The sequence below is a fragment of the Porphyromonas sp. HMSC077F02 genome (genome assembly GCF_001815465.1).
Lineage (GTDB): Bacteria > Bacteroidota > Bacteroidia > Bacteroidales > Porphyromonadaceae > Porphyromonas_A > Porphyromonas_A somerae.
This window is the reverse complement of record NZ_KV820646.1, coordinates 1-44,925: the sequence shown is the minus strand read 5'-3', so window position 1 is coordinate 44,925 and position 44,925 is coordinate 1. Positions and strand designations below refer to the sequence as shown.

The 44,925-nt window shown below is 48.3% G+C and carries 35 protein-coding genes and 2 tRNA genes; 10 read left to right on the top strand and 27 right to left on the bottom strand.

From position 1 onward, the window contains the following. Window positions 1-666 precede the first annotated feature (666 nt). From HMPREF3027_RS03165 to groL, 5 genes are all read left to right on the top strand, one after another. Complete coding sequence (locus HMPREF3027_RS03165; protein ID WP_070706982.1) at window positions 667-3,267, top strand: TonB-dependent receptor; 2,601 nt, start codon at window positions 667-669, stop codon at window positions 3,265-3,267. Between the two features lie 150 nt (window positions 3,268-3,417). Beyond that, window positions 3,418-3,491: transfer RNA gene (locus HMPREF3027_RS03160), tRNA-Asn, on the top strand. A gap of 45 nt (window positions 3,492-3,536) precedes the next feature. After that, window positions 3,537-3,610, top strand: a tRNA-Asn gene (locus tag HMPREF3027_RS03155). A gap of 187 nt (window positions 3,611-3,797) precedes the next feature. Continuing rightward, on the top strand, window positions 3,798-4,073 hold the full coding sequence (gene groES / locus HMPREF3027_RS03150) for a co-chaperone GroES (RefSeq protein ID WP_018029242.1): 276 nt from the start codon (window positions 3,798-3,800) through the stop codon (window positions 4,071-4,073). Between the two features lie 33 nt (window positions 4,074-4,106). After that, complete coding sequence (gene groL / locus HMPREF3027_RS03145; RefSeq protein ID WP_070706980.1) at window positions 4,107-5,732, top strand: chaperonin GroEL; 1,626 nt, start codon at window positions 4,107-4,109, stop codon at window positions 5,730-5,732. 316 nt (window positions 5,733-6,048) lie between these two features. Here groL and HMPREF3027_RS03140 read toward each other — a convergent pair whose 3' ends face one another. From HMPREF3027_RS03140 to HMPREF3027_RS03110, 7 genes are all read right to left on the bottom strand, one after another. Beyond that, the gene (locus HMPREF3027_RS03140) at window positions 6,049-6,513 is read right to left on the bottom strand and encodes a hypothetical protein (protein ID WP_246830514.1); all 465 of its coding nucleotides are present in this window, start codon (window positions 6,511-6,513) and stop codon (window positions 6,049-6,051) included. A gap of 29 nt (window positions 6,514-6,542) precedes the next feature. Then, entirely contained in the window at window positions 6,543-6,971 is a 429-nt protein-coding gene (locus tag HMPREF3027_RS03135; RefSeq protein ID WP_070706978.1) for a hypothetical protein, read from the bottom strand. Window positions 6,972-6,991: 20 nt separating this feature from the next. Continuing rightward, complete coding sequence (gene pyrE / locus HMPREF3027_RS03130; protein WP_070706975.1) at window positions 6,992-7,624, bottom strand: orotate phosphoribosyltransferase; 633 nt, start codon at window positions 7,622-7,624, stop codon at window positions 6,992-6,994. Between the two features lie 754 nt (window positions 7,625-8,378). Further along, entirely contained in the window at window positions 8,379-10,598 is a 2,220-nt protein-coding gene (locus HMPREF3027_RS03125) for a HEAT repeat domain-containing protein (protein WP_070706973.1), read from the bottom strand. A 19-nt stretch (window positions 10,599-10,617) separates the two neighbouring features. After that, window positions 10,618-12,174, bottom strand: coding sequence for a DUF6850 family outer membrane beta-barrel protein (locus tag HMPREF3027_RS03120; protein ID WP_070706971.1), 1,557 nt, complete (start codon window positions 12,172-12,174; stop codon window positions 10,618-10,620). Between the two features lie 4 nt (window positions 12,175-12,178). Continuing rightward, window positions 12,179-13,447, bottom strand: coding sequence for a DUF4876 domain-containing protein (locus tag HMPREF3027_RS03115; protein WP_141756216.1), 1,269 nt, complete (start codon window positions 13,445-13,447; stop codon window positions 12,179-12,181). Window positions 13,448-13,456: 9 nt separating this feature from the next. Then, complete coding sequence (locus HMPREF3027_RS03110; protein WP_070706969.1) at window positions 13,457-16,267, bottom strand: TonB-dependent receptor; 2,811 nt, start codon at window positions 16,265-16,267, stop codon at window positions 13,457-13,459. A 163-nt stretch (window positions 16,268-16,430) separates the two neighbouring features. Between HMPREF3027_RS03110 and HMPREF3027_RS03105 the strand changes: the two genes are divergently transcribed. Further along, window positions 16,431-17,549: a 4-phosphoerythronate dehydrogenase gene (locus HMPREF3027_RS03105; protein ID WP_070706967.1), complete on the top strand. Its 1,119-nt coding sequence runs from the start codon at window positions 16,431-16,433 to the stop codon at window positions 17,547-17,549. After that, the gene (locus HMPREF3027_RS03100; protein ID WP_070706966.1) at window positions 17,549-18,751 is read left to right on the top strand and encodes a glycosyltransferase; all 1,203 of its coding nucleotides are present in this window, start codon (window positions 17,549-17,551) and stop codon (window positions 18,749-18,751) included. Before HMPREF3027_RS03105 ends, HMPREF3027_RS03100 begins: the two co-directional genes overlap by 1 nt. Window positions 18,752-18,796: 45 nt before the next feature. Here HMPREF3027_RS03100 and HMPREF3027_RS03095 read toward each other — a convergent pair whose 3' ends face one another. From HMPREF3027_RS03095 to HMPREF3027_RS03010, 18 genes are all read right to left on the bottom strand, one after another. Then, on the bottom strand, window positions 18,797-20,944 hold the full coding sequence (locus tag HMPREF3027_RS03095; RefSeq protein WP_070706965.1) for an LlaJI family restriction endonuclease: 2,148 nt from the start codon (window positions 20,942-20,944) through the stop codon (window positions 18,797-18,799). Beyond that, window positions 20,941-22,167 carry an AAA family ATPase gene (locus HMPREF3027_RS03090; RefSeq protein ID WP_246830513.1) on the bottom strand — a complete coding sequence of 409 codons (1,227 nt, stop codon included), beginning with the start codon at window positions 22,165-22,167 and terminating at the stop codon, window positions 20,941-20,943. The genes HMPREF3027_RS03095 and HMPREF3027_RS03090 overlap by 4 nt, the downstream gene beginning before the upstream one ends. Before the next feature lie 297 nt (window positions 22,168-22,464). Then, window positions 22,465-23,496, bottom strand: a complete 1,032-nt coding sequence (locus HMPREF3027_RS03085; RefSeq protein ID WP_070706961.1) for a DNA cytosine methyltransferase — start codon at window positions 23,494-23,496, stop codon at window positions 22,465-22,467. A 1,134-nt stretch (window positions 23,497-24,630) separates the two neighbouring features. After that, complete coding sequence (locus HMPREF3027_RS03080; RefSeq protein WP_018027943.1) at window positions 24,631-25,476, bottom strand: 3-hydroxybutyryl-CoA dehydrogenase; 846 nt, start codon at window positions 25,474-25,476, stop codon at window positions 24,631-24,633. A 32-nt stretch (window positions 25,477-25,508) separates the two neighbouring features. Next, window positions 25,509-26,276, bottom strand: coding sequence for an enoyl-CoA hydratase-related protein (locus HMPREF3027_RS03075; RefSeq protein WP_070706959.1), 768 nt, complete (start codon window positions 26,274-26,276; stop codon window positions 25,509-25,511). Between the two features lies 1 nt (window position 26,277). Continuing rightward, a complete protein-coding gene (locus HMPREF3027_RS03070; RefSeq protein ID WP_070706957.1) occupies window positions 26,278-27,285 on the bottom strand; it encodes an electron transfer flavoprotein subunit alpha/FixB family protein in 1,008 nt (335 codons plus the stop codon). A gap of 9 nt (window positions 27,286-27,294) precedes the next feature. Next, window positions 27,295-28,083 carry an electron transfer flavoprotein subunit beta/FixA family protein gene (locus HMPREF3027_RS03065; RefSeq protein ID WP_018027940.1) on the bottom strand — a complete coding sequence of 263 codons (789 nt, stop codon included), beginning with the start codon at window positions 28,081-28,083 and terminating at the stop codon, window positions 27,295-27,297. A gap of 25 nt (window positions 28,084-28,108) precedes the next feature. After that, on the bottom strand, window positions 28,109-29,248 hold the full coding sequence (locus HMPREF3027_RS03060; protein ID WP_018027939.1) for an acyl-CoA dehydrogenase: 1,140 nt from the start codon (window positions 29,246-29,248) through the stop codon (window positions 28,109-28,111). Between the two features lie 39 nt (window positions 29,249-29,287). Continuing rightward, window positions 29,288-29,956, bottom strand: a complete 669-nt coding sequence (locus HMPREF3027_RS03055; RefSeq protein ID WP_018027938.1) for a 3-oxoacid CoA-transferase subunit B — start codon at window positions 29,954-29,956, stop codon at window positions 29,288-29,290. 37 nt (window positions 29,957-29,993) lie between these two features. Beyond that, window positions 29,994-30,788 (bottom strand): lysine 5,6-aminomutase subunit beta, encoded by a 795-nt coding sequence (locus HMPREF3027_RS03050; RefSeq protein WP_070706956.1) that lies wholly within the window; start codon window positions 30,786-30,788, stop codon window positions 29,994-29,996. Next, window positions 30,785-32,353, bottom strand: a complete 1,569-nt coding sequence (locus HMPREF3027_RS03045) for a lysine 5,6-aminomutase subunit alpha (RefSeq protein ID WP_070707034.1) — start codon at window positions 32,351-32,353, stop codon at window positions 30,785-30,787. Before HMPREF3027_RS03045 ends, HMPREF3027_RS03050 begins: the two co-directional genes overlap by 4 nt. 2 nt (window positions 32,354-32,355) lie before the next feature. Continuing rightward, window positions 32,356-33,738 (bottom strand): lysine 5,6-aminomutase reactivase ATPase KamC, encoded by a 1,383-nt coding sequence (locus HMPREF3027_RS03040; protein ID WP_070706955.1) that lies wholly within the window; start codon window positions 33,736-33,738, stop codon window positions 32,356-32,358. Then, window positions 33,725-34,753 (bottom strand): lysine 5,6-aminomutase reactivase subunit KamB, encoded by a 1,029-nt coding sequence (locus HMPREF3027_RS03035; RefSeq protein ID WP_070706954.1) that lies wholly within the window; start codon window positions 34,751-34,753, stop codon window positions 33,725-33,727. The genes HMPREF3027_RS03040 and HMPREF3027_RS03035 overlap by 14 nt, the downstream gene beginning before the upstream one ends. 39 nt (window positions 34,754-34,792) lie before the next feature. After that, window positions 34,793-36,058, bottom strand: coding sequence for a lysine 2,3-aminomutase (gene ablA / locus HMPREF3027_RS03030; protein WP_018027933.1), 1,266 nt, complete (start codon window positions 36,056-36,058; stop codon window positions 34,793-34,795). 91 nt (window positions 36,059-36,149) lie between these two features. Continuing rightward, window positions 36,150-37,196 (bottom strand): L-erythro-3,5-diaminohexanoate dehydrogenase, encoded by a 1,047-nt coding sequence (locus HMPREF3027_RS03025; RefSeq protein WP_018027932.1) that lies wholly within the window; start codon window positions 37,194-37,196, stop codon window positions 36,150-36,152. Between the two features lie 53 nt (window positions 37,197-37,249). Continuing rightward, complete coding sequence (locus tag HMPREF3027_RS03020) at window positions 37,250-38,077, bottom strand: 3-keto-5-aminohexanoate cleavage enzyme (protein ID WP_018027931.1); 828 nt, start codon at window positions 38,075-38,077, stop codon at window positions 37,250-37,252. Between the two features lie 6 nt (window positions 38,078-38,083). Next, window positions 38,084-38,485 (bottom strand): 3-aminobutyryl-CoA ammonia lyase, encoded by a 402-nt coding sequence (locus tag HMPREF3027_RS03015; RefSeq protein ID WP_018027930.1) that lies wholly within the window; start codon window positions 38,483-38,485, stop codon window positions 38,084-38,086. 18 nt (window positions 38,486-38,503) lie between these two features. Beyond that, window positions 38,504-39,148, bottom strand: a complete 645-nt coding sequence (locus HMPREF3027_RS03010; protein WP_070706953.1) for a CoA transferase subunit A — start codon at window positions 39,146-39,148, stop codon at window positions 38,504-38,506. A gap of 771 nt (window positions 39,149-39,919) precedes the next feature. Here HMPREF3027_RS03010 and rpmH point away from each other — a divergent pair. Both rpmH and HMPREF3027_RS03000 read left to right on the top strand, forming a co-directional pair. Next, window positions 39,920-40,060 carry a 50S ribosomal protein L34 gene (rpmH, locus tag HMPREF3027_RS03005; RefSeq protein WP_021903222.1) on the top strand — a complete coding sequence of 47 codons (141 nt, stop codon included), beginning with the start codon at window positions 39,920-39,922 and terminating at the stop codon, window positions 40,058-40,060. A 534-nt stretch (window positions 40,061-40,594) separates the two neighbouring features. Further along, on the top strand, window positions 40,595-41,920 hold the full coding sequence (locus HMPREF3027_RS03000; protein WP_018027927.1) for a DUF2130 domain-containing protein: 1,326 nt from the start codon (window positions 40,595-40,597) through the stop codon (window positions 41,918-41,920). 362 nt (window positions 41,921-42,282) lie between these two features. Here HMPREF3027_RS03000 and HMPREF3027_RS02995 read toward each other — a convergent pair whose 3' ends face one another. Together HMPREF3027_RS02995 and HMPREF3027_RS02990 are read right to left on the bottom strand one after the other, a co-directional pair. Continuing rightward, window positions 42,283-42,774 carry a hypothetical protein gene (locus HMPREF3027_RS02995; protein ID WP_246830512.1) on the bottom strand — a complete coding sequence of 164 codons (492 nt, stop codon included), beginning with the start codon at window positions 42,772-42,774 and terminating at the stop codon, window positions 42,283-42,285. Between the two features lie 183 nt (window positions 42,775-42,957). Further along, entirely contained in the window at window positions 42,958-43,800 is an 843-nt protein-coding gene (locus tag HMPREF3027_RS02990; RefSeq protein ID WP_070706946.1) for a class I SAM-dependent methyltransferase, read from the bottom strand. Between the two features lie 141 nt (window positions 43,801-43,941). Here HMPREF3027_RS02990 and HMPREF3027_RS02985 point away from each other — a divergent pair, with 141 nt between their 5' ends. Further along, window positions 43,942-44,655, top strand: a complete 714-nt coding sequence (locus HMPREF3027_RS02985; protein ID WP_083317484.1) for a hypothetical protein — start codon at window positions 43,942-43,944, stop codon at window positions 44,653-44,655. Window positions 44,656-44,925: the final 270 nt, after the last annotated feature.

Genomic DNA, 44,925 nt, shown 5'->3' with positions numbered 1-44,925 from the left:
CGAATGATCATTTACAAGTTGTAGAGGATAATGGAGTAAGGACCTCGATAGAGGTCCCTCTTAAAAAGGCACAGGTCGGAGGGGCGCTAGCCCCGAACGACCTGTGTGCAAGAGCATATTCACCACCTGCTTGACCCCGGCTCAGGGGTCAGACCTAGAGATAGGGTTGTCCGACCCCTCGGCCGGGGTCGCAAGGGTGTGTGGTAACTCTTTATACACAGGTCTTCGGCACTGCGTGCCTTGACCTGTGCCTATTTAGCACGGAACTCTCCGAGGTCCTTACTCCATTATCCTAAACAATTTGAATATTATCATTCGTGCAACAGCCCAAAGTGGTCAAAAGTTTAGTTGCAACTAAGCAATTGCTTTGTTGCAACTCGGCATTTGCTTAGTTGCAACTCATCGATCGCTTAGTTGCAACTCAGTTTTCGCTTTCTTATCGCTCTGAATATCAGTTTGTTATAAATGGGCTTTTTAGCCATTACTTTCTCCTATTTTATAGGGTCATTAACTTAAGAATATACTCCTAATGCGTAACCCCTGATAAATACCTAAAAGTAGTGACTCAAATCTTAGAGTTATCTAGTAGATTTGCAACATTAAATTTATTTTGTGCGTCGGAAGCTAGCTAGCCGATGCACCATAACTAATGATACTTAAAACCAGATGAGAAAAGTAAAGCTTATTAGTCCAGTATGGTGGCTCTCTATGATCGCCACCCTACTGCTAATATCCCCTGCCATTGCAGCCGAACCAGAGCACAACCAGCAATCCACCGATGCCAATATCATAGGCCACGTACTCGATAAAAAGAGCCGTGAGCACCTCATCGGCATCATCATCAAAATAAAGCATAGCCCTTATGGTGCCACCACCGATGCATCGGGGCACTACTTCCTTCGCAACCTCAAGCCCAACACCTACACTATAGAGGTATCGGGCGTTGGGTATAAGAGCGAGCAACGGACAGTGAAGGTAGCTCCCGGAAAGACACTTGAGATGAACTTTGAGCTAGAGGAAGATGTCTTTGACCTCAACGAGGTAGTCGTCACCTCCAATCGTCAGCAGACCCTTCGCCGCTACGCCCCCACACTGGTCAGCGTGATTGATGACAAAGTCTTCAAAGTGGCGAATGCGGTGAGCCTATCACAAGGACTCACCTTCCAACCAGGCATTAGGGTGGAGAACAATTGTCAGAATTGTGGCTTCAGCCAAGTGCGCATCAATGGTCTTGACGGACGCTTCTCCCAGATACTGATTGATAGCCGCCCAGTCTTCAGTGCACTCGCTGGAGTCTACGGACTGGAGCAATTACCAATGAATATGATAGAGCGCGTAGAGGTAGTCAGAGGTGGTGGCTCCGCACTATACGGCTCGAGCGCCATCGCAGGAGTGATCAATATCATCACTCAGGCACCTGTAGCCAATAGCTATAGCTTCTTCAATAATCTCACCCTCACAGGGATGAAAGATCCCGACCACACCCTTGGATTCAACGCCTCTATTGTAGGTGCCGACGGACGTATCGGTGCAGTGGTCTTCGGACAAGCTAGAGACCGCAAGCCGTGGGATAAAGATGGAGATGGCTTTAGTGAATTAGGTAAACTTCGCTCACGCTCCCTCGGCACCGTCGGACATATTCGGTTCTCAGAGTTTGATAAGATGAGTGCCGAGATCCATGCGCTACAGGAATACCGTAGGGGTGGCGACCGAATGGACCTCCCCGTTCACGCTGCTGCAGTAACAGAGCAGACCGATCATACCATCTACAGCGGACAGCTCAAGTACAGTCATCAATCGTTTGACCTCCGTCACCACCTTCAGCTATTCGTGTCGGGTCAGGTCGTAAGACGCCAGAGCTACTACGGTGGTATCGGTGAAGAGAATGTAGGGAAGCTTGGCTTCATTCCCAAAGAAGAATTTGGCGTCAACTTCGGGAACACCAATGGAGATACCTATTTAGCCGGGCTACAATACAATTACGATTGGGACCACTTCCCCATCGCCCCCGCTAAAATCCTACTCGGTGCAGAATACGCCTATGACCACCTCAAGGATACGATGCCGATTCGCTCCTGGGAGCTTGATAACACAGGCAATGCCTCTCTCTACCCAACTGTAGAGCAAAAGATCCACAACTGGAGCCAAATAGCACAGCTGGAGTGGGGCAATGAGGCGTGGAGCGTGCTGCTAGGTGCCAGACTAGATGAGCACTCTGCCGTACGCAATAGCAAGGGAGCGATCAAGCCGATCCTCAGCCCACGTGCCACCCTTCGCTACAATCCTTCCGATCAAGTCAATCTTCGACTGAGCTACGCCCAAGGATTCCGTGCCCCTCAGCTCTTCGATGAAGATCTGCATGTAAGCATCGTGGGTGGAGAGTCGCAAAGGGTATTTAATAACCCCGACCTCAACCCAGAGTACAGCCATAGTCTTAGCCTAAGTGCCGACACCTATTTTAGCCTTGGCTCAGCCCAAGCCAACCTACTCGTAGAGGGTTTCTACACCCGTCTGGTAGGTGCTTTTACCACTGAAGAGCGATCGGACCAATCCAAAGATGGGTTCAAGATGTACGAGCGCATCAATGGTTCGGATGCCCAGGTATACGGCACCAACCTTGAGGGAAAAATCAAGTGGAAAAAGCTCAGCCTACAAGCTGGCATCACACTAGCAAAGAGCCAGTGGGACGAAGCTCAGGAATGGGGCATCCGCACCGCCCTACTCGGTGAGACGGCTGAGACTGCCAAAGAGATCAACACTTTAGAGGATCATGGACCAAGTACCCTTACTGGATTCAATCCGAATGGAGACAAGATAGGACTCAATAGCAAGGAGATGCTACGCACGCCCAATATCTACGGCTACTTCACAGCTACCTACAGCCCCATCTCCAATCTAAACATCTCCTGCACCCTCAATTATACTGGGCAGATGTACACTCCGCACGTTGTCACGATAGGACAAAAAGCAGCTATTATCGACCGCGAGCTAGTAGCCACTGGCAAGCGTCCCGACACCTCAAAGCTAGAGCAGGCACCACGATGGGATCGCCTAGAGCATACCCCACGCTTCTTCGACCTTGGCACAAAGATCAGCTACGACTTCCCTATCTTCAATACCTCTTGCATTGAGGTCTATGTAGGGATGAACAACATTCTGAATGCCTTCCAAAGCGATTTCGACCTAGGAGGCAATCGCGATAGTGCCTATATTTATGGCCCTACCCTTCCAAGGTCCATCTACACAGGTCTCAAGATAGAGATCTAAAAAAGAGTAACGCCACCAGCATTACCCTAACCCCTTATCTGCCGAATTAATCTCTCCTCATAGATTTTTTCAAGCAAAGGGTTTGTAGGTTTCAAATTTTGTGGTATCTTTGCCACACGAAACTAACGAAGGGTAGTTCGGGCGTGAAATTCTTCCATAGCTCAGTTGGTTAGAGCATCTGACTGTTAATCAGAGGGTCCTTGGTTCAAGTCCAAGTGGAAGAGCATCTTTTATTAGGAAGAAAGGGGTGAGAAAGAGCGTTTTTTGATTCTTCCATAGCTCAGTTGGTTAGAGCATCTGACTGTTAATCAGAGGGTCCTTGGTTCAAGTCCAAGTGGAAGAGCAAGAGAGGTGACGAAGTGTAGCGACACTTTGTCACCTCTTTCTTTTTACCCTAAGCCAACTACTGACAGACCACTACCGAATTTGTCACCCAGTGGCAGCAGAATGACATTGGCACGCTTATTTCATAATACCTAATACTGAATGAAGACAATTGAATGTATAACTTATAAACTTAAGTAGTAGATATGACTATCAAACCATTGGCAGATAGGGTACTTGTGGTACCTGCTGAGGCAGAAGAGAAGACAGCAAGTGGGATCATCATCCCCGATACAGCAAAGGAGAAACCTCTACAGGGTGTCGTAAAGGCAACTGGCGAGGGGACGAAGGATGAGAAGATGCTCCTCAAGGAGGGCGACCGCGTACTCTACGGCAAGTATGCCGGCACTGAGCTAGAGCTAGAGGGTACTAAGTACATTATGATGCGCCAGAGCGACGTACTTGCAGTGATAGAGAAGTAATTTCAATGAATCTATAAAACAACAGAAAGATATATGGCTAAGCAAATAAAGTTTGAGACCGAAGCTAGAGACCTGCTCAAGAGCGGTGTTGACCAGCTAGCAAATGCAGTAAAAGTAACCCTTGGCCCAAAGGGTCGTAACGTGATCATCGACAAGAAGTTCGGTGCCCCTCATATCACCAAGGATGGAGTTTCTGTAGCTCGTGAGATAGAGCTCGAGGATCCATTTGAGAATATGGGTGCCCAGCTGGTAAAGGAAGTGGCCAGCAAGACCAATGACGATGCCGGTGATGGTACCACCACAGCCACCGTATTGGCACAGAGCATCGTAAATGTAGGGATCAAGAACCTCGCTGCCGGTGCTAGCCCAATGGAGCTAAAGCGTGGTATCGACAAAGCAGTTGCTACCGTAGTCGCTTCTCTCCGTGAGCAGAGCAAGGAGATAGGTGACGACCTAGCCAAGATCGAGCACGTAGCTAAGATCTCAGCCAATGGCGATGAGACCATCGGCAAGCTGATTGCCGAGGCGATGGAAAAGGTAAAGAAAGAGGGCGTTATCACCGTAGAGGAGGCAAAGGGCATGGAGACTACTGTAGAGGTAGTTGAGGGTATGCAGTTCGATAAGGGCTACATCTCACCTTACTTCGCCACCAATACCGAGAAGATGCTCGTGGAGTTTGAGAACCCCTACATCCTTATTTACGATAAGAAGATCAGCACCCTCAAGGAGATTCTACATATCCTAGAGGAGGTAGTGCAGACTGGTCGTGGCCTACTGCTCATCGCAGAGGATATTGAGAGCGAGGCACTCGCTACACTAGTAGTTAACCGCCTACGTGGTTCACTCAAGGTAGCTGCTGTCAAGGCTCCTGGCTTTGGCGACCGTCGTAAGGCAATGCTCGAGGATATTGCTATCCTTACAGGTGGTACCGTTATCTCCGAGGAGACAGGTCTTAGCCTAGAGACTGCTACCATGGAGATGCTTGGTTCGGCCGAGAAGGTAACCATTGATAAGGATCATACTACCATCGTGAATGGCGGTGGTGCCAAGGAGAATATCGAGGCACGTGTACAGGTGATCAAGAACCAAATCGAGGCTTCCACCTCCGACTACGACAAGGAGAAGCTACAAGAGCGCCTAGCTAAGCTAGCCGGTGGCGTAGCTGTCCTCTATGTAGGTGCACCTAGCGAGGTAGAGATGAAGGAGAAGAAGGACCGCGTAGAGGATGCCCTCAGCGCCACCCGTGCAGCTATCGAAGAGGGTACCGTACCTGGTGGTGGTGTTGCTTATATCCGTGCTACCAAGGCTCTTGAGGGGCTGAAGGGCGAGACCGATGATGAGCAGACCGGTATCGATATCATCCGTCGTGCTATCGAGGAGCCACTTCGTCAGATCCTAGCCAATGCTGGTAAGGAGGGTGCTGTAGTGGTACAGAAGCTTAAGGATGGCGAAGGCGACTTTGGCTACAACGCTCGCACAGATAAGTATGAGCACCTCACCGAGACTGGTGTCATCGACCCAACTAAGGTGGCTCGTGTAGCCCTTGAGAATGCAGCCAGCATCGCAGGTATGTTCTTAACTACAGAGTGTGTCATCACCGACCTCCCTGAGAAGAACGCTCCAGCAATGCCAACCCCCGATATGGGCGGCATGATGTAAGCTGAAACCCTAATACAACGAAAGAGAGCTAGACAGACATTCGTCTGCCTAGCTCTCTTTTTTTTTATTTAGATGAGCTTGCCAAAAAAGAAGTGGTCCGACCCGCAAGGGGTCGTGGGGTTGGGGTAGCTTATTTACCCCCAGTCGTTCGGGTCTAACGCCCCTCCGACGTGGGGGCTAAAACAAATCGGACCTCCTTCCGGAGGTCCTTTTTCTCTTATTTTACCACGATGCAGGTGCACCCTTCCGACTTGTCCGACTTGTCCGACTTGTCCGATGAGGCACCCACAAAAAGGCACCGGTAATAGTCAAGCAATCATTCAATCCACAGTTGAGAGCCTCTGCGATAGACACTGTACTCTAGGAGCGGATAGCTTCCAGGTCCTACAACAGGATGCGCCAATCCCAATGCCAAGTCATAGACCGTATGGCACTCAGCACACTCCGCTACCATCACCCCATTCGCACTAGTGAGCGACGGCACCACAGCCGCCTCCGTTGGCCAGCAATAGGGACATGCAAGGTCATAGGCAGCATACTGATCCCCCACTCCATGCACCACCACTACCCCCATATAGCCTAGTCGCTCTCCACGATAGAGAGGTTGCTCATAGAGCTTATAGCTATACGGCTCCAGCAGTGCTCTTCCTTCGTGGTCAAGCGATACTCTTAGGGCAATAGGCAGACGCCGAAGTGGATGCTCCGCCTCTAGCTCCACCCCTTGCTCCTGACATGAGAAAAGGGCAAAGAGCAATATGAAGAGACACACCCACCTTCGCATACCCAACCTCCCCATTGCATCAGTAGTGATTAAAGACCAATCTTAGAGAGATCCACCTTCTCCAAGAGGTCAGCCACCTTTTCTAGTCCCTTAGTGACCTTACCCTTTACCATTCCCGAGAGAAAAGGTGGGAGCGACACCTCCACCTGAATCTGTGCTAGAGTCTTATCCGCCCCCTCTTCCGAGAGGTTAAGCTGTAATGCTAGTGGCACTGGAGACTTAAAGGATTCATACTTCACTAGATTGGGTGCTACCTCCTCACACTTCTTAAGGCCTATCTGACCCAGTGCAGGGGCAAAGAAAGTGACCTGCTCATCACTGATCTCAATCTTATACTCAGCCACCTTGTCCCCAGCCTTATCAATAATGGGCTGTAAGTTAGTTGGCTTAGATACCAAACCGTAGAGGGTCTGAATATCTTTTTTTATCTCAATCGGTCTACTGGTATATACATTCATACTATAATACTATTACTTAATTACTTACCCCAATTGGCAGGGTCCTTACGCCACTCCCGTAGCATCTCCAAATCATCGTGCGAGATATAGTGGCTCGCCACTGCCTCCTCAATCACTGCGTCGTAACAACTGAGGGTTCGTAGCGTCACACCCGCCTCCTCAAAAGCATCTTCGGCCTTCTGCAGACCATGCGTATAGATCGCCACCATGCCCAGCACCTCGCAACCAAACTCGCGGAGAGCCTCCACTGCCTTAAGGCTACTGCCACCAGTGCTCACTAAGTCCTCAACCACTACCACCTTATCAGTAGGGAGAATACGACCCTCAATCTGATTGCCCATGCCGTGATCCTTCGCCTTTGAGCGAATATAGCTAAAAGGCAATTCCATCACATCGGCCACCAAAGCCCCTTGAGCAATGGCACCAGTCGCCACACCGCTAATAGCTGTCACCTCAGGGAAATGGGTGCGGATCGTCTCCCCCAACGCCTTCTTGATATAGGTGCGTGCTTCAGGGTCAGAGAGCGTCACACGGTTATCGCAATATATAGGACTTTTCCAGCCTGATGCCCACGTAAATGGAGCTTTAGGACTTAGCTTTACCGCCTCCAATCTCAAGAGGTGCCGAGCGGTCACCTTAGATATATCATTCATAAAATCATTGTGCTAAAAAGTTAATTCACTCATCTCCAAAGGTACACAAAAACCAGCAAACTACAGACCTCACAAAACATTGTGTACGGTGGTTACGTATTAGGAGTATATACTTAAGTCGACTAGCTAGCATGTTTAGCTCATATTATACCGTTTTTCCATAGCCCCTCTGTTGAAGACGTAGACCGACCGCCAGCCCTACTTTTCCGATTAGGGACCTCCATAAAACCTCTATGCTAGTAGGGTAAAAGTTGAGATGCAACTAAGCGATCGGCGAGATGCAACTAAGCATTTGCCGAGTTGCATCTCGCCGATTGCTTAGTTGCATCTCGACAAACGCCTTAGTATAACATTGAATTCCAATTCGTTATAAATGGGACTCAGAATTCTTATTTTAGCCGGATTTTTACTTAGTTTCTCTAATACGTAACTCCCAATACTGGAGACTGTTGCACGAAGTCGATCTGCAGCGTTGCTTTTGGGATTCGGGCTCGGTCACGTACGTTAGTACGCTCCCTTCGGCTCCGGTGGGGCCTTGGTGCCCTGCGTGCACCTTGCCCTCATTCTCATGCCTTGTATCTCATCCTTCGAGCAAAGTCTCAGCACATTTGGATCAAATGTGCGAGAATGTCACTTCGCGAACATTCTCTATTGTGTTTGCCTGATGCGGAAGTCGTATAAATAAAATGGTCCCTTGTGGCAGGACAAAAGTGTCGCCACAAGGGATCATAACTATTAGGATACAGCAAAGTACTTAACGAGGAGAGAGCCGCTTGATACTCTTTGCCGCCTCGTGCGAAACGAGCTGTGAAGAATCACCAAGCACGGTAGAAAGCTGCTCTTTGATTTCTGTAGCTTTGCACGAATAATTATACCAGCCTAGTGCCTCAATACTAGCTACTCTCACCGTCTCGCTATTGGAGACGTCAAGAGCAATCTTGATCAGAGCTTCAGCTACCCTCGCATCTGGAGAGTTACGGCAGCTACGTATCGCAAATAGCTGTTCTTTCACAGACTTCGCATCCTTGCTCTGAGGCAATAGCTCCTGTAGAAGACGCTCCCGTGCACTCTCAGCTGCCTGCATATCAGAGAGTAGCTTCTCCACCTGACTTGTAGGATATATAGGTGTGCGTGCCACGATGCTACGAAGCTCTTGAGAGAGCCTATTACCATCCATCATTTTGAGAGCACCGCTCTGCTTGAATACGATTCGCTTACAGTGGCTATCCTGCAACAAACTTTCTACTAGTGCTGGTGCCAATGCGTCCGAACCATTCTTTCCTAAAAGCTCAACGCTCATCCTCCGAATAAGTTCGTAGCTATCATGCACCCCCTCCTTGAGCACCTCCACGAAGTTGGCATCATTTATCTCACTCAATAGCTTCAGTGCTTCTGTCCGTACAATCAGACTATTTGAGGTACGATAGGCATTGAGGAGCAGATCCGACACTTGTGGGTAATCCATTCGGTATAGCATCTTGAGTGCCAAAGCCTGCAAATCTCCCGATGGCACACGTAGCTGTTGCAACCAGTAATTGGCATCCCTAGCTCTTAGCACCAATTGCTGGCTAAGGTTACTTGGCACTAGCTGGCTATCCGATACGAACCTAAAGGTTGGGTCACCGATAAGGTGCGTCTCAAGGTACATTACCTGCTGATGCCACGAGCCCAACCGCATCCCATTTGCGAGGAGCCCAAGCAGCTCATCTGGCCACTTATCTTGGATCACGTTGACCGAATTGGCTTGGACTGCAAGAGTAGTTCCTTCATTAAAGATATATTCTGCCGAAACGTTTTCATCAAGATGAAATGAGCCGTTATAGCATGCATCTAGCATCACAAATCTCGCCGCTGGCGCAATGGCACGGAGGTCATCAATATAGATATCTAGGCTTCTATTGAATAGAGAGTCCGCTGCTTCATTCTCGGGAGTAAAAGTATCACTGATCCAAGAAATGGGGATATCTAGCTCCTTGGCAACCCTCTGAATCGCTTCATCAGGAGTCTCCCCTTTCCTTAGTCGCCTAGCTCTAGCACGTGCAAATAGCATTATATTCTCCTTAGAGATATCCACACTGCTCCCCTCTCGATATCCATTGATGTATTGATTTTGGGGGGCTCCGTGATGATGAAAGAGCATCACATCCAGATCAGGCTGCTGCACCTCGGTTAGGTAGTAGTACTTTGCGGGGAACTTATCATCAAAGTCGATTGCCTTAAAGCGCCCAGTGGGCAGAAACACACCCTCCAGTTGCTCCCTTAGTGCGATTTGCTCTCCTGCCCACGCTTGCTTAGACTCCGAGTTGTAGCCATGGCCACGAGCCATAGTAAGGTGGTCAAGCTTATTCCGAGAGTGGTTAGTTCGCTCCCTCACCACCTTTTGTAGATACTTCGTCAATGCCTGGTACTTCGTCTCACCCTCTCTATTATAGGGTCGGATACGTGCCGAATAGATATCGGACTCTATCCTTTGTGCCCCTTCGCTCGAAAGCGAGTAGAAAAAGAGACCCGGTTTTGCCCCATCATACGGCAGTGGTACAAACTTTAGCCCAAAGCAATCATAGAAACGATCACTGGGCACACTTGAGCGCTCCCATGGGTACCTATTGGGATCCATCTTGAATGCCGATGTGAGATGATGGGCATCTCGGATCATCGCTACAGGTATATCCCCGATCAAGACACACCCCTCAAGTGGAGAGGAGGGGTCTTGATGAAGCTGTTGGAGAAGTACTCTGATCTCATCAGGGCTACTCCAGTCATGAATAAGGAGATAGGTGCCGAGGTCATCTTGCTCCACCACATCTCGATAGGCATCAACTGCTGCCTTGGCGTTAGCATAGCTCTTACTATCTATCACAATGGCAAATGAAGTGGGAGTGACCACCCTAGGGGTCTCCACCACCTGTGCCATAAGTGATAGTGCACTAATCAATAGGGCGGTTATGCCCAATAATATTCTATTGTACTTCATGTTGTAGGTGTTATAAGTGTTAGAAAAAACAGCCCAAAGAACAAAGTGCAGAGGCACGGTGACCTAGACTTGAATTCAATGGGTGAGAATACCCCAATCTTGCCTTGAGGTATAGCATTGCACGGCTAGAGGATACTGGCTTTTGAGCATAGGAGATAGAAAGAGCCCCCTTCCACAGGTCCGCCACCATATAGTGATAGTCGGGCAGAGTGATATGCTCAGCCACAAATGAATTTACATATTGCTGCTTGAGCTCTATATTAGAGTCAAATGCCCAAAGACGACCACCAGTAAGGGAAAGGTCGAGAGTGGGGGTAAAAGGGCTATCAAATACAAATACCTTGCGCACCTCTCCCATAATTGATGCCATTGAATACCCATACTCCGAGTGTGGTAAAATATACTGCTCCGAAGTTTGCGTAACCGCTCCATTCAATCCCAACAACCACTCGTAGGGGTGCTGACTATTCCACGACCATTGATAGGAAGCCTCTAAGTGATTGCGGTGCTTCAAATACCTACCGCTACGAGACAGCTCAATATAGCCTTTAAAGGCTTCTGTATTATCATACTTTACGATGTACTGTATTCCTTTGTGCTTACTCACATCGTAACGCACAGAAAGGGTATGCTGTGACGGGCTCTCCTTACTCTGAAGAGTAAAACCCACAAAAGAGGCATCTGCAAGGAGAGAACCGGCACGCTGAGGGACGGTAAAGCTAATCTCTGCATCTTCTACAGAGCTCTCAAAACCAAGATAAAATATAGTGCGCCAATCAGTATCAATATTGTACTGCAACTCACCACCCACAGTATTTCGGATGTAATTAGTGACCCGACCAGAACCGATACGTGCCGTAGCACCTCCCATTCCGAACATCTCATAATAGGGTTGCTCCACATATATATTGATGTTTTGCATCCGGCTCTCCTCTTTGTACGTCGCATACTTTAGGAGGAGTGAAAGCTGTGTTTCCTTATTGAAAAAGAGGAGCAGTGATGGCTGTAAATAGAGGGACATCGCATTATTATGTGATCTCACATCCCGTTGCTTGGCACCCTGCTCCGCCGAATAGCCAGCTGCTAGCCCAAAAGATAGGAGGCGATGATATACAGGAGTACCTGCCTTGAACTCTAGCTGATAGAGTTGATTTCTCCAATCACTATGATTTTCATCGGCCACAAAGTATGGGAGGTCACGATAGGGGCGAATCAGTGAAGCATTGTATCCCACCTCTTTAGCGATCTCTCTATCGTACTGAAATCTTCCCCAAAGGTGGTAACCATTCAATTGCACGGCTCCTTCTGCCATTGCCGAAAGGTCGTACAGCTTTTTGCCCTCCATTGCTCTGTGGTAGTCGCCCTTTTGCAATGCTCCGGACAAGCCGACTACGGTGTACCTTTGAGCATTCTCTAGTGCCATCCCTGCTGCATTATTGTGCATGGCAGATAGCTGCTCGCCCTTCAACTTATCCAATGAAGAGAGGCTATTTACCTCTTGAGCTATAAGGGCATTGGCACACGATAGGAATAGAAGTAGGCACAATATTTGATATCGCTTATGATTGTAGCTCATTTTACTAGTTGTTATTTTTTAATGAATGGTTCCATGCTGGCATTTTTGCTCCATATCTCCGAAGCATCGGTGTAACACCTCGATCAAAGTCATTGGTGCTATTATTGGTATCTTGCAAGAGAGGGGTACCATCGGGCCGCTGCCCTACTTTCTTTCGAGCCACACCCTGCCCGATGTAGGTATTACCGACATAGGTAATCCCCGCATCTATAAAGCTCGGCATACGCTTAGCATTGATCTTTGTTTCATTATCCACTGCCTCAACGCCATCTAACACATACTCTACAGGTATCTTGGCATAGATTGTGTTGCGCTTATTGCTCAGGTCTTTGGCTTGTAGTGACAAGTCATTGACTGGGTCGTAACTCTCCCCTTTTGGCCCCTTGAAGAGCACATACGCACCTCCGAAAACAGTAGTCAAGTACTGCGGCACACGCCCCATTGCCTCCTTGCCATCATTAAAGATGTGGATCATATCATACGCCGGCTGATCTGGGAATTTCTTATTAAACATATTGAATTCAAACTCCGAGCTGCTGCCATCAATAGGAGAATTAGGATTGTAAATGCTTAGTTGGTGATTGGCGGCGAACTGGGAAATAACACAGCTCTCACCTGGCTTCAGTGGATACTCCTCTCCTGTGCCTGGAAAGCGCCAAACGCGATCGGTATATAGATACTTTCCAGCATCCTCCTTAGGCCATATAGGCAACTTTGTAGTCGCAGTACCTGGATAAAGGACACAGAAGTAGAGACCGTCAAGGAAGCAGACCTCATCTGAATTATTATATATCTCATAGAACTGGTCTCTGAAATACCGCTTGGGCGAACCACAGTAGTATATTTCCTTGAACACAAGGGGACTCAAACGTCCGTTCAATACCTCCAGCTCTACACGCAACCCATCTTCCAGAAGAGGATAATTGAGCAGGCTACCATTGGGGTAAGAGACTTCACCATCAGCCCCTACCGTCTCACCAGAGATATTGATAGAGTAAATTCCAGGCAACACTCCCGATACTTTGGTCTCATGACCCGTCAATGGACAAGAATAAGCCACCTGCTCATATTCATTGATCAGCTCCACCTTTGCTCCTGATGCCGAATCAAAGTCGGGGATAGCAGTATTCGCCACAATAGTCACCGAAATAGGCTGCACTAAGTCTGTGTTTCTAGCTTGTTCAAAGGAGTTACACCCCACAGAAAAGAGCATCAAGAGGGCTATCAATGGCAGCCACCCAAAGGGGTGATGTGTATATTTGGCATTCATCATACTATACTTTTACTTGATAATAATTGTCAACTCAATACCGTAGAAAAAGGCTTTATTTCGGCTATAAAATGTACCTGGTCGTCGCTTCGACTCCACCCTTGGATAGCTTCTAAACATATTATTCGCAAAGAAAGAAAGCCGCATAAAGTCGCCAATCTCCTTGGTAAGGTTGAAGTTGAAATTATAGAGAGGTGGAAATAGCTCATCAATATACATACTATCATCTCTATTTCTCAAAAGAGATGAAAACTCAGGCTCCTTTGCACGTGACACATCAAAAGGATATATCTTACCATCTACCTTAGAGATATAGGCAACCGGGATAGTATCGTTACCCATCTGGTAGCGATCCAATTCACGCCATATAGCCTCTGCAGTGAGGGTCAGTACAAGGCCAAGCTCTGGGATGTTATGTGTAGCTCTGATAGAGCTAGTCACCTGTTCATAGATATGCTTTTCCATCCCTTTTTCATAGAGTGCGGTATGGGTACGGTATGCTCCCGCTTCACTACTTCTACCATCATAGTACTCATAACCATTATTAAAGTTTTTGGACCAAGCCCATGCACCAGATAGCGCAATAGTAGTGCGGATAGCATCAATGCGCTTAAGTGCCAAGTCCCACTCCAGTCCCCTACGGTAAGAAGTCAAGTGGTTAGATGGGCTGTAGTAGGTAGCAAGCACGGGATTAGAGGCAGAGAGCTCAAATCGTGGCCCATCAGGTCCCGCCACACGCTTATACTCATTGTAGATAACTGGCTGGTGCTTTGGAGTAAGCGTATACCCATTATCCATACGCTCATCATAGGCAGTTACCATCAATTTTCCAATAGGTGTCTTAAGGTCAATGCCCACCTCTGCTTTACGATTTGTAGCAATCTCTAGCGACTTATTTTGGGTATCAAATACTCGGGTAGTAGTCATAAAAGCTTTATCCTCAAGGTTGCTAGCCATCTCATTTATATTAATGTACTCAAAGTAAGCACGCTCAGGATAGAGATAGAGGAGTGTAGGCATTTTGGCTGTCACTCCATAGGCGCCTCTTATATAGAGCCAATTGGGGACTATCTCAATAGAGAGATTGGTACGTGGAGAGAGCTTTCCACCCACGAGAGATATTTGATCCCAGCGAAGACCCGCCTGCCAATTCACGAGGTGACGATCGGCTATCTTCCAACTAAAGTTTTCCTCAGCAAAGAGACCCAGCTCGTGCACAAAAGGGATCTCACGATAGGGACGAGGGCGAAATGTAGCATTATGGGCTGCAATATTACGAAATGGAGGAAACTCAGGTGAGAACTCCTTTCCACGTCCAATATTGCCATCGACTGAATAATTGAAGCCCAATAATATCCGGTGATTAGTAGCTCCTAGCTTACCGAAAAAGGTAGCCGTTGCGCTAGAGAAGAAACTCAGCTCACGCCCATATAGATCATAGCGACCTTTGTAATTAGAGGGGAGGTAGTGAGCATAGTGAGTCGGATCTACCCCATCATACTTGGTCAGTGGCTTTCCCGAAACATCGTAGAGCACTCTTCCTGGCTGATTGGCAATAATGGCACCATCAACATCAGTCATAGAATATGGAGCCGTTGCAGAAGTATAGAGCTGGGTAAGGAAGCTATACTTATCATAATAACTGCCCGACACCACATACTTAATATTCTTCAGCCACCCCTTGTCAATGTTAATAGTACCATTGCTATTCATTGCAAATCTCAGGTTACGGCCATCCGACTCCAGCTCATTTGCGACATCATCAGGGTTGCGATCTCGCTTATCGCGTCCGTACCATAAATCCAAAGAGGTATTGGTACGCCATTTGCCGTCAAAGAATGTATTCGAATAGAGAAGCTTACCAACCGCCCTAGTAAAGTAATTGTATGAAGAGATTGGCGAGCTAGTATTCCTCGCATATTCGCCACTCACATTGAGGGATCCTCCATTCTTATCAAACGAAAAGCCCTTGTGAGCAGAGAAGTGGTAAAGATTGGGATTAGTACGTGCCTTGATCACTAAAGGGGCCCGGCCCGCCTTGGAGGTAATCAAGACAGCGCCTGAGGTAAGGTCGCCATGAGATACAGAGGGGACACCTCGTACCACCTCTACCGACTCCACACTCTCCAGAGAGAGCAGACGAGTATCAAAGCCACCCGCTGGAGAAGCGCCACCCGATAATGCCGAAGTGCCTCCCCTTACAGAAGGATTCATCACCTGTAGATTGGCATTATTGGAGATAGGAGCTCCATCCTGCACAATAGCCGTTCCCAAAGCATTGATATTATCATCTCCACCTGCCGAGCGAATAGTCACCTGGCTTGCAGTAGAAAGGGAAGGATTAGTAGAAATACCACCAGGCAAGAGCGACATTAAGTCAGAAAGGCTCACCGCTTGTAGGTGCTCCATTGCCATTGTGGAGATTTTGGATGATGTGGATTGCCCCGCCTTACTGGACTGTGCAGTCACCACCACTTCCTTTAGCCTAAAATCCTCATCTCGCATCACAAAGTCGAGCCGCTGATCACCACTCACCACAAGAAGGGTATCAATGGTCACTTTGCCAATAAAGGAAACCGTTAGTCGCACCTTACCCGAAGGCACTTCCTTGATATGATATGCACCATCTACAGAGGTTATCGCACCCATTCCATAAGCGAGAATCGAAACCGTAGCTCCAGGGAGAGGCTCCTTGACACCATTTGAGATTTCGTAAACCGCCCCGCTTAGATGATGCTTAGATTGTGCCCACACATTAGCCGGCAATAGAAGCATCAGAATAAGGAGGATTGGCATATAACGCCACGACACACTTCTAATCATATTTTACTAATTTAACGAATTGTTATTGTTTATTGCAAAGGTAATAAATTCCAGCAACTCTATTCTCCCCTATACTAGGTATATTGATTGGTAAAGGAGGGCGTGGGGATCGGAATAAAATGGTACCTTTGGGGAGAGGAAGGGGGAGGCGCGGAGAAAGCGTATGAAACGGCTTAAGATAGTAGCAGAGAGTTCGGTGCCCTACATCCAGGGAGTGGCGGAGGAGCTGGGGGAGGTGACCTACCTCCCCTCGGAGGAGTTTGCCCCGGAGGCAGTGAAGGAGGCGGATTGGCTGATTATTCGGAGTACCACGAAGTGCGGTCGAGCGCTTCTGGAGCACTCTCGGGTGCAGCTGATCACCTCGGCGACGATCGGTTTTGACCACATTGATACCCACTTCTGCCACCAGGCGGGCATCACTTGGTACAATGCCCCCGGCTGTAATGCCGAGGCGGTAGCGCAGTACTTTACTACAGCCATAGCCCTTAGAGCGGTGGAGTGTGGGTGGGACCCTCGTGGCAAGGTGATAGGGATTGTAGGGGTGGGCAACGTCGGGCGTAGAGTGGCACGAAATGCCCGGGCGCTGGGGATGGAGGTGCTCCTCAACGACCCACCTCGGGCAAGGGCAGAAGGCCCAGATACCTTTGTCTCGCTTCAAGAGATTGCCGAAAAGGCCGATGTCATCGCTTTTCACGTACCACTTATTAAGGAGGGAGAGGATCGGACCGTGCACCTGCTAGATGATAGGTTGGTAGATCTACTCCAAAGGAAACCGATCATCATGAATGCTTGTCGTGGCGCAGTGACCGACACCTCGGCCCTACTGAGGGGTTTGCGTGAAGGCAAAATCACAGACCTAGTGATGGACTGCTGGGAGGGGGAGCCCAATATCTCGCAAGAGCTACTGAAGCAGACTTGGCTAGGCACACCGCACATCGCTGGATTCTCTGCTCAGGGTAAGGCCAATGGTGCGCGGACCTGCATAGAGCATGGTTTAGAGCACTTCGGACTAAAGCTCAGCAGCTCGGAGCCCCTCTACCCACCCTCCTTGAGCGCTCCCCTGCTACATCTCTCCAGTGACCAACCTCTATGGGAGGCACTCTTACAAACCTTTGGCATCAGAGGAGTGGACCGCACCCTTAGGGAGCGAGCAAAGGAGTTCGAAACTCTTCGTCGAGAATATCACTACCCATACGAGCCATCAGAGTACCAGCTCCGCAGAAGGGAGATTGGAGAGTGGGCAGAGGCAGCACAAGGGATTGGTTTTCGGATAATAGAGTGATGAAGATTCTCCTCCTCAATACCTACCCGAGCGGCGGCGGTGCTGCAGTGGCGTGCCAGCGGACAATGGCACTCCTCTCACAGGCAGGGATGGAGGTACGTATGCTCACCATCACAGAGTTTGGGTGGCAGCATCGGGTCAGCTTCCTTGCCGACCGCCTAGATACGCTCCGTGCTGTCGGCTACCAACGCAAAAACCTCTTTCGCTTCTCCACCGCCCGCTATGGCCTGGACATTGCTCACCACCCATGGGTGGCGTGGGCGGAGGTAGTTCATATCCATTGGGTACAGCAAGGGTTTCTATCCGTCAAAGGTCTGGCAGAATTGCTCTCCATAAAAGGGAAACGGTTTTTCTGGACCCTCCACGACTTCTGGCCACTCACGGGCGGTTGCCATATCCCCTACTCTATCGGAGTAGATGGCGAGACCTCTTTTTGCCAAAGATTCACTGAGGGATGTGGAAGTTGTCCGCTTATGGGTAGCAAAAGCAAGCAGGACCATTCGAGTAGGCTCTTTCAGGCGAAAAAGGATCTTCCGCTTGAGCAAATACACCTCGTAGCGGTGAGTAATGCGGTGGCGAAAGCAGTCGATGCTTCGCCCCTCTTTAGTAAGGGTGCCATCACGGTGCTACACAATCCGATAGACCTGAAGCGGTTTTGCCCAGATTCGGCTACGAAAAAACAAGAGAGCAACCTCTTACTCGTTGCCTCACGCATTGATGATCCCGTGAAAGGACCCGATTTATTAGTGCAAATGCTCCGAGAAGCAAAGGCACTATCTGAGGAATGGGCGAGCAGTGCAAGCATCACTTTGGTGGGGCAAATCAAGGATAAGTCTCTACTAGAGCAGATACCAATCCCCTACCGACATATCCCCCGAGCCGAGGGAGAGGAGCTGGTAAAGCTCTACCAAACGGCCTCCACCATCCTCTCCACCTCAAGATACGAGACGCTTGGGCAAACACTTGTAGAAGGGATCGCTTGTGGCACCCCCGCCATCGCCTTTGGCGTAGGTGGGATCCCCGATATCATTCGCCCGGAGAGTGGCAATGGTCAGCTCATTCAGCCATACAAGACCACCGCCATGGCTCGTGCCGTGGTACACACACCCGCTCTAAGAGATAGAAAGCAGATTGCCGACACCGTCCGCTCCTTCGGCATCGATGCCATCGCCACCCAGCTGCTCCACCTCTACACCCTCTAACCCCACTACCCAACTATCACCATTTTATCGGACAGCAAAGCTTCGTTACTCATAATCATCTTTTAATTCATTGATTGTAGCGTATTGAGCATCGTATCTCGTTTCAGGGGTGAAAGGCTTCCGAGTAGCGTGGAGGCCGTGACAATCCAACTCTGATAAGGTGTCTAAGTCTACCATAACATACAACTCTTTGTCTTTAATATTTTTGTATCGCCCTTCCTCCAAATCTTGATGTGCTACAATCTTACAGACATTCCTCACGGAAAATAGATGTAGATTTCTATTGCTTCGATGGTGAAAGAGAACATAGCCTATAGAGGAGAGATTCTCCACAATCTCCATACTATCCCTAGTCATCTTAATACCGATGGCGATTTTTCCAGAGGGAAGAAAACTAGCAGACTTTATAGCATAATGCTCCATCATCACCATTAGCACGCCTTGGCGGGCATTGGGTGCCGAGGATGTAGCACTCTTCACAACCTCTCTAAACAACTGCTTGGGATTCTCACCCAACTCACACTGCACTACATGATAGTCTTGACGCAGCTTGGCGAGTAGTTGTTCATTGCCAACTTTGTCCTTCTTATCCAATGCAAGCGAAAGGAAGCGAGTATCGTCAAACGGACGATATACTTTGCCTAAAAGCTCTTGGAAATGCGTGCGGAGGTACTCCTTGTGTAGAACGCCCGGTTTTGGGGTCATTGCGTAAAAGTCGTACTGCTCTTGAAGGGCTGCTTGTATCTTCTCTCGAAAGAGACTACGCACCTTTTGCTTCCACGCTTCTTTTTGATAGCTGTTTTCCCGAGCATAGAGGGAAACCACGTAGAGAAAATTCACATCATAGTGGTAGACCAATAGCGTGTCTCTGTCGAAAAGCCGATTCTCAAAGTGGCGAGAAAGAAAAGTGTTGTTCTTAAGGTCGGAGGTGGACACGTTATCAGCATACGATAGGTGTTCGTCCATCTTGGCACTGATGAAGAAGTTGGGCACAATGTTGTACCCCTCTGTTTCATCGTCTCTATACTTGAGTTGCCCTTGCCTTTTGTCCACACTTTCGTTATTTAGAAAAAGGTTGAGATTCCACTGTATTACATTGCGAGCATAGGTGAACTGCTTATAGACAGACTCTTGCGATATGGCGTTGCCAATCTTGTAGTATTTACTATCCCCGATATAATAAATAGGCTTATTCTCCTCGTTGTCGGTTAGGTCGCGATAGCTATAGATATGATCCACTCGCTTACCATCCCCCTGGTTTTTCAAGCCAGATGGTGGCTCCTTATCCCCAATAAGTTCATCAATGATGGCTTCAAAGACAATATTGAAGTTCTTTGCGAGTAAATATTCACGTTGTTCAGCTACAATATTGATGTGGTGCGCCCTATCAAAGAAGGCATAGCAGAGCTCCCACAGTCTCACCTGCACATCCGAGAAGTAGCGGTACTTAATCTGCTTCAACCTTCGCTTGCCATACCCCTCTATATAATGTGTGAATTTCCGACCCGTTATCAATTCGAAACCAAAAGAGATTTGCACGGGAAATCCATAAGTGTCGCTGATATATCGAAGAATGGAGAGATAAATAATAATCAATTCCTCGTCCGTATTGACTTGACGCTTCTTATTAACTGGATTAAGGTAGGTGGGGACATCATCTTGTATCCATGCCGTAGAGCGGGAAATAGTTCGTGCCCAGTTAATCTTGTTGTAGCCCGAATACAGGTTGCGTAGCGTGGTGGTAAAGAAGTGCCGATGCTCTTGGTTGAAACGTAGAAGCGAGAGCAATATATCAAGAAATGTATTGCTCACCATATGCTTTCCCCGCCCTTGCTCTACAATCTGCCTGCGGTAGATGATGTTGTTCTTAGGGTTGGTCCTATTATAAACATCAATGGCTCGATAAATCCATACGGCAAATTCGTAGATGAAGTTGCGCTCCTCTGGAGTGAGGGGGTTATTTACACCCAAGTCTATGATGTCGTGTGGGTCAAGTTTAGAGAAGACCTTGTCATCCTTATTCAACAATACCTTAGGCAGAATGAAAACGCAATCCCGCAACTGTGGGTTATAGTAATAACCTACATAACCCACACTCACTGCACCCTCTACACTCTCTAAAGGGCTTAGCTCATACAAGATAGACCGCACCGCATCGGCTCGGTAGTTATATCCCTCAATGATGACCCTCACGCTTCTGTTATCTCCTCTATTGCTGGCTCGCTATTATTGTCTTGCAGTGGTTCTCCGAAAATATTCTGTAGAAATTGTGCTACAAGTCCCTCATTTACTTGTTGACCCTCCACATCAGTCTCATAAAACATCGGAAAGGTCATCTCCTTTCCCTCAGCTGTCTGAAACTCCTTATCGCTGAATCCGTAATCCTTGAAAACATCGTTCCATAGGTAGAAGATTACTTTGCTCACAAAGGTCTCTGCCGATATGGTGTGATTATCTTGTGGTTTTACAAAGAAGTAACCCAACTTTTTATCCTCACTATCGGTCACACTACCTATTTTCTCATTGATGCACTGCAGGAAAGTCCACCAGTCCCACTCCTTTCCAGAAGCTGTTATCACCCAATCCATATTGGCATTTCGGATAGGGATGTACTCCCAATCCCAACGACGCTTGAAAGCACTATCAATAGGGAAGAGACTTTGGTCGCTCGTATTCATTGTGGCGAGAATATGGAGATTATTCGGTAGCAATAGCAATTCTCCAGAACGCACGTCTGCCATAACATCCGCGTATTCCTCTTTGTAGAACTCGTTAATCTCTGCTTGTGCAGATTCATCGGGCGCAAAATTGTCTTCTGTGGCAAAGGTCTCTGATAGATATTTACTGATATCGCTATCTGCGGCTATAGGGTACTCAGAAAAGCCTGACGCACTTCTATCTAACAACTGAAAAAGATCACCGAAAATTTGAGCACAATTGCCTCGGTTGATCTCCTCAATCACCAAGTACTGGGGTTCGGGATAATGCGCCCAAGCCTGCACGTACGCCTTGAGAAAGGCCTGAGGGATGAAGTTATACACAATTCGCTTCTCCTCCACCTGCGTGCCGCTACTCTCGTAGCGTGGCACCACCTCCATAGTTGGCTTGTATGCCCCAACGAATGTGGCATAATCACTATCGGGATGAAATGTCGTCCGTACAGGCTTTGTTCCTTGCCCCTTTTCTAAGTTTTTAATCTTATACGACTTGCCCGTACCTGGCGCTCCGTAGTAAATCACTTGGAGAGGAGGCATAGTAGCGGTCTTCATTACAATAGGCTTAGGTGTGTACATCTCAATAACAGACAAGAGTTGCGCCAACGCTTTTGACAACGTTTTGTCACTTAAGACAATATGCTGGTCTGTACTTACTCCTTGGTATTCATCTGGATTGCTCCATTTTATCAACTTGCTCAAAGTTGAAAAAAGAGGCTTTGTCTGTACTGTTATAGTTGCATTGGCAACTTCGTCTGTGAAATATGAAGACCCAATGTCTCTCCACTGCTTTTCTTCATAATCTTGCATTCCAGCAAACACATCTAAATGGTTATAGATGTCTTGCAATGTTTCATAGAGAGATTCAAGACTAATATGGAACGACTTGGTAGGACCTCTTTTCCCCGAATTGGAAAATTTGATATAACCTCCTCTTTGCCCCAATTCTGCTCCAAATATGGAGTCTTCTTCCTGTAAAAACGTTGATAAATCTGCCATCTATCTATCTTTAAGTAGTTGCTCAAAAATTTGACTGGCGATTGCTGTAACTACTGGAACGGCTACGCTATTTCCAAATTGCTTATACGCCTGTGTATCAGAAACAACAATATCAAATCCTGATCCGATTGGAAAGCCTTGCAGTTTTGCGGCTTCAATTGGATGCAGTTTTCTTGGTCTATTTCCTTTCTGTTCAATTAAAATTTCACTCCCATCCTTATAGTATCTCGCAGATATGGTACTTGTATAAGGACTATTTTCTGAAAACAATGAGAAGCCAAAGCCATTACCTTTTTTCTGATGATCTCGTTTACGTCTGAGATGTCCTGCATACAATCTCTCAGAAATGGTATACTTTTCATCCACATTAGGAAATAATATATCTCCTAATTTCGTCTTGGCTACCAACATCATATCCTCTTCCTTTAGAATAGGTTGTTGTGTATCAGTCAATCCTAATGGAAAATGGAAATCTAAAACTAGACTATCATTTCTCCAAGCAACAATAAAAATCCGCTCTCTGTTCTGCGGAACTCCAAAGTTTTTTGCATTCAATACCTTGTAGCTAATCTTATATCCAAGGTCATCTAATATAGAGCAGATAGTACCGAACGTTCGCCCTTTGTCATGATTAAGTAATCCCTTAACATTCTCAAGAAATAAGACTTTAGGAGGATAACCAGTCTCAACTTTATTCTTAACAATTTCCGCAATACGAAAGAAAAGTGTTCCTCGTGTATCTTCAAATCCTTTTTTCAGTCCAGCAGAGCTGAATGGCTGACAGGGAAAACCTGCACATAGAATATCAAAATCAGGAATAGATGAAAGAGTAACCTTGTTTATATCACCTGCAAAAAGACCTTTGTCAAAAACCTCAGGAGCTAAACTATAAAAGTTAGCTTCGTATGTTTGCCGTGCAAACTTATCCCATTCACTTGCGAATACGCATTTTGCTCCATTTGCGTGCATAGCTAAATGAAAACCACCTATTCCAGCGAATAAGTCAATGAACGTATACTGTTTTTCCGACATCTTACTTTATCCTCCTTATTAATAAGTTCTACCAAACTCTCCAAAGTTATATTTTATATCTTGGCGATATTGAAGAGCTGTACCATGTAGAGCAAGCCTTGTCTGTAGACCAAGTAGAGATGGTCACTTTCACTGCTATGAGTTCAGCGACTAAATGGCTTAATTATCCACTCTGTCACAATTGTCGTAAATATGGCTCTAGCGATTTGGCTTTGCTCTTTGTTTTTTGCCTCATTGTTATACTCAGCCTCTACAAAGATAACCTTATTTTGTCGCACCTCAAAAGGTTATCTTAAGGATTTAGTTAACACTTAGCTCTTCGGTACTTTGGGGAGCGTGTACCTTGACCTCTGACTTTGTAACCCCGACCTATTCAGGCTTCAGAAAAGCTTAAGTTATTACATCTGCTTTACGCCTAATTTGACATGCCTGAAAAGTTCTCAACACTACAAAATAGAGCAAGTTTCAAAGCACCAAAACTACCCTTCAGAACCCACTGATACCCAACAACATACAACACCACTAACTGAGATGCAACTAAGCAATCGGTTAGTTGCAACTAAGCAAATGACGAGTTGCAACAAAGCAATTGCTTAGTTGCAACTAAACTTTTGCCTTCCTCGAATGGAAAATTTTGTACGGTTAATCTGCATCAATCAACACCCTAAAAATTGCATTTTACGGGTTCAAAGTCCTCAAACAAGTTCTCCGATCTCCTCTTAAGGAAAGGTCACAAATCAATGAGATTGTTGCATGCAGAAGTTCTGCTCTATTGTCTACGGCATAAATTTGTCCGTTCCACAAGAGTCGTGTGGTGGTGGTGACGCAGAACCCTCTAGTCAACGGCTCTTCGAGCCTAGACTAGGAGCTACGTTAAATCGGACCTCTACCGAGGTCCTTCAACGACTTGTCCGAAAAAAGCACCCGCAAGGGTGCAACTCAGCTAGCCCCTAGTCGAGGCTCGCAGAGCCGAAGACTAGCGGGAATAGTATTGGGTTTTATCAATCGACCCTTGTGGTCGCACTTGGATAGGTGAGTGCGAGCACATGGGGTCGTAGGTTTTTTGAAAAAAAAAGATGGTGAAGTAGCTCATGAGCCACTTCACCATCCGATGTGGGTATCGTAAGATAAGGGTTACTTGCTGTAGTCGTAGAAACCTCTACCGGTCTTACGACCGAGGAGGTTGGCACGAACCATCTTGCGAAGTAGGGTATGAGGGCGGTACTTAGGATCGCCATACTCATTGAAGAGCACCTCCATAATAGCAAGGCATACATCGAGCCCGATGAAGTCGCCCAGCTCGAGTGGTCCCATTGGGTGGTTGGCACCCAACTTCATAGCGGTATCGATCTCCTCTACGGTAGCGACACCATCGGCATATTCACCGATCGCCTCATTGATCATAGGGATCAGGATACGATTGACTACAAATCCAGGGGCTTCATTGACCTTCACTGCCACCTTGCCGAGCTGCTCACAAAGCTGTAGCACGGTGGTGAGGGTGGCTTCGCTAGTGAGCTGGCCAGTGATCACCTCTACCAATTTCATCACTGGTACGGGGTTGAAGAAGTGCATACCGATCACCTTCTCTGGTCGCTTGGTAGCCGCTGCTAGCTCGGTGATAGAGAGAGAGGAGGTATTGGTGGCGATGATCGCCTCGGGCTGTAGGATAGAGCAGAGGTGGGTGAGGATCTCTTTCTTCACCTCCATCTCTTCGCTCACTGCCTCAATCACGAGGTCGGCATCCTTGACCTGCTCAAAGTCGGTAGTGGTGGTGATGCGAGCGAGGATAGCGTCGCGATCCTCTGCGGTCATACGTCCTTTATCTACCTGACGATTGAGCCCCTTCTCCATACGAGCCATAGCTCTGCCTAGTGACTCTGTAGAGCGACCTTTCATAGTCACTTCTAGAGACTTCTGTGCCATAGTCTGTGCTATGCCAGCACCCATGGTGCCATTTCCGAGTACTACGATTTTCATAATATCTTGTTGTTTATTATTGGTTTTGGAATCTAAAACTTTGGGGTCCGCTTCTCTAGGAAGGCACTCATCCCCTCCTTTTGCTCGGGAGAGGCAAAGGCGTTGCTAAAGAGGTGGTTTTCGATGGCGATGGCGGTATCAATATCGGCTTGCAGACCACGCTGGATCGCCATCTTGGAGAGGGCAACGGCGTGGGGTGACTTAGCGGCGATCTCCTCGGCTATCGCTTGCACGGTGGGTAGCAGCTCTTCGGGTGCTACCACTCTATTGACGAGCCCTATACGAAGAGCCTCATCGGCTGGAATGATACGGGCGGTGAAGATCAATTCACTCGCCTCTCCGGCACCTACTAGGCGGGGTAGCCTTTGGGTACCACTGAAGCCGGGAGGAATGCCGAGCCCCACTTCGGGCTGACCGAACTTGGCCTTTTCGGAGGCGATGCGGAAGTCGCACGCCATAGCGAGTTCGCACCCTCCGCCAAGTGCAAAGCCGTTGACAGCGGCAATCACAGGGATGGGAAGGAGCTCTAGCTGGCGAAAGACTTTGGCACCACGCTGACCGAAGGTGAGTGCCTCCTCGGGGGTGAATTGCGACATCTCGCTGATATCGGCACCAGCGACAAAGCTGCGACCCGCCCCGGTGATGATGAGCACGCGGGTGGAGGGGGCTAGATGATTGAGGGCATCGCCGAGCTCCTCGAGCACTTGGGTAGAGAGTGCATTGAGGGCTTCGGGACGGTGGATGGTAATGGTGGTGATAGCCCCATTACCATCCACTTTAATGGTCTGATACTCCATCATCTCAACGCTCCTTATCTTGGAGAGCTTGGAGTTTCTGAGTAAGGATAGGGACGATCTTGTGAAGGTCGCCTACCACGCCGAGGTCGGCTACTTGGAAGATAGGTGCGAACTTATCTTTATTAACGGCGATGATGTACTCGCTCTCCTCCATACCGGCCAAGTGCTGGATAGCTCCTGAGATACCAAGGGCTAGGTAAAGGTCGGGACGAACGGTCTTACCGGTCTGGCCTACCTGACGCTCGTGACCGATGATACCAGCATCAACCATCGCACGTGAAGAGGAGACTTCGGCATTGAGGGTCTCGGCCAGCTCTTGCAGCTTGCTGAAGCCATTGCCGGTACCTACGCCACGGCCACCTGAGACGAGTACGTTAGCCTCGGTGATATCGATGAGGGTCTTGGTCTCTGTCTCTTTACGGATCAGGCGAACTCTCTGGCACTTCTCAATATCAAAGGGCACCTCTACCTTTTCTACCACACCCTTACGACTGGCATCGCTTGGCTTACGGCGCATCACGCCTGGACGAACGGTAGACATCTGTGGTCGGCTGTTCTTACAGATGATAGTAGCCATAAGGTTACCTCCGAAGGCTGGACGGGTCATGAGCAGATTGCGTTCCTCATTGATATCGAGTGAAGTACAATCGGCAGTAAGACCGGTGTGAAGCCTTGACGAAAGTCTTGGACCAAGGTCGCGACCAATAGTGGTAGCACCTAGAAGTACGATCTCGGGCTTGTAGGTGTGGACGATATGGCAGATGGCCTCGGCATAGGGCTCTGTGATATAATCCTTGAGGAGGTCGTGATCTACCACCAGCACTCTATCGGCACCAGCATGGATGAGCTGCTCTGAGAGTGGCTCTACCCCCTTACCGAGGAGTACTGCTGTTACCTGCTCGTTGATTGAATCGGCAAGGTCGCGGGCTTTTCCAAGCAACTCAAAGGCAACATTCTGAACGATGCCATTGCGCTGCTCTGCAAATACTATTATACCTTTATATTGTTCCATAGTCGCTTCTTAAATAATAAATTTCTCTTGCAGTTTTTCTAAGATGATATCGGCAGCCTCCTCTGGGGTAAGCTCTTCGTGGAGTGTACCCATGGCCTTGGCACCCTTGGTAAAGGACTTGTTCACGTTGGTAGGCGATCCCTTGAGCCCTAGGCGGGTCTCATCAACTGGGAAGGAGCCGAAGTTGAGCTCTACAATCTCTTTGTCAAAGGCTGTCATGATGTCGGAGACATTCATGTAGCGTGGCTGATAGGCCGATGCCAAGAAGGTGAGCATGCAGGGGAGGTCTACCTCTAGGTATTCGTGACCGTCCTCAAGGTTTTTCTTGACGGTGAGGGTCTTCTTACCATCATAATCGACATGCTCTACGTAGGTGATCTGTGGGAGGTCGAGCTGCTCGGCAATCTGTGGACCTACCTGTGCGGTGTCACCATCAATGGCCTGACGACCTGCAAGGATCACATCATAAGGCTCTAGCGACTTGATGGCTTGGGAGATGGTATAGCTGGTAGCAAGGGTATCGGCACCACCAAACTTGCGGTCGGTGATGAGGAAGCCTTTGTCGCACCCCATACCAAAAGCCTCGTAAAGAACAGCCTTGGCCTGAGGAGGTCCCATGGTGATGACATCAACCTCGGCACCGAAGCGATCTTTGAACTGTAGTGCCTGCTCAAGAGCACCCTTATCATCGGGATTCATAATACTTGGTACACCGGTACGGATGAGGGTACCCTTGACTGGATCGAGCTTGATCTCAGTGGTATCTGGAACTTGCTTTATGCAAACTAAAATCTTCATATTTCAGGAATGTATTTACTCGTTTTTACTTCAGTAGATTGGCTGCAATCACCATACGCTGTACCTCACTGGTACCCTCGTAGATCTCGGTAATCTTGGCATCGCGCATCATTCGCTCCACTGGATACTCACGGGTGTAGCCGTATCCGCCGTGGAATTGGACGGCCTTATTGGTCATCTCCATTGCTGTCTCGGCACAATAGAGCTTGGCACGAGCGGCAGGAACGGTGTAGGGCTGGCCGTTGTCTTTGCACCACGCTGCTTTACGCACAAGTAGCGACGCACACTCAATGCGTGCCTCAAGGTCGGCCAACTGGAATTGGGTATTCTGGAACTTCGCGATACTGCGACCAAACTGCTTACGCTCCTTGGTGTACTTCACGGTCTCCTCCATAGCACCACGGGCAATACCAAGGGCTTGTGAAGCGATACCGATACGACCACCATCGAGGGTCTTCATGGCTACCTTGAAGCCTTGACCTACCTTGCCGAGTAGATTCTCCTTAGGCACAATGCAATTCTCCATAATCAGCTCGCAAGTAGCTGAGCCACGGATACCCATCTTGAGCTCCTTCTTTCCTACTGAGAAGCCAGGGAAGTCTTTCTCCACGATAAAGGCAGAGATACCTTTATTGCCAAGGCTCTTATCGGTCATGGCAAAGATGATGTAGACGTGGGCATACTCGGCATTGGTGATGAAGATCTTATTGCCATTGAGTACGTAGTGGTCTTCCTCCTCTACAGCGAAGGTCTGCTGACCAGCTGCGTCGGTACCGGCATTGGGCTCGGTAAGTCCGAAGGCACCAATCCACTCACCCGATGCGAGGCGTGGTAGGTAACGCTCCTTCTGCTCGGGGGTACCAAAGAACATAATTGGGTCGCAGCAGAGTGAGCTATGAGCTGATACTACTACGCCAGTGGTAGCACATACGCGACTGAGCTCCTCTACCGCCATGGTGTAGATCTGGTTGGTAGCTCCGGCTCCACCATACTCCTTTGGAATGGTGATACCCATAAGGCCGAGCTTGCTCATCTTCTCCACGGTCTCGATGGGAAAGCGCTCCTCTTCATCTATCTCTGCAGCTAGAGGCTTTACCTCTTTCTCTGCAAACTCTCTAATCATCTGCAAGAAGAGTTCTTCCTGAGGTGTGTAATTGAAATTCATAATCAGTATTGTCTATATTATTATTTATGGACTCTATCTTTATTGCTTCATTGGCTGTACGTTTTCGTCGAAATGAAGCTCAGCCTCTGTTGCAGCTTGTATCTCTTCACGACTCACGCCATCGTATATCTCGGTGACCCAAAGACCTTTGCCCTTACGCACCTCAATCACGCACATCTCGGTGACAATCATATCTACCTGTCCCTTGGCAGTAAGTGGTAGGCGACACTTCTTGAGGATCTTGGGATTGCCCTTGGCGGTGTGCTCCATAGCGAGGATCACTTTTTTGGTACCTACGAGGAGGTCCATAGCACCACCCATACCGGGGGCACGCTTACCTGGGATAATCCAATTGGCGAGGTCGCCCTCTTCATCTACTTCCAAGGCACCTAGTACGCTAACGTCCACGTGACCTCCGCGAATAATACCGAAGGAGGTGGCGCTATCGAATGTAGCCGCACCCGGCACAGTAGTGATGGCACCACCACCTGCATTGATCCAATCGGGGTCTTCCTGGCCTGCTTCGGGAGTAGCTCCGAGCCCGATCATTCCATTTTCACTCTGTAGCATCACATGTACGCCTTGTGGCAAGAAGGAAGGAACCATTGTGGGCAGCCCGATACCGAGATTGACCACGTCACCATCCTTTAATTCGAGAGCAACTCTCTTTGCGATGACTTCTCTGACTTGTTGTTTGTCTAATGCCATAATCTTAGTCTTTATAGTATTTGTATTTATCTTGTTTTCAGTTTTGTAGCTCCTGACGCCGTACCATCTCTTGTGCGATAAACGAAGCGACGTCATCGGCATAAGTGTTGGCACCAAATCCGGCATCATAGCCTAGCTCCTTGGCAAGCTCGTGGGTGATACGAGGCCCACCGCAACAGACGATCATTCTGTCGCGAAGCCCCTCGGCCTCGATCATCTCTATCAGCTCGGTGAGGTTTTGGATATGGACATCCTTTTGCGTCACTGTCTGGGAGATGAGCAGAGCATCGGCACCAAACTCGATCGCCTTTGCCAAAAACTCATCATTAGGCACCTGGCTACCCAGATTGCGTGCCTCGATCATATCATAACGCTCTAGACCATAATGCCCAGCGAAGCCTTTCATATTCATGATCGCATCAATACCTACGGTATGTGCGTCGGTACCGGTACTAGCTCCTAGCACCTTGATAGGTTTGCCCAAGTGGGTGCGGATATAGTCGTCGGTCTCCTCCATCGACATAGTGGTCGACTCCACTTTGGGCACATAGATATTGCTATAATCTACCGTATGGGTACAGCTACCATAGCAATTGAAAAAGGTATAGCCCTCGGTCAGTTCTTTCGAAAAGACCACCATAGGATTTTGGAAGCCCATCTCCTTGAGGAGCAACTTAGCTGCCTCCTCAGCTTCGGCACCCTTAGGTACAGGAAGGGTAAAACTCAGCTGTACCTTGCCATCGTTCATGGTGTCGCCATAAGGCTTCACCTTGGATAGGTCTAATGTCCTATCAAAACTTTTATCTTCGGTTGAATATAGTCCTCCACTCATAACTTGCCCGCAATCTTATTGTCTTTCATTAGTTCCAAAATAGGGTTGTAGTAGCGCTCCCCTTTGCGCTTAACGCCATCCAGACCTTTACCACCATCTTGTGGTCGCTTGATATCAGCAAAGATACCCTTTGAAAGGGCAATAAAGAGACCCTCCTCCTGGATATCCTGCAATAGTGTCAATGCCTTCTCAAGCACATTCTTGGCACGGGTCTGCATGATACCATTCTCCTTAAACTCCACATCGTCGCCGATGGACTTCATGTTGTTGAAGATATAGCGAGCGTTCTCAATTGAGAGATATCGGTCGCTCATAAATGGAGTGTGTATCGCCTCGGTAGGCATACCTAGAAGCTGTAGCCCTTGGTGTGTCCAGATACCGATCATATTGAATAGAGCATCTTGGATATGACCTCTAAAGATATTACCGGTCATAAACTTTGTAGGTGGCATATACTTCAATGGTGCCTTAGGGAAGATCTCCCTCGTCATCTGAGCCTGTGCCAATTCATAGAGGAAGCCATTTTCCACGGCAGGATCCATCTCAAAGGCGTGGCCGAGTCCCATCTGCTCTTCTGGGATACCCGCCTTGAGGGCAAATTGCTCGTTGATAAAGTCCGAGGCCAAGACCGTATGTGCCTCCTCAAGAGCATCAGCAGTGGTGAGGTAGTTATCCTCACCGGTATTGATAATCACCCCAGCGAAACCATTGATCACACGACTAGTGTACTGGTCCACGATGGTTCGCTTCATATTGATATCCCTAAATAGAATGCCATAAAGGGCATCATTGAGCATCACATCTAGCCCTTCAAAAGCACCCATAATAGCAATCTCAGGCATACAAAGACCCGAGCAGTAGTTACAGAGTCGGATATAGCGTCCTACCTCCTCACCCACTTCATCAAGGGCTTTTCGCATAATGCGGAAGTTTTCTTGCGTCGCATAGGTACCGCCAAATCCCTCAGTAGTAGCTCCGTAGGGGACATAGTCAAGAAGGCTTTGCCCCGTGGTACGAATCACCGCAATGATATCGGCACCTTGGCGAGCTGCCGCCTGTGCCTGCACCACGTCCTCATAGATATTACCAGTCGCAACAATCACATAGAGATAAGGCTGTGGTCCTTCGCCCACCTCCTTGATAAACTTTTCCCTTCTGGCTCTCCTTGCTGCAATTCGCTCCATACCTGCCTTAATATATGGGGCGAGTATATCAGCCACCTCCTGCTCAGAGGCTGCAGGAAACTGTGTCAGCTTTATCTTACCATCCGACACCTCCTCAGCTATCTCCTGAGGCTCCTTTCCCGTTGCAACCATCGCGGATGCTAGATAGAATAGAGCTCCATTGGAGAGTGCATTCTCCTCCACCAGATGCTCCACCACCACATTGGGAAGCGGCACTTGATTTCCATCTACACCATCTATCCCTACAAAGCGACAAAGGGTGCGTTCTACGGCTACCGTCGTATATTCATCTACAAAGGTCTGTACATCCTCAGCAATAGCTCGTGCTGCCCCACGTGCTTGCTCCACCTTTGAGAAGTCAATTCCCACCTTACTTTTCATATTCATTCGATCGTCCTAAAACAGTTGTTGCTTAAGTCCAAAAACTCCTCATCCACCCCAAGTAGTCGAGCAATCCGAAAGGCCTCTCTCGGCACAGACTCCTGACTATCTGGCACCAAACTATAATCCATCAGCTCAGCGAGATGTGCCACCTCTACGCCGTGCATATCATGTCCCTCCACAAATCCCCGTACCCTCCATCGCCTTCCTTGCGAGGGCACTCCACTATAGTGAGTAGTGATCAGTGCCATAGCCCCATATTGCTCTAGTAGCTTCACAAGTCCTGAGACAAGGGCATACCCCTCTTCAGGGTTGGTGGTACGAGCGGGTTCATCAATAATCGCAAGCACTTTCTGCCCACTCTTCACCGCCTGGATGATACCATTGAGCCGAATCATCTCTGCTCCAAATGAAGAGAGCCCCAACCGCATATCCTCGCCATCACCGGCTGAATAAAGAAGATGCTCTACCACCACCATGGTAGCAGACTTCGCCAAGACATACATGCCAAACTGCATCATCCCCTGTGCCAGTGCTACCGAGTGCAAAAGCACACTCTTACCTCCCATATTGGCACCAGAGATCAGGGTCGGCTCCTCTTCAAACTCTATTGAAACTGGCTGAAAGCGTTCCCCACTCCTTCTTACCTGATCTGCCACCTCGGGATTCACCAACTCCTCCATATGAGTGGTACCAGAGGAGATAGGCTTTGGCCGACACGCCCGATACCTCACTGCCCAATCAGCCTTTGCCAAAATAGCCGTATCGTGTGCCAGAGCCTTTAATACCATCTCTAGCGAGTCGGCAAAAGGGGCCAATTCCTCAGTTAGCCTAGCTCTCACCTCCTCCTCACACTGCGAGAGTTGGGCATTGAGCTCCGCCAAAGGGGTCTCCTCCTTCGTCCGCTCAATCGCCTCTCTTATCTCCTTGAGCCGTGCATCAAAATAATTATCTAGATAAAAGCTAGGCAACCGTTCCTCGCGTGGGTCGAGCACCGATAGCACTCCCTTCAGCGAAGGACGTTCGGTCAATTGGTAGTGATAATGGTCCTGCAACTGAGCAATCTTTTCATCAATCAGAGCTAGCTTCTTTATCTCAAAGAGATCCACATCGCTACAGATAGCACCCGTAGCCCTTAGCACCTCAATAGAACCAGAGATATTCACCACCTCCTCAAGCTGTAGCTGCAAGAGCGGAATCCCCTCAGAAGACTGTATGTAGCCGACGAACTTAGCCACCTCATCGAGTGCCTCTTCAATCTCCTCGCGACTCGTGAGCCAATAGCTATCCAATAGAGCCAAGCGACCTATGCTAGAGGAAAAGCTCATCTCCTCCAGCACATACCTCAGCCCCTTGATATGGTCTAGTGCCTCACGAAATCTCATCACTACATCTCATTATATCATACACTGGCACCTCAAGTGCCTCACTCATTCGCTCACACATCTCCTCCGAAGGCATCCTAAATCCTGTCGGAGCAACAGGGTTAAAGGTCACCGCCACCAACTCTGCCCGCCGAAGGGTATAGAGCTTTTTGCCACTCGCCAGAAGGCTTCTCACCGCCTGACCCGAGACAAACAGCCTCGTAAAGTCGCGGACAATCAGCCCCCGACACCCCTTAGCCTGCCGAATACGCTCTAAGAGATTGTCGTGCACCGCCCCAGAGACAAATACCAGTCCCTCCAGTAATTGCCACCGACCATCCTCCCAAAATTGGGGAAGGAGTGCCGACGCATAGCCAGGGTCGAGCACCTCATCACCTACCACCAGGCGTATCCCATGAGTTACCTCCTCAAGTCTACTCGCTAGTAGACGATCCGAAAGCTCCGGCAACTCTATCTGCTGCACCAGCTCCTTGGTGAGCTGTATCAGCCGCTCTGGCTGTGCCGAAAAGGCCGCACCCGTAGCAAGTATCAGCCCATCAGCTACTGCAGGAGAAGCGAGTGACTTCCGAGAGAGTGCCCCATCAATAATCGATAGGTCGGCACCATCTCGCCGCATCACCTCCACCACCTTTCGTAGCCCTTGAGTGGTGGGTGGTCCAGCAATCAGCACCTTGCCCTCTCCTCTCGCACGAGCATATATCAGACGCCCAGTAGAAGTGGTATAAACCCGCTCCACTCCCAGCACCTCCGCCGAGAGCTGTTTCTGCCGATAGTAGTGCTCCGCCGTGACAAATAGAGTCCCCTTAGAGAGTGTAATCTCGGGCTTCTCCGTCTGCGTCACTTGATCGCGTCGCTCCCCCTCCAGCCCTATAGAGGTAAGTCCTACCACCTTATCAGGTGCTTGAGAGGCTATCCGCTGCAGTACATAATTGAGTGTGGCAGTCTTGCCAGTATTCTTGGCCGTTCCTACGATCGAAAGGCTACTGAGTTCTAGTAGTTTTTTGATAAATGGCATACCAGGAATATTGACAAGAGATCGCCTCACCCACGTGAGTTACTTATCCTTATTCTGCTCTCTAATCCTCTTGGTACGCTCCTTACGTGCCAAGTGAGTAGGAGATAGCGATAGATGATTACCGGCAAGGAGTGAAGCTACTCCGTCGCAAGTATCATTACACTCCTCACAGTTGCAAGTACCCTCTTGGTACCCCTCGGGCTCCGTATAAGTGGTAATCACTCCCTCATAATTGCGGAGCACCACACGGCGAGGCGACTGAGAGATAATGTAATTAGGCATCACTGGAATCTTACCACCGCCACCAGGAGCATCCACCACAAAGGTAGGTACACAGTAGCCCGAAGTATGTCCTCTCAAAGCCTCAATGATCTCAATACCCTTGGATACTGGAGTACGGAAGTGGCTAATACCTTGAGAAAGGTCGCACACATATATATAATAAGGACGTACTCTAATCTTTACCAACTCATGTACCAAGTGCTTCATAATGCTAGGGCAGTCATTGATACCACGCAAAAGCACCGATTGATTACCCAGAGGGATACCAGCATTGGCAAGACGCTCACAAGCTAGCTTCGACTCCTCGGTAATCTCATTAGGGTGATTGAAGTGGGTATTGAGCCATACAGGGTGATACTTAGAAAGCATCTGTACCAGCTCAGGAGTGATACGCTGTGGCAATACTACAGGAGCACGCGAACCAAAGCGGATAATCTCCACGTGTGGAATAGCCCTTAGCCTCTGTAGGATATACTCTAGCATCTTATCCCCTACCATCAGAGCGTCGCCACCCGAGAGAAGCACATCACGTACCTCTGTAGCCTGCTCAATATACTCAAGGGCTCTATCAATGCGCTCTCTAGGAGCAGAGGCATCCTTATGCCCAGCAAAACGACGGCGAGTGCAGTGACGGCAATACATTGCACACATATCAGTAATCAGGAATAGCACCCTATCAGGATATCTGTGGGTGAGCCCTGGTACTGGAGAGTCCTCGTCCTCGCTCAGAGGGTCGAGCTGATCCTCAGGACTTACCACCAGCTCCTTAGCAGTAGGCACTGCCTGTTTGCGAACTGGGTCATTAGGGTCGTCGGGATTGATTAGGCTTATATAATAAGGGGTAATAGCCATACGGAGCTGCTTTAGCGTGCTGCGTACTCCCTCTAGCTCCTCCTCCGTTAGTGCTACATACTTCTGCAGATCCTCTACCGTTTCAATTCGGTTTTTGAGCTGCCAGTGCCAGTCATTCCACTCCTCATCGGTGACATTAGGGAAGTAGTAGTCTCTTCTACTTTTATTCATAAATAGTATTTTCGGTCGTTATTCTTTATTTGTGGGCAGAGAGATAGGTCAATAGCAGTCTGCCCTATCTCTCTCCACTATTCATTCATCCTTATGCGTAAAGCTCAGTAAATAGCTTTCTCAGTGGTTCGCACTCTCTAAACTCCTGCAGAGTGATCTCGGCATGACCAGCGGTATAGCCATTGCCCACCATCATGGTCACCTGACTTCCTACCCCTTCAGCACCAAGGGCTGCCTTGGTGAAGCTCGTTGCCATAGAGAAGAAGTAGACAATGCCATCCCCCTTGGTACAGAGGATACTCGTCATCTCGGTATCAGGGATATTGACATTGTTGATGGTGATATCACTCATCTTACCATTAGTCAGCTTCTCCACCTTCTCCATTACAGGGATAGGTTGTGTAGCATCGGCCGAGAAGACCTCGTCACAGAAGCCGAGACGCTTTAGTCTATCCACACTCTCTTGAGAGTAATCAATGCCGATCACCTTACCAGTGACACCAGCACGCTTCTTCGCCTCATAGCAGCAGAGCATACCACTCTTACCACCTGCTCCGATGATCGTAACCGTATCCCCTGGCTTCACTAGCTTAGCCACCTGAGCAGGTGCCCCAGCTACGTCAAGAGCCGAAAGCACCAGATTCTCTGGTAGATCATCTGGAATCTTGGCATAGATACCACTCTCAAAGAGAATCGCCTTACCATCGATATCCACCTGGTCAATCTCAGGGCGGATCTCCTTGATCTTATCTATCCTTAGTGGAGTGAGCGAAAGCGAAACAAGTGTTGCCACCTTGTCCCCTTCCTTCAGGTCAATCTTACCCTTGAGGGCATCACCGATCTTCTCCACCACTCCGAGTAGCATACCACCAGAGCCAGTGACAGGATTGCGATGCTTCCCCTGCTTCTCCACAATATCCATCATGATCTCGGCAATCTTATCCTTATCTCCTCCAGCTTGCTTGGAGATCTGGGTAAAGCTTGCAGAGTCTATATTAAGTGTCTTCACATCGATGAGGATCTCATTATCGAAGATCTCATCCATATTATTGTCCACCTTGTCGGCAGGCTGTGGCAATACCCCTTTAGGTGAAATCACCCTATGGGTGCCATATCTATTTCCTGGTTTCTGAGCCATATATATATATTAATGTCTATTCTATTATTCTTAATATGAGTGTGTCTAGAGAATCACTTACGAGGTGGGAGTGAAAGGATCTCACGTGCCTCATCAGAGGTAGCAATCTCACGACCCAGCTCCTTGGCAATCCGTACCACCTTTGCTACCAACTCGCCATTGGACTTCGCCAATACCCCCTTAGAGAGGTAGAGGTTATCCTCAAAGCCCACACGCACATGGCCGCCCATAGCGATCGCATGTGCCGCGAGTGTAAACTCATGGCGTCCAATCCCTGTAGCGGTCCAAGTAGACCCTTCAGGAAGAGCATTGACGAGCCACAAAAGGTTGGAAACAGAGGCCGATGAAGCACCTGGGACTCCTAGCACAAAGTTAAACTGCATGGGGTGCCCGGGAGCCTCACCACGGCGAGCCATCTGAAGGGCTGCCTCAAGGTGTCCCATATCAAAGCACTCATACTCTGGCTTGATATTATTCTCGAGCATCCGCTTACCAAAAGCCCTCATCATTGGTAGGGTATTCTCAAATACCTCATCACCGAAGTTCACGGTACCACAATCCAAAGTAGCCATCTCAGGCATCAGCTCGGTAGGTTGCAGGCGTTCCTCAGCCGACATACCCACAGCACCTCCCGTAGAGGGGATAATGATAACATCGGGCAATTCACGCAAGATAGCATCCATCACCTCCTTGTAGCGAGCCTTGCTCTGAGTAGGGGTACCATCATCCTCCCGTACATGCACGTGAAGCACAGCAGCACCAGCATCATAAGCACTCTTGGCTTCGCGCACCATCTCCTCAACGGTATAAGGGACCGCCGGATTGTGCTCCTTAGTCACTTCAGCACCACAGATTGCAGCAGTAATGATCAGTTTATCCATAATAGCTTACTTTCCTTTGCGTTGACAGTTCTTGGGCACTACACAAGTACCACTAGCTCTACAAACCACAATAGGCTCCTCCAGCACATCGGCTGCCGATGCACTGATATCTGTACGAGGGCTGATCACCTTACGTGCCTCAAAGACCATCTTGCGAGAGGAGTTACCTGCACTCACAATCTCCCCAACAGCCTCAATGTAGTCACCAGCATGGACAGGTGCCTTGAACTCTACATTGTCATAAGCCACAAAAAGGCCCTCATCACCATCATTCATGATGAGCAACTCGGTAGCCACATCGCCAAATAGCTGTAGCATACGTGCTCCATCCACTAAGTTACCACCATAGTGTGCATCACCGCTACTCATGCGGAGGCGGATCATTGACTTTAGATTATTATTCTCCATATATCTAAATGCTCTACTTTATTCAATAATATAATCAACCAAAATGCCTGAAGTATGAATAGCCTCAGGAGCGATCTCACCCGTAGGTACCTTATGCTCAATCTCAGCTACTACAGTATCAGCAGCCATTGCCATAAGGGGTTGGAAATTTTGAGTAGTTCCCTTGTAAACTAGATTGCCCATCTCGTCACCGATACTCCCTTTGATAAAGGCAAACTCGGCTCTTAGTGGCTTCTCAAGGAGGTATTCAACACCATCTACCTTCACCTTTTCCTTGCCATCGGCTACAATAGTACCGAGCCCGGTAGTGGTCAATACGCCACCAAGGCCACAACCTCCGGCCCTAATCTGCTCGGCAAGGGAGCCTTGTGGACAGAAGTGGATCGTCAGCTCGCCACTATTCATCTGCTCAGCAGTGTGAGGGTTGGTGCCGATATGCGATACATAGAGCTCTTTAACCTGATGATTGGCGATAAGGCGTCCGCACCCTAGCTCGGGATAAGAGGTGTCATTGACAATCATTGTGAGATCCTTCACCCCACTCTCTACCAGTGCGTCAATGATCTTCTCGGGGGTACCATTACCAAGGAACCCGCCCACCATGATGCTCATACCATCGTGAAACTTCTCTTTAAGTTGAGATAAACTAATACCTTTACTCATAGCTTGATATATTTATTATAGGTGTATTATTTGTCCAAATTCCAAGTTGCAACCCAAGAGACAGACCAGCTCGTACTACCTCCTGAAACCTTCAATAAAAGGGGTGGTTTTTTCTGTGGTACACCCTTTACAAAAGTCCTTTTACAACCGTCCCTCAAAAATACAGAAAAAATTAGTAATTGCCTAAGAAATTGAGCGGATTCGCTCAAAAATTATATTTTGGAGGGGAGAAGGGCTTTTACCACTTGAATAAATATCAAAACCGATACCTTATCCTACAGCCAGTAGCAAGATAGGTAAAAACGGGCGAAAAGCAACAAACTAGAGGAGACTCAAACAGTCTCTAAAATCAGTGCCCTATCAAAGCAAAAGTTTAGTTGCAACTAACCGATCGACGAGTTGCAACTAAGCAATTGGCGAGTTGCAACTAAGCGTTTGCTTAGTTGCAACTAAACTGAGCCCCAAATAGAGCCCTGTGTATCAAACAGTTACAAAAGCACTTTCTCCGCCATTTCAATCCACCCTCTTTCACCCTACTTCTCACCTCAAAACCGATAGAAAAAGGACCTCGGCAGAGGTTCCAACAAAGCACCCCTCAGGGTGCTCTTATGCCCATATTGGCTGACATTCAATCAAATCTAATTCCTATTGTCGTAACTTTCTATCGCGTAATTCCTAATAGAGGTTGGAAAAACCATTTGCAGTTAGCAATAATTTTAGTATCTTTGCCGAACGTTTATTGACAGTAGAACTAAGTAAATACATAAAGCAATGAAGAGGACATATCAACCTTCGGTAAGGAAAAAGAAGAATAAGCACGGCTTCCGTGCTCGTATGGCTACCGCAAATGGTAGACGTGTACTAGCAGCTCGTCGTGCTAAGGGACGTGCTAGACTGACTGTTTCTGAGTAAAATCTAGGAAGCAGCAGGACTTCTTCGCATAGGGGAGCACTTATTATAAAATAGGTGTGTTGAGATGCTATATCTCGACACACCTATTTTTTATATGTCTATTGCACGATGCATATTACTTTTAATCTTGATTATATGCTAGACAAAGTCCTAGATCAAGTTGTCCGACCTCCCACAAGGGGAGGTCGTAGGGGTGGGTAGGTGATTACCGTATTCCCCCGGTCGTTCGGGCAAGCCCTCCGACCAGGGGCTAGGATCCGTCCGACCGCAAGCGGTCGTTTGATCAGTCCAAAACAATTGACGCTTCGTCTAATTATTAATAACCTCCCCTCGCGGGAGGTCAGACGGATCCTAGCCCCCATTCGAGGCTCGTAGAGCCGATGAATGGGGGAACACGAAAACGCCCCCAACCTTGCGACCCCTTGTGGGTCGGACAAATCCATACCATAGAAAGAGGGTAGCCAGCTTTTTTCGTCGGTCTTAATAATGACGAAATTTGGTATCTTTACGATAAATAAATTAACCAAGACAAGTATGAAAGAGTTGAAGTGCCCTAAGTGTGGCAGTACATTTACCGTAGATGAGGCGGACTACGCCTCTATAGTGGAGCAGGTGCGGACTGCTGAATATCAGTTGGACCTACAGCAGAGGGTCGAAGAGCAGCGAAAGCAGTGGCAAGCGGAGCAAAAGGCGGCCCAATCGGAAAGCTCTCGCCATTACGAGCAGATGATTTCGCAAAAGGATCAGGAGCTCTCATCTCTCAAGGAGCAACTAAAGAGTAGTGAAGTGGCTCAAGAGAATGCGGTGAACAAAGCAGTGGCCAAGGAGCAGGAGCAGATCGCGAAATTGGAGAAGGAATTAGCAGAAGCCAATGGTCTTCACCAAGTAGCTCTACTGAAGGTCGAGAATCTGAGTAAGAATCAGGTACAGGAAAAGGAGCGAGAAATCGCTGACCTCAAGAATCAGATGGCTCTTGCCAAAAGCGAAGCTATGAATAATGAGAATCGACTTCGTGAGGAGAATGCTACGGAGGTACGGCTACTCAAGGAGCAGGTGGAGCTCTATCGTGATATGAAGGCACGTCTCTCCACAAAGATGGTAGGAGAGACGCTGGAGCAGCACTGCTATACGGAGTATGGGCGGATAAGTATGCTTTTTCCCAATGCCACTTTTGAGAAGGATAATGATGCCTCCTCGGGCTCCAAAGGGGACTTTATATTCCGCGACTATACCGATGATGGGCAGGAGTATATCTCAATTATGTTTGAGATGAAAAACCAAAATGAGACCACCGCTACCAAGCACAAGAATGAGGACTTTCTGGAGAAACTAGATAAAGACCGCAAGACTAAGGGGTGCGAGTACGCCGTACTGGTCTCTATGCTGGAGCTTGATAGCGAGCTCTACAATACGGGCATCGTGAATATGTCGCCGAAGTATGAGCGTATGTACGTGATACGCCCACAGTTTTTTATCCCGATGATCACCATCCTTCAGCAGACCTCTCAAAAAAGCATTGAGTACAAGAAGGAATTGGAGCAAGCAAGGCAACAGTCGGTAGATATCACCAACTTTGAGGACAAGCTAAGCGACTTTAAGCAGAAGTTTGGATACAACTACCGGCTAGCCAGTGAGAAGTTTACTAAAGCGATTGATGAGATAGATAAGACCATACAGCACCTCACGAAAGTGCGTGAGGCACTAGTCGGCTCGGAAAACAATCTGAGGCTCGCCAACGACAAGGCGGAGGGACTTACCATCCGCAAGCTAACCTACCAAAACCCAACGATGAAAGCGAAGTTTGAAGAGGAGCGGCAACGGAAAGGAAATCTCGCCTCCCTCGAGGAAGACGACGAATAATAGGAATCAGGACCTCGGCAGAGGTCCGATTTGTTGTAGCCCCCGCGTCGGAGGGCGTAGCCCGAACGACCGGGGGTAAGCAAGAGCTCACATATATATTCGACCCCTTGTGGGTCGGACAATATAAGCTAGAACGTTAAAATCAATCCAAGAATAGGTTGTCCGACCCACAAGGGATCGTAGATTTTGGTCGCCTTATTTACCCCCATTCATCGGCTCTGCGAGCCTCGAATGGGGGCTACAACAAATCGGACCTCCTGCGGAGGTCCTTACCCATAAACACTCCGACGGATATCATTCGGGAAGCCGCAAAATAGAAGAGGGGCAGGTAACTACTAGTAGCTACCTGCCCCTCACTCTTCTTATTGAATTTTGTCAAATAGTGTCTCCGCAGACATCACTCTCTCTACTATACCATAGGAGGTATAGTACACCTTGCCAGATCCACGGCTCGCCAATAGTGAGGTTCCTCCTTTTAGTTTCTCACCTTGCAACCCAATAGGGGCTACATTTTCCTTGGCACCGTCCATCTTTGCGTAGAGGGTGGCTGTCGTCTCATCTCCATCCAGACAGATAGAGTAGATAGGTGTATCGGTAGATCTCAAGCTGGCACTATTGCAGGCCCACGCATTGGCTACCCTCGAGGTAGCATCATCTACCGACCAGATGACTAGCACCGCCTTAGGCTCATTGGCCAAAGTCTCGGCTAGATCACAGCCATCCACCACCATACTTGGTATCTGTTCGCCAGGGTTCAGCCCCTTATCGGCACGTCCTGAAATCACTCTCCCTGATAAAAGCCCAAGGGCAACGAGAGCTACCAGCATACCAAGTAGCATAGTTTTTAGTCTCATAAAAGTCTATCTAAATTCCACTTAACCCACCAAAGACACCCTTCACAGGCATCACAGAGGATGGGCCTCCGAGTTTCGGAGCATGGTGGCACTTCACTAAGTACCATCAAAAATCTTGGCAAAGATAGCAAATATATTATATATCCACACCCATTTATACTTTTTTATCAAGTTGTTTTGATCTTATAACGACCTAAAACCAAGAGTATATACCGTTGTATTCCAACGCATTGATGGTATCAAAGCAAGCAGACGAGCAATGAATATATGAGGTTTCATCATATCCAACACTGAGCGACGGCAAAGCACCTTCAGCTGGGGGTGCAAAGCTTCAACCTCGGCGATACTATCATAGCCGGACCTGAATACGGCCTGTGAGTGGCGAAGAGTATCGTGCTTATGTTGATGCTTCACAATGGTATTATTCAATAAATCACCCACCAAAGTCACTCTTTCACCAAAAGCGGCATAAAGTCGCTCCAGTAGCTCTCTGATCTCTGCATCGGTGAAATACATAAGTACCCCTTCAATGACCAAAACAATATGAGTGGTAGGTGCCATCATGCCTTTTAATTGTTCAATAAAATCGGGTGAGGTAAGGTCGGAAGTGACACTCGTAACCCCATTGAGAGGTGGCACCACCTCTTTTCTTATATTCATTACCTCTTTAAGGTCTAGATCCACCCTCGGGTAGTTTGAGAGGGATGAGAGCGTCCGATGCCATCGAGTGTCAAGCCCACAACCAGCATTCACCAACAAGATAGACTCAGGTGAGTGCTCTAAGGCTATTCTCACAGCTTCGCTATCGCAATACCCTGCCCGAACAAGACAGCCATAGTAGCTCATCTTATTCCAGCCACCATATTTATCCCAGTTGAAGTCAATTTGATTAGCGACATCAATAGCTACTCTATCGCCAAGTATTGGGTGAGGGCTCTCAGCATCTTTCCACCTCATCAATAGTGGAATTAAAAGCGTCTCCTCCACCGCATCAAAGTTTATTTTCCTTTTATCTGCCATCATCATCTTATCTTTTCATAAATCCGATTAGCAAAGCTCCCCAAATAGTCGCATTATCACAATACCTACATAAAGGTATATTGATTGCTGATAATTGTGTACGTTTAGGAAAGTAAGGTAAAACAAGTAGCAGAAGGAGAAACGAGTATGAGTGAAAAAGTAGAGAAGTCCCCTTTTAAGAGGGTGAAGCAATCGATTGAGGAGCTATGGGATGAGTTTGATTTGCATTTCAAGCTAAAGGAGTGGGATGGCAAGCCTTTTGAGCATCCTCAGACTGATGAACTGAAGGCAACGAAGGAGCTTTTGGAGAGCCCTAACTACTATGAGATGATCCCAAGTGGCGAGGAGTGTACGAAGGATAATAGTCTCTACCTGACGATTGATCAGCAATGGTTTGATAAGATCGCTTCGGGAGAGAAGGTGGTGGAGTACCGTGAGATAAAGGAGACGGTGATGGGCAAATACCTCGACTTGAGGGAGTCACCACAGGAGCAGATAGTGCTGAACCCTAATCTGGGAGAGGAGTTTGACTTCTCGCTGGATTCCTACAATAATGGGATATTCCTCTTTGTGCCTCGCTACTTTGAGTACTTGAGACTGGGCGTGGGCTACAACAAGAATAGAGATACGGCGGTGGTGCGGATCAAGGGTATCTGCTTTATGCCTCAAAGAACCTACAAGGGGGATATCTTCAGGTTTGACTATCTGGATGAGAGTGTCACGGACGAGAAGTACGACGCTGCTGCTAAAAAAGGAATGGAGGCGGTGCAGGACCTTCTCTATAAAGCGGATGGACCAGATACCTACTGGCTCATGGCCATCCACCTCGGAGAGGTGGTGGAGCTCAATAGAGGCAAGTAACAACGCACCTTCTGACGAGTTTTGAGACAATCGCAGGCTAGGCCTCAACACCCCGTCATAAAGAGGCGTATAAAAGCACCCGACAGGGTGGCACTCAGCTAGCCCCCAGTCGGAGGGGACGGGAGTCCCCGAACGACTGGCGGGAAAAAGGATGCGACATACGTAATCGACCCTTGTGGTCGCACAAGCCCATGTAGGTGCGACCGCAAGGGTCGTTGGTTGTTATGGTATCTTCATTGTGGTTTCCTGAAAAAGGTTGACTCCGTTAAT

Bases quoted from the DNA above. Each gene is read 5' to 3' on its own strand.
- HMPREF3027_RS03165 (WP_070706982.1), top strand. From the start codon at position 667: ATGAGAAAAGTAAAGCTTATTAGTCCAGTATGGTGGCTCTCTATGATC.
- groES (WP_018029242.1), top strand. From the start codon at position 3,798: ATGACTATCAAACCATTGGCAGATAGGGTACTTGTGGTACCTGCTGAG.
- groL (WP_070706980.1), top strand. From the start codon at position 4,107: ATGGCTAAGCAAATAAAGTTTGAGACCGAAGCTAGAGACCTGCTCAAG.
- HMPREF3027_RS03140 (WP_246830514.1), bottom strand. From the start codon at position 6,513: ATGCGAAGGTGGGTGTGTCTCTTCATATTGCTCTTTGCCCTTTTCTCA.
- HMPREF3027_RS03135 (WP_070706978.1), bottom strand. From the start codon at position 6,971: ATGAATGTATATACCAGTAGACCGATTGAGATAAAAAAAGATATTCAG.
- pyrE (WP_070706975.1), bottom strand. From the start codon at position 7,624: ATGAATGATATATCTAAGGTGACCGCTCGGCACCTCTTGAGATTGGAG.
- HMPREF3027_RS03125 (WP_070706973.1), bottom strand. From the start codon at position 10,598: ATGAAGTACAATAGAATATTATTGGGCATAACCGCCCTATTGATTAGT.
- HMPREF3027_RS03120 (WP_070706971.1), bottom strand. From the start codon at position 12,174: ATGAGCTACAATCATAAGCGATATCAAATATTGTGCCTACTTCTATTC.
- HMPREF3027_RS03115 (WP_141756216.1), bottom strand. From the start codon at position 13,447: ATGATGAATGCCAAATATACACATCACCCCTTTGGGTGGCTGCCATTG.
- HMPREF3027_RS03110 (WP_070706969.1), bottom strand. From the start codon at position 16,267: ATGATTAGAAGTGTGTCGTGGCGTTATATGCCAATCCTCCTTATTCTG.
- HMPREF3027_RS03105 (WP_070706967.1), top strand. From the start codon at position 16,431: ATGAAACGGCTTAAGATAGTAGCAGAGAGTTCGGTGCCCTACATCCAG.
- HMPREF3027_RS03100 (WP_070706966.1), top strand. From the start codon at position 17,549: ATGAAGATTCTCCTCCTCAATACCTACCCGAGCGGCGGCGGTGCTGCA.
- HMPREF3027_RS03085 (WP_070706961.1), bottom strand. From the start codon at position 23,496: ATGTCGGAAAAACAGTATACGTTCATTGACTTATTCGCTGGAATAGGT.
- HMPREF3027_RS03080 (WP_018027943.1), bottom strand. From the start codon at position 25,476: ATGAAAATCGTAGTACTCGGAAATGGCACCATGGGTGCTGGCATAGCA.
- HMPREF3027_RS03075 (WP_070706959.1), bottom strand. From the start codon at position 26,276: ATGATGGAGTATCAGACCATTAAAGTGGATGGTAATGGGGCTATCACC.
- HMPREF3027_RS03070 (WP_070706957.1), bottom strand. From the start codon at position 27,285: ATGGAACAATATAAAGGTATAATAGTATTTGCAGAGCAGCGCAATGGC.
- HMPREF3027_RS03065 (WP_018027940.1), bottom strand. From the start codon at position 28,083: ATGAAGATTTTAGTTTGCATAAAGCAAGTTCCAGATACCACTGAGATC.
- HMPREF3027_RS03060 (WP_018027939.1), bottom strand. From the start codon at position 29,248: ATGAATTTCAATTACACACCTCAGGAAGAACTCTTCTTGCAGATGATT.
- HMPREF3027_RS03055 (WP_018027938.1), bottom strand. From the start codon at position 29,956: ATGGCATTAGACAAACAACAAGTCAGAGAAGTCATCGCAAAGAGAGTT.
- HMPREF3027_RS03050 (WP_070706956.1), bottom strand. From the start codon at position 30,788: ATGAGTGGAGGACTATATTCAACCGAAGATAAAAGTTTTGATAGGACA.
- HMPREF3027_RS03045 (WP_070707034.1), bottom strand. From the start codon at position 32,353: ATGAAAAGTAAGGTGGGAATTGACTTCTCAAAGGTGGAGCAAGCACGT.
- HMPREF3027_RS03040 (WP_070706955.1), bottom strand. From the start codon at position 33,738: ATGAGATTTCGTGAGGCACTAGACCATATCAAGGGGCTGAGGTATGTG.
- HMPREF3027_RS03035 (WP_070706954.1), bottom strand. From the start codon at position 34,753: ATGCCATTTATCAAAAAACTACTAGAACTCAGTAGCCTTTCGATCGTA.
- ablA (WP_018027933.1), bottom strand. From the start codon at position 36,058: ATGAATAAAAGTAGAAGAGACTACTACTTCCCTAATGTCACCGATGAG.
- HMPREF3027_RS03025 (WP_018027932.1), bottom strand. From the start codon at position 37,196: ATGGCTCAGAAACCAGGAAATAGATATGGCACCCATAGGGTGATTTCA.
- HMPREF3027_RS03020 (WP_018027931.1), bottom strand. From the start codon at position 38,077: ATGGATAAACTGATCATTACTGCTGCAATCTGTGGTGCTGAAGTGACT.
- HMPREF3027_RS03015 (WP_018027930.1), bottom strand. From the start codon at position 38,485: ATGGAGAATAATAATCTAAAGTCAATGATCCGCCTCCGCATGAGTAGC.
- HMPREF3027_RS03010 (WP_070706953.1), bottom strand. From the start codon at position 39,148: ATGAGTAAAGGTATTAGTTTATCTCAACTTAAAGAGAAGTTTCACGAT.
- rpmH (WP_021903222.1), top strand. From the start codon at position 39,920: ATGAAGAGGACATATCAACCTTCGGTAAGGAAAAAGAAGAATAAGCAC.
- HMPREF3027_RS03000 (WP_018027927.1), top strand. From the start codon at position 40,595: ATGAAAGAGTTGAAGTGCCCTAAGTGTGGCAGTACATTTACCGTAGAT.
- HMPREF3027_RS02995 (WP_246830512.1), bottom strand. From the start codon at position 42,774: ATGAGACTAAAAACTATGCTACTTGGTATGCTGGTAGCTCTCGTTGCC.
- HMPREF3027_RS02990 (WP_070706946.1), bottom strand. From the start codon at position 43,800: ATGATGATGGCAGATAAAAGGAAAATAAACTTTGATGCGGTGGAGGAG.
- HMPREF3027_RS02985 (WP_083317484.1), top strand. From the start codon at position 43,942: ATGAGTGAAAAAGTAGAGAAGTCCCCTTTTAAGAGGGTGAAGCAATCG.